Source organism: Roseibium polysiphoniae (assembly GCF_014842925.1).
Taxonomy (GTDB): domain Bacteria; phylum Pseudomonadota; class Alphaproteobacteria; order Rhizobiales; family Stappiaceae; genus Roseibium; species Roseibium polysiphoniae.
Genome location: NZ_JACYXJ010000006.1, coordinates 172,645 through 229,648, shown reverse-complemented (window position 1 = coordinate 229,648; position 57,004 = coordinate 172,645). Strand labels below are relative to the sequence as shown.

Genomic DNA, 57,004 nt, shown 5'->3' with positions numbered 1-57,004 from the left:
GCTCCGCGATGGAACACGAGGGTTCTGGCATGCCATGGCGCATCGCGTCTGGTGCCAATGACAAAGGTAAAAACTTGACAGATTTCAAATCGCTTGGCCTCTCCGAACAAATTCTGAAGGCCATCGAAGCCAACGGCTATGAAGCGCCGACCCCGATTCAGCGCGACGCTATCCCATACATCCTCAAGGGTGAGGACATTATGGGTCTGGCCCAGACCGGCACCGGCAAAACTGCCGCCTTCGGCCTGCCGCTCATCGAACAGCTTCTGGCCAACCCCAAGCAGCCGGTTTCCAAGGGCGCGCGGGCACTGATCCTGGCGCCGACCCGCGAGCTGGTAAACCAAATCGCTCAAAACCTGATCTCCTTCGTGCGCGGCACGCCGCTTCGCGTTGCCTCCGTTGTTGGCGGTGTATCGATCAACGGTCAGATCAAGCGCCTCTCCCGCGGCACGGACATCCTGGTCGCGACGCCTGGTCGCCTGCTGGATCTCGTGGATCGTGATGCGGTGCGTCTTGATACGGCGTCCTTCCTCGTGCTCGATGAAGCGGACCAGATGCTGGACCTTGGCTTCATTCATGCCCTGCGCAAGATTTCCGCGCTGGTCGCAAAGAAGCGTCAGACTTTGCTCTTCTCGGCGACAATGCCCAAGCAGATCGCCGATCTTGCCAAGTCCTACCTGACCGATCCGGTGCGGGTGGAAGTGGCAACCGCCGGCAAGACTGCGGACAAGATCACGCAGCGTGTCCATTTCATGGATCAGAAGGCGAAGACAGACTTCCTGGTCGACCTGATGAGCACGCGTCCTGACGACCTGTCTCTCGTCTTCTGCCGCACCAAGCATGGTGCAGAGCGGCTGATGAAGAAGCTGGTGTCCTCGGGCATCTCCGCAGGTTCGATTCACGGCAACAAGAGCCAGAACCAGCGCGACCGCGCCATCAAGGGCCTGAAGGATGGTTCCTTGAAAGTTCTGGTGGCCACTGACGTTGCTGCACGCGGGATCGATATCCCGGGCGTCAGCCACGTCTACAACTTCGAGCTGCCTGAAGTTCCTGAGGCTTATGTCCACCGGATCGGCCGGACGGCCCGTGCCGGTGCCGATGGCGATGCAATCGCTATTTGCGCACCAGAGGAAATTGGCCTGTTCCGCCAGATCGAAAAGCTAATCGGCATTTCCATCGAGGTCGCAAGCGGTGAAGTTCCGGCCGACAGCCGTGCCGTTTCTCCCGGCAAGGGCCGTGGCGGTGGTGGCAACCGTGGTCGCCGCAACGGTGGCGGCGGCAATGGGCCAAAGCCTGGCAAGAGGTCCTTTGGGGCACCTTCCGGTGGCAACGACAACGAAAACCGTGGCCGCCGTCAGCAACGACGTCGGCGGACGGCAGCGGCCTGATCAGCACCAGCTGACCTGCATTACTGAAATGAAGAAAGCGCGGTTACCTGGTAACCGCGCTTTCCTTTTACGTAAACGTACGGAAATCATCCATGCATTGTGCGCATGGCTAGCCTGCAAAAACAGTCAGAATCTCGACTTATCCTCGTATCTAACTGAATTAAAAGCACTATCTTGGTTAACGAAAAAAATTACATCAACTGAAAAAAATGTTGAAATTGCCGTTAAGGTAACTTATGTTCCCTTTCATCGGCGGCGCGATTGCAGGCCTTGAACGGAATAGCCCGTTCACACGTTTCCCAAATGGGAAGCGCGCAAAGGATGCAGGTATCGGCGACGCAGCGTTCGTTTACATGATGTGCAAATCCAACAGCCCCTCTTGGGCTGATGGATGATTTCGGCCATGTCCGGCAGTTCGGAACAGGGCGTGCGAAGCCGCGCGGCATCAGATCATCGGGTACCGTTCGATCTGGGTCAGCATAGCGGCGCGCGTGCCCGGCCAGACCGGCTCGAGCCTCATGTGACGGCGCATTAAATCTTGTGGCAGCGGAAAGGTGTGCCTGTTTTTCAAAGAGACGGGCCTGGCCTCCAGACAGGGGGCTGGAGCACGCAGAGCAGAAGCAGCACCAGATAACCGCGACCAGGGACCGGTGATTTTCACCTTGGATCCTGGAAAAACCCATCGCCCACAAGTCGGCGGCGCCGGACCTATGGTCCGGCGCCGTTCGCATTTTTAGCCTTAGTCTCTAAGCCTGTTGCTTACATGTTGGGGTAGTTCGGGCCGCCCGCGCCTTCAGGCACCGTCCAGGTGATGTTTCGGTTCGGATCCTTGATGTCGCAGGTCTTGCAGTGGACGCAGTTCTGCGAATTGATCTGGAACTTCGGCGCGTCTTCGCCTTCTTCGATCCATTCATAAACGCCAGCAGGGCAGTAGCGGTTTGACGGACCTGCGTAGACATCATGTTCTGACAGCTTCTGAAGTGTCTCGTCCTTCACCTTGAGGTGGATCGGCTGATCTTCCTCGTGATTGGTGTTCGATAGGAACACCGACGACAGCTTGTCGAAAGAGATGGCGCCGTCCGGTTTCGGATAATCGATCTTCTTGCAGTCCTTTGCGGGTTTCAGCGTATCCGCGTCTGCCTTGCCGTGCTTCAAAGTGCCGAAGAAGGAGAAGCCGAAGAGCTCATTGGTCCACATGTCGAGACCGCCGAGCGCGATGCCGGCAACCGTGCCGAACTTAGACCACAGCGGCTTGACGTTGCGAACGGTCTTCAGATCCTTGCCGATCGGGCTGGCCTTCCAGGCATCGTCGTAACTGGTGAGCTCGGCATTGTCTTCGCCGCGGCCGATTGCCGACATGACCTCTTCGGCGGCCAGCATGCCCGACAGCATCGCGTTGTGTGAGCCCTTGATCCGCGGAACATTCACGAAACCGGCAGAACAGCCCATGATCAGGCCGCCCGGGAAGGAGAGCTTCGGAACCGACTGGTACCCGCCTTCCGTGATCGCACGTGCGCCATAGGAAATGCGCTTGCCACCCTCGAAGGTGTCGCGGATCGCCGGATGTGTCTTGAAACGCTGGAACTCGTCAAAAGGCGAAAGCCACGGGTTCTCGTAGTTGAGATGCAGCACGAAGCCGACCGCGACCTGGTTGTCTTCCAGGTGATACAGGAAGGACCCACCGCCGGTCTTGCCGTCCAGCGGCCAGCCGAAGGAATGCTGGACGAGCCCTTCCTTGTGTTTTTCAGGGTCGACCTGCCAGAGCTCCTTGATGCCAATTCCGAACTTGGCGAAGTCGCTGTCCTGGTCGAGATCGAATTTCTCGATCAGCTGCTTGGCGAGAGACCCGCGCGCGCCTTCGCCGATCAGAACATATTTGCCGCGCAGTTCCATGCCGCGGGTGAACATGGCGTTCGGCTTGCCGTCCCGGCCAATGCCCATGTCGCCGGTGGCAACGCCGACAACGCGGCCCTGATCGTCATAGAGAATTTCTGCGGCTGCAAAGCCCGGATAGATCTCCACGCCCAGGCCTTCCGCCTTTTCGGCAAGCCAGCGGCAGACATTCCCGAGCGAGACAATGTAGTTGCCGTGATTGTTCATCAGCTTCGGCATGAAGAGATTCGGCAGACGAATGGAGCCCGCCGGTCCCAGAACGAGGAAATGGTCGGCCTTGACCTCGGTCTTGATCGGCGTGTCTTCCTCGCGCCATTCCGGCAGCAGTTGGTCGAGTGCTATCGGGTCGATCACAGCGCCTGAAAGAATGTGCGCGCCGACTTCCGAGCCTTTTTCCAGAACAACGACACTGATCTCTTCGCCCTTGTCGGCGGCGATCTGTTTTAGGCGAATGGCTGCAGCAAGGCCGGCTGGACCTGCTCCGACGATGACAACATCGACGTCCATGCTTTCGCGTTCGCCAAGTGCGTCCTGTTCTGACATCTGGTTCTCCCTCATGCGCTCCGGACCGAGCCCGGACGATATCCTTTTTGCATTTTTTCCCTTTTCGAAGCACGACAAAATTTGCCGCATTTGCGAAATCGGAAAAAATGCCGCCATGCTGCGGCGCGTCACGTCGGACATAGCCTTATTTTTCCGTGCCGCGTCAAGGTTTGATGTGACCTTTACGTAAACGGAAGATATTGCAAGGAGCTTGCGATTGGAAGCGCGTGGCCGAAGTGTGCATTCCATGCACAACCATTGGACAACCTAAGCGCCGCCGCCGCGATGCACCCTGCAGACTTTGTTTTTCCAGCTGCTGGCGTTAAGTTGCCGCCTGGAGGCTTGGTTTTGCAAACATCCGACGCAGCGCAGCGCGAACTTGAATCCCTGCTTGAATTCTATTTGGCTTCTGGCCTCGACTGTTTTCTGGAAGAGGACGCAGTCGACAGGTTTGCCTTGTCGGCGGAGCTTGCCCGCGCGCAGGCCGAAGCCCGAACGTCTGCGCCTGCTCGCCCAGCCGCCCATTCCGCACCTATACAGTCCGGTGGGCCCGCACAACAATCCCGGCCACAGGCACCTGCGTCGCCAACTCGGGAACCGAGCGCGGCCAATGCGCCGATTTCAGGAGGTGCGTTCGCCGATGCAGTGGTGCCCGATACGGAGGCGATCCATGCGGCGAGGGATGCGGCACGTACTGCCCAGACCCTGGATGAGCTGAAGAGCTGCCTGCAGGCGTTCAACGGCTGTAACCTGCGCCTGACGGCGAAGAACCTTGTTTTTGCCGATGGCAATCCGAACGCCCGCGTCATGATCATTGGTGAAGCGCCTGGCCGTGATGAGGATCTGCAGGGAAAGCCCTTCGTCGGCCGGTCAGGTCAGCTTCTCGACAAGATGCTTGGCGCAGTGGGCCTCGACCGCTCATCAGTCTATATCGCCAACGTGGTGCCGTGGCGGCCGCCCGGAAACCGCACGCCGACGCCTCAGGAAACCGAAATCTGCCGGCCGTTCATCGCGCGCCAGATCGAGTTGGCAGCACCTGATGTTCTGGTCTTCCTCGGCGCGGCGTCTGCCAAGACACTTCTTGATGTTCAGGATGGCATCCGCCGTATGCGTGGTCGCTGGATGACCTATGATTGCAATGGACGCAAGATACCAAGTCTGGCGACCTATCATCCAGCTTATCTCCTTCGTAGTCCTATAGAAAAAAGGCTTAGCTGGCGTGATTTCTTGTCCCTGCGTCAAAAGCTAAGTGAAGACGCCAATAGTTAACGTAAGACCATGAAGTCTCAGCGTAAATTGGCTGATTTCTGACGTTCGATTAACTGCGCAGTGCCGAGAACTGGCAATTTTACGCATGATGTTAACCTTTGGTTTGCGTGTAGTATGGTAATAAATCTCCATCAGGGGATATATTTTGAACGCATTGACTGCCGATATACCCGAGCACGCAATCGTTTCCGTGTTGGTCATCGACCTGGAGGGATTGAACTGCATCGAGGCGTCTGCTTCCGGCTTTAACAAGTCGGGATGCAATATCCTGTCGGATCGTGTCGGTGAGTTGCGCGAGACCATCGGTCTTAGGGTCGACGGGCTCGACAAGATGATCCGCGGCCGGGTCACTGGCGTTTCAGACACCAATGCGAATGTTGTTTTCGAATTCGAAGACGAAGCGCCACGGGAGAAACGCAAGGAAGAGCGCCGTGCTGTCCGCATTCCCGCGCAGGTGTCAGACCCTAGGGGCGGGGTCGTGATACACGCGATTATCGTCGATGCCAGCAAGTCCGGCTGCCGATTGGATGCACGCGATCTGGATCACCTTCCCGACAACGTCCGCATGCATATTCGCGGCCTGGACCTGCCGGTCAGCGGACGTATTGTCTGGCGAGCGCCCGGTTGCGCCGGGCTGGAATTGCTCTGGCAATTTTCCAAGCGCGCCGATGTCAAAGGCGCAGGTTTAGGGGGCGCCTCCGCCGTTGATGGACCAGGTGGCACTACGGGCGCAGCTGGCGATGGCAAAGCCTCCGGCCAAAAGAAAACCCGAAAAGGCGCCTCTTCACATGCAAGAGCAGGACTGGCAGGCGCTGCAGAAGAAACTCCTCAGCGCGCCGATGCGTTCGGTCCGCGCCGACGCTCTCCCCCGACGCCAAAACAGAATTAAACCTCCAGGCTTGCGCAAACCTTGTGCCGGGGCCTTTTATCCCTTTCGTTCAGGTCCTATATCCCGGATACCTTTCAACCGGGACCCGCCGATTTGTTCGAAAAACTCCGCAGCCTGCTTCCAAAGAAATTCCGCAACGATGGCCCGGTAATCCCGGTTGTCCGCCTCCAGGGCCCGATCGGCATGGCGACCCCGCTGCGTCCTGGGCTTTCGCTCGCGACAGCGTCCCTGCCTCTGGAACGCGCTTTTTCTGTAAAGAAGGCGCCCGCCGTTGCACTGATCGTTAACTCCCCCGGCGGTTCTCCGGTTCAGTCCAGACTGATCTTCCAGCGCATTCGTGATCTTGCCAAGGAGAACGAAAAGGATGTTCTGGTCTTCGTCGAGGACGTGGCGGCCAGCGGCGGCTACATGATCGCTCTTGCCGGAGACGAAATCATCGCGGACCCGTCGTCCATCGTCGGATCCATCGGCGTTGTTTCTGCCGGTTTTGGTTTTCCTGATCTTCTGAAGAAGATCGGCGTCGAGCGCAGGGTCTACACGGCCGGTGAGAGCAAGGTCATTCTTGATCCGTTCCAGGCCGAAAAACCTGACGATATCGAGTACCTGAAAAACCTCCAGCTCGAGATCCACGAGATATTTATCGAGATGGTCAAGAAAAGCCGCGGCGACGTCCTCGCCGACGATCCCGAGATCTTCTCCGGCAAGTTCTGGACCGGCGGTGCGGCACGTGATCTTGGCCTGATCGACAGCCTTGGTGACCTTCGCAGCACCTTGAAGGAGCGCTATGGCAAGGACGCGGAGCCGAAGCTTTTTTCTGCCCCGCGTGGCTTGTTTGGCCGTCGTTCCGGTGTCGGCGGAATTGCAGCCGGACGGCAGGGCCTTGTCGATGGCATCGGCAGCGACCTCATTTCGGCAGCCGAAGAGCGTTCGCTCTGGTCCCGTTTCGGTTTGTGATGCCGCGCATTGACGGGTTGCAAACGCTCTGGAATGTTTGAAATCAGTTTGGGGAAGGGGAGCAGATGACAGAACTTCTCGGTGTGGCGGCTTTGGCCGTTGGCGGCTACTGGATCGTCAAGCGCATGAAAAAGAAAATGGCAGATGTCGAGCGTCATTTGTCGGATATTGCCGCCCGCTCTGCCAACAAGAGACCTGCGGAAAAACTGGTGCAGGATCCGGTGACGGGCAAATACCGGCCTGAATAAAGCCGGGCCTATCTTTCGGAGGCCTGTCCGGCTGTCCATTCATAGGCATTGTCGAACTCGGCGCTGCCCTTTAGCTTGAAACCGAGCCTTGTGTAGAACCCGTTCGCGGCACTGCCCCTGAGCGCAACCAGCCGCAGGGGTAGCTTGGCTGCTTCGGCCTTCTGCTGCGCATATCTTACCACATGAGTGCCAATGCCTTTGCCCTGAATGTCCGGCAGGACATAGAGGTGGTCGAGGTAGAGATGATCGGACCGGGTTCTCAGCACAAAGAACCCCAGAAGCTGACCTGAAGCCTCGATCCGGAGGGTCTCGTCAGGTGTGAAGCTTTCCAGGAATCTTGCTTTCGCCCGGGCCGGGTCAAACCGGCCAATCGCCTCGAGGCTCGGGCGCATCGCCGCCACGCGTAAATTCGCAAGGCACTCGCCATCTTCATCGCCGGCGGTCACGAAGTCCAGTGGAGTGCCGGGACCTTGACCAGTCGCGATCGATGGTTCGCTCACAGCGCCGCCATGTAGACCGGAAGCTTTTCGAGCTTTGGCACGACAATCATCTTCTTCACCTTGCCGGCTTTGAACGCCCTGAGGAACTTGTTGTAGTCCTTGAAGGCCACGCAGCCATGGGAGCCGATACGTCCGCGCAGGAGAGGCGTGTGGGTCAGCATGCCGTCGCGCCCATGCATGGCAGCGACATCGACGGGAAGCATGCGGATGGCCTCCACGCCATGGAACCGACGCTCGCGCATGCGCAAATTATAGATGTTGGGCGGGGTCGGCCCATTGTTGCGCACCTTGGTATAACGCGGGTTGTCGAGCATCTTGCCGATGCCTGAATGTGCCTCCAGCTTCGTGCCGTCCGGCATATACACGGTGGCTGCGCTGATGTCGTAGACGGCAATGCCGCTGCCGCGTCCTGGCAGCCGTACTTCGCCTGAATTGAAGACTTTCGACAGGCCGCTGAAGATGCCATCGCCTTCCTTGCGCGGATCCACGTCGCGGGCATAGGCGAGGGAGGCCGACGCTGTCGCGGCGCTGTCGCGCGGCTTGACGATCCGGCGCTTCGGAGCGGCAGGGCGCTTGCCTGGCACCGGCACGGGCTCGGCCTCTAGCAGAGCGACTGAGCTTACCGCTGGCACTTCGATCGGGTCTTCTGCCGGCTCAAGACTGGCCACGGCCGCAACAACGGCGTCCACCGGAATGTCGCCAGCGGTTGGCTCCGCGACGGCCACTGTTTGGGCATTCGCCTCGGGGAATGTCAGCAGGCCGGCCATTTGCCGTGTTTCAATCAGGCGCCGCAATTTGGTTTTTGCATCTTGCTCTGCCTGGGCGACCTTCGGGTCGATCGCCTCAGGGGTAACTTCGGCAAGGGCTGTCGAAACCGTCGCGCTGATTTGTGCAGCGGCTCGATCCTCGAGACGTTCGTCATGCCGCGCCGCGAGGGCTTCGTGCTGCCGCGCCTTTTGGGCAATGATCGCGGCGATTTCACGCGGCCCCGGAAGGCCTGCATCTGGAAGGCCTGCATCGGTTGCGGTGACGGCGCTTTTCGCGGGGTCTGTCTGCCCTTGAGGGGCCAACGTCTCAGGCATCTTTTCTGCCTGAGATATCTGACCAAGGCTCACGAGCGCCTGGGGCGGACCGTTCAAGGTCCAGATCAGGGCCAGTCCGGCGACAATGCTCGCACCGCCGAAAACGGCGAGGCGAACGGCACCTGTGAGGCTTTTTTCTGCCGAACCGGCAGCAGTTTGCGGAGTGTTTTTACGCATGTACTCTTGGGTCCAATTTACGCGTACCCGCACGGAATACACGTCCGCGCTCGATCAAACTTTGCGGCTGGGTGATAGGCGGCGGCGATGTCAAAATCCCGTTTTCCGACCTGTCAGCCCCGGCCGCTGACATTCTCTGACTATGAGCAATCTTGGTAACCAAGACGTTTATGCGCTCGTTCGACTTGTCGAAGACCATCCAAAGACGGCTATTTTCGGGCGTTTCAAACAAGGTGAATTGTTTTCACGGCGTCGCTTTTTGCAGCTTCAGGGCCCTTTTCACCGGCGTCTTGATCTTTGTCCGGTGGTTCTATCGTGACAGTCGGACCTGTCGTGAGCCTTGAGCCGGGTAACGCGGATCGGGGCTCACCCACTGCCGTCATCCCCGCCCCGTGCGGGGTCCACTGGCGCCGAAGCCTCAAGATCATCGCGGCGGTTCCTAGCACCAAGCCGTTAAGCCAACACCAATCCCGCCGCTGGATGTCTCCCCGGCGTTTTGGCTGGTTCTCAGTTTCCCGTTCAACGGGATGGCAGGCGCTCCGGACTTGCCGGGAGCGGTTGGGAAGGTGGGATGTGCAAGGCCTTCACGCCTGCCCAGGTTCCGTGTCCCAAATGACTGAACTTGCGTCTTTCTCTTTTCTGCGCGCCGGAAGTAGAGCGTCCTCCGGTTTGCCAGATACGAGACGCGCCTGAGATCTACCGCGTCACTCCCCGCTGCAGGTCCAAGCTGCCAGTCACCGGATAAGGCTCTGGTCCGTTACACCAGACCCGATCCTCGAAACCCGGTCCCGACCACCGCGAACGGACGGTCCGCACTCGGCCCCGTGATGGCAGGAACGGGATCAATGATACGACAGGTTCAGCGGGGGAGGATAAGTTCCGGCTATTCATAGGCAGTGCGTGTTTTTTCAATGCCTTGCGAGGCGCCTATCCCCGTCCGAATGAGGGATAAGGTCTGCTCCATCCTCTCTTTGCCTTCCCTGCGCAGGCAGGGACCCAGTAAACGCGAGCGCTTCGGCATGACCCTTGAGGTTCCGGCGTACCGGATCCCGGATCTTCGCTGCGCTCGTCCGGGAAGGCGTGGGGAGAGAGGCAAGGCTGGACCACACCCACTGGCGTCATCCTCGGGCGTGTCCCGAGGATCCACTCTTCCTGTGTCTGCCGCGAACCTTCCTGGATTGCCGGGACAAGCCCGACAATGACGACGGAGAGTGTGTTTTCAACCGCAATGTCTCGCTTCAATCTGGGACGTCATCCCCGCCTTGTGCGGGGAGCTATTGGTTCCCGAAGTCTCAAGACCAAAGCAGTGATCGCGCGGAAGTTTCCAGCCCGCTTGCACCTGACTGATTGGCGGCAATGTGGATTGGATCCCCGCACAAGGCGGGGATGACCGTCGGTGGTTGGGGGGAATCCAAGGATGACGAGGGAGAGGTTTGCAAAGAGGTGGATAGGGACAGGTCTCGGCTCCACCTTCAGCCGTCATTGCAGGACCTGATCCTGCACAACCGTGCGTCGCCAAATCGAAGTGGTGCTGCCAGGCAAGGTCACGGCATGGATGCCATGGCAGAACGTGGCAAGGCAACCTAACGCCTCAGGCCAACTGCTTGACGTGGTAGACGCAGCGGCGGCCGCCGGAGAGGAGGTGTTCGGTGCGGGTGAGGTCGACGTCCTGGCCCAGGACGGTCCGAAAGAGGCTCATCTCAGACCGACAAAAGCCCTGGCAGGCAGTGGCCGCAGCGCAAATGGAACAGTGGTTTTCGACAAGCAGAAAGCCACCCGCATTTGCGTCTTCCTCGACGCTTGCCATATAGCCTTCGCGAGAGCGGATCTCGGCGAGAGCGGAGAGCTTGTCCTTGAGATCAACCTTGTCGGCAAGGGCGGCTGAATAGACCTTCAGCGCCTCCTGCTCCCGGTGAGCAATCAACCGGTCGATGCCTTCATCGCCATAAAGCACCTTCATGCCGTCCAGCAATCCAAGGATCAGGCCGGAATGATTGTCGGGAAACTGGGCGTGGCCTTCACGGGTCAGCGTCCAGACCCGTTTGGGCCGGCCAACCGTGCCCTTGATGTCCTCAAATCCCACAAGACCTTCTGCGAGCAGGCTGTCCAGATGTTGTCGGGCGGCGACCGAGGTCACGCCCTCGGCCTTGGCAAGCTCGGCAGCGGTCTGGGGTCCGGCGGTCTTCAGCGCCGTGATCAGTCGGGTCTTGGTACGATCGGACATGGCATGCTTCTAACATAGATCCGTATTTTAAAAAAGATTTTGCTTTTCATATTGCCAGGCCCGAAAAGGGCGAGCATGATAAAGAAAGAAAAAACTTTCGTTATATCTCATCAGCATCCCGGGAGGACATCATGCGACCTGACCATCTTCACCAGCGTTTCGGCATAAGCCTGAGGCTCGGCAGGTGTGTTGCCCGCCATCTGCGCCCCCTATGGCACCTTTGGCTGGCCTATAGGCGTCGCCGCGCCTTGCGCCGGATCCCCGATGAGCTGATTGATGATGTGATCAAGGACCCGGAATTGAGGGCGAAAGAAAACGAGCGGCGCCGGGCTCGCCCGGCCTTCAGCGACTGGTACTGGCGCTGACACGGGCTTATGGTCAAAGCTTGGAAAAAGGATGGGCACGTCATTGGCAGGGGGGACAAAGCGGCAAAAGGAAATGCGCAAGGCGCTGAGGTCTTTGGCTCCGCGCATGCCCATGGCCGATGCCGAAGCCATCCTTGAGGCAGCGCGGGCCGGGCATCTGCGGCATTTGCCGCCATCCATCGCGCTTTGGCAGGCAACCACCAGCCGCATTCGCCACGCCCATACCGACTATGACGCCCTGCTGGACGAGGGCTATGACCGGGATGCGGCGCGCTTCTTCGTTCTGGATCACATGAACCAGGTGCTGGAAGACTGGGGCAGCGCGAAGCGCCTGGATCCAGATGACGGCGAGGCGTTCTAGGGCCGGCCCAGCCATTCTGCGGAGAGCCTAAGCCGGATTGTAGATCCACTGCTCGGGGATGACCGCCGTCACGCTTTCGCCGGCGCTGATCGTGCCTGGTTTTTCCACATAGCCGACAAGACCACGCAGGCGCTTTGCCACTTTCGGGAACAGAAGATCCAGCCCGTCGCGGCCTGGAACGTGAGCTGCGATGGATCTGCCCGCCACCCGGCAAGGCGCATTGTCGCCATCCACCCGGATGACGGTGCCGCCGTCAAACACCAGCCGCGTGCGCGGTGGGATCAGGGACAGGTTGGGGAAGCCCTCCAGCACGATATTGCCACCGATCCAGGCCGCTTCGACGGTTTCGAGCTCCATGCGCTGGGCCACAAGTGCCAGCTCGCCCGGGCAAAGGATGGACACCTGACGCTCATTGCACATTTCCGTTCCGCGCGGATACCAGGGTTCACGTCCCCCGGATTTGCGCGTGAAGCCGCCGTGGCGATCGCCTGAGATGCCGGAAAACTCAAGGTCAAGCGCGTTGCACGATTGGGTGGCAAAATCACCTGGCGACAGGGTCTTCAGGACATCTGAGACCTGCCCGGTCAATTTGCGCGCCGGCGTGATAGTAAGCTGCTCAATCATCGCATCAGGAGAAACCGCGGAAGACATCAATGGCCCTTTCGAAAATCATTGTCGGCCGAGACTTAGCCCAAGCCTTGCTGTGGGACCAATGAAAGACATTGATCAACTGATTGGCAAGTGAGATGGGCCGGTCAGCGCTGGCGCCCATGGCCGCGAATTCGGCGCCCTGACCGAAGAGATCAAGACGATTTCCGACAACATCACGGAAAGCTCCAGAGACATCATGCGTCACCTGGAACAGGCCTGACGCCAACGGCCGTTGGCAGCACTGCGCGCGCTTGAGCCTCACGCGTCTTCAAAGAGGCCGGTCGGAAATCCGTCGATGCTGACCTGGTTCTTCTGCCGCTGATAGGCCTCGAGCTCCTCTGCGCTCTTGTTCGCCGCCCAGTTGTCCAGGGACGGCCGTTCACCTTCATAGCCGTGCAGCGGAACGCCGTAGCCGCAAGACGTCTGCACCAGGTCGAAGTCCAGGTGAACCATCTGCCGCGCGCCGCCCGGTTCCTCACCCGCAAAGGCGCTTTCCAGCAGGGCGTCATACTCAGTGCTGCCCCGGCGGATGATCCGGCCCTTGCCGTAAAGCCGCATGATCTGCGGAGGGCCATCCATGGCGCAGAACATGATCGTCATCCGGTCGGACAGTTTCAGATGCGCTGCCGTTTCGTTGCTGCTGCCCGTCCGGTCCAGATAGACTAGCGCATTCGGTCCCAGCAGCTTCAGCGCCGTTGTCGAGCGCGGCGAGACATTCACCCGGCCGGTCGGCGCGGCGGTGGCTGTGAAGAAAATGTGCTGCCGCGCGATATAGCTGCGGTGGGCATCATCGAGTTCGGGGAACTGCTTGGCCAATCGATTGCTCCGGTGAAAGGGTGCTTCGGTGGCAACCTATTGGAAAACCTTCCAGGGCCACAAGGCCGCCCCCCTGCCCAAACAAAACGGCGGCCCGATGGACCGCCGTTTGAAATCGCAGTTGCCGAGGCAAATGTTATTGCGCTGCAGGAGCCGCCGCCTGCAACAGGAACTTCTGGCCGTTGACGAGGATAAAAGGCTGTCCGCTTGCGTCGATCTGAACCTGCGCTTGCGCCGCCGGTGCAGGAGCAACGTTGGTCGCTGGTGCAGGTGCATTCGTAGCTGGTGCTGTTGCAGCGGCGGCGGTCACGCCGATTGGCTGCTTCGTCACGACAGGAGCACCATCCTGAACGGCTGGAAACGACGGAGCGGTCGGGTCTGTCGACGCAACCATTGTCCCGCCATCCGGCTGGGCTGCGCTTGGGAAAGCGGGAACGGATACCGGGGTCGGCAGCGTCGCTGTCTTCTGGTCCGTGTTTGCTGTCGGGAAGTTTACCGCCTGGCTCTCCGGCGAGACGCTGGGCGCCTTGGCAGTTGCGGTCGGCGTGCTCACAGAGGGGAAATTCTGCGCAGGTACAACCGCAGGGGATGGCATCGGCGGAGTGTCCTGCGAGATGGAAGGCGCGGGGAACGTCACCTGCTGACCGTTCGGTACGGTGGCTGGCTGAATTGAGGTGGCGGTACCGTTGCCAGGCAGCGTCACATTGGGAAACGCCTGGGCCGGCTGCTGCTGATAAGCGGCAGGTGGCTGCGTCGCCACATATGTTGGTTGCGGCTGTGGATTGGCACGCGCGAAAAGAAGTTGCGCCTGTTCTGGAGTGAGTTTGCCTGTCGGTTGTGCCGGAAGCGACAGCTGGAAATTCTTGATTGCGGTACGGGTCTTGCGGCCCGGTGCGCCGTCAACGGGTCCGGCATTATAGCCGACCGTGTTCAGAGCGGCCTGAATGCTCTTCCAGTAAGTACGTTCTTCTGCAGAACGACCACTGCTGCGTGAACTGTTCCGGTAAACCCGCTTTTGCCGGTTCTTATTGATCTGGCTTCCGACAATGGCACCGGCGGCAAAGCCAATGATGCCGGCAGCGACGCCTTCCCCACCAGCCCTAGCCGGAATTGAAGTGAATGAAAGAGATGTCAGCGCAAGTACCAGCGCGGAGAAAATGCTAGTTGCTTTGAGCATTGGAGCCCCCTTTGCTCTGCTTGAGTGAGACAAGCCATTGGGCTGTCTTCAGGTCAGACACGGCGGAAAATTCTGAGATCATTGTATCGAGTTGCAGGCTGCTGCGTCCCATTGCTTCAATCAGCACGCGGCAGGAATGCGGGAAGACCGCCCTGTCCACGATGCCCCACTGTTGCGGGTGGCTAGACTTGCCGATCATGCTGCCCCGGAACTCCTTGACGTTCTTGAGCAGGTAGGAAAAGTGATCGAAGGTAGGCGGCAATTGCGCAGCCACATGGGTGATGTAGCGGCATAGAAAATCACGATGGTTGTTCAACTCTCGGCCATGATAGCCGGTGTTGGCGATGGAGAGAGTCAGCAGGTCAATGAAGTTGAACTCGCTCGTCTCCGGTTTGTCGTCAGGCAGACGTGTGAACCGGTGCTTGCTGACCAAACCGTCCCAGGCGGTAAGCTGAACACGGCTGTATGTCTCGGGGCCGAGGGGCAATCCATTTTGGGAAAACCAAGTCAGCTCGTTCATGCCGTAAGCAACACCCAAGTCACTGACAAAAACCACGACGGGCGGCAGAGTGTCTTTGGAAAAGGAAGTCGTCGTCATCCCGCGACTTTGAAAGAATTCGAACATCTGCGGTGTTGCGCCGATGGAAAACAGGAAGGTCGCCAGGCTGCAGACGTGATCATTGCGCAGGCGCCCGGAATAATAGTTACAGCGCTGCACCCCGTTCAGATCAATTGGCCGGATGGCTCCGAGATAGTTGTAGAGCAGTTCGACGGAGGGTAGGCGGCTCACCGAGAAGGGGGCGTTTGATCTGGTGCCCTTCATATTGCTCTGGATGACTGCTTCGACAAACAAGCGGGATGTTTCGATCAGTTCTGGTTTCAGAAGCTGGTTCTCGAGGTAAAAGTGCGCGGACTTCAGGTCGCCGCTGACAACAAAGTTCTCGAAGGCAGCTAGCGGTTCCTGCTCCTGGGCCTGAGCCGTGAGGCCAAGGAGACAGAGCCAGAACGTGACTGAAACGGTCTTGATGATGTGGGCAATGCGGTTTCCGGATTTCATAATATCAAGCAACATTTTCCCCAGCCAATTTGGCGTCTTGAAAAAGGTTTTAGGCGGCTCGCAAACGAGTGAGCGCCGAATAAACGAGTGACTAAGACCTGATCTTAGCCGCCAAGGGGATAAAAAACCACTTCCCGTTGAGTAACTATGGTGAAATTTGGGCGGAACCCACAAAAATGGTGAACGCAAATCTGCGCGCCCCTGCCCAAACAAAAACGGCGGCCCGATGGACCGCCGTTTGAGATCGTTCTTACCGCGTCATTTTAGCGAGTAAGCGGCTTGTACTTGATGCGGCGCGGGTCGGCGGCGTGGGCGCCGAGGCGGCGGACCTTGTCCTTCTCGTAGTCTTCGAAGTTGCCTTCGAACCATTCCACATGGCTGTCGCCTTCAAAGGCGAGCATGTGCGTGGCCAGGCGGTCAAGGAACATGCGGTCATGCGAGATGACCACGGCGCAGCCGGCGTAGTTTTCCAGCGCGTCTTCAAGCGCTGCCAGCGTCTCGGTGTCGAGATCGTTGGTCGGCTCATCGAGGAGGAGAACGTTGGAGCCCTGCTTGAGGACCTTCGCCAGATGCACCCGGTTGCGCTGACCGCCTGAGAGGTCGCCCACCTTGGCCTGCTGGGCCGGGCCCTTGAAGTTGAAGGACGAGCAATAGGCGCGGGAGTTGATTTCCTTGTCGTCGAGGTAGATGACCTCGCCGCCGTCGGAGATTTCTTCCCACACGGTCTTGTCCGGATCCAGCTTGTCGCGGGACTGGTCGACGTAGCCCAGATGCACCGTGTCGCCGACGATGATCTCACCGTTGTCCGGCTTTTCCTGACCGGTCAGCATCTTGAACAGGGTCGACTTACCAGCACCGTTCGGGCCGATGACGCCGACAATGCCGCCGCGCGGCAGCTTGAACGACAGGTCATCGATCAGAAGGCGGTCTTCGAAGCCCTTGGAAACATTCTTGACCTCGATGACGTTGGCGCCAAGACGCTCGCCGACCGGGATCAGGATCTGCTCGATGGACGGCATCCGCTCTTCCTGAGCTGACAGCAGATCGTCAAACGCCTTGATACGGGCCTTGGACTTGGTCTGGCGGCCTTTCGGCGACATGCCCATCCATTCGCGCTCGCGGGCAATCGCCCGGTTGCGGGCCATGTCTTCGCGGCCTTCCTGGGCCATGCGCTTGGACTTCTTCTCCAGGTAGGCAGAGTAGTTGCCTTCATACGGAATGCCCGAACCGCGGTCGAGCTCGAGGATCCAGCCGGTGACATTGTCAAGGAAGTAGCGATCGTGGGTGATGATCAGCACGGAGCCCTTGAACTCGCGCAGGTGCCGTTCCAGCCAGTGGACGGTTTCCGCGTCCAGGTGGTTGGTCGGCTCATCGAGAAGCAGCAGATCGGGTTCGGACAGCAGCAGCTGGCACAGGGCCACGCGGCGCTTTTCACCGCCCGACAGGTTTTCGACCGAAGCGTCTTCCGGCGGACAACGCAGGGCTTCCATCGCCATCTCGACCTTGCTGTCGAGGTTCCACAGGTCTTCCGCGTCGATGATGTCCTGGAGTTTTGCGCCTTCGTCGGCGGTCTCGTCCGAGTAGTTCATCATCAGTTCGTTGTAGCGATCGACGATGGCCTGCTTGTGGGCGACGCCCTCCATGCAGTTCTCGCGCACGTTCTTGGTCGGATCCAGCTGCGGCTCCTGCGGCAGATAGCCGACGCGCGCGCCTTCTGCGGCCCAGGCTTCACCGGTGAAGTCCTTGTCGAGCCCGGCCATGATCTTCAGCAGGGTCGACTTACCGGCGCCGTTGGGGCCCAGGATACCGATCTTCGCGTCCGGGTAGAACGACAGATTGACGTTGTCGAGGACCTTCTTGCCCCCGGTGTAGGACTTCGACAGTCCGTGCATGTGATAGATGAACTGGCGCGCCATGGGGCTCCGCTTCTCCGGCATTTGATTCAGAAATGGGAAATCTTTGCGCGGGTTTTACGGGAAGATGACGCGCGGGGCAATGGCTAAGACAGCTTCCCTGAAATGATCATCCATTGGGGGCTGATGGTCCAACCGATCGGCGAGAGCTTTAGGCAGATCAGCGATGTCCCTGGCTGCGCAAATCGTGCCTTCCCTGCGCAGGCAGGGATCCAGTAGCCGCAGGCGGCGCGGAATGGGGCGTGAAGTCCCGGCATACTGGATCCCGGCTCGTCGCTGCGCTTGTCTCGGAAAGCATGAAGCGGTCCGCAAGACCTTGTCACACTTGGTCGCGTCATCCTCGGGCGCGTCCCGAGGATCCATCTCCAATTCACTTGAGATGACGCTCTTTGGAGAACCGGGACCAGCAATCGCGGGTGCGGCGTTGGCGAATGCCTTGCCTAGCCCGCCTTCCGATAGACGCGCGCCAGATAGATCACCTCGCCGTTTTTCAGCCATTTATAAAGCGCTGAGCCCTTGGTACCTGCGAATTCCTTGAAAAAACGACCAGCAAGCGGGATCTTGGCGATCCGAGCGACTTTGCGTTCATTCATCTGATCAAGAGCGGCGACCACGCCGGGTGAGAGCACTGTCTCTCGCTGTTTTTCAAGGGCCTTGACCGCCTCGAAAGAGGTGTCGGTGCCGGGCATCATCGCCTTGCCGCGCATGTCCGCCCAGGTAAAGCTGCCGCCGGGTGTGAGGACACGGGCAACCTCGCGCAAAAATGCGTCCATGTCTGAATAGCAGTGAGAGGATTCAATGTTCACGACGACATCGAAAGAACCATCTTCGAAGGGCAGCTTCTCGGCATCGCCAAAGGCATAGGACAAGACGTCCGTTTCGCCATTGAGCGCCTGCGCACGTTTCACAGTCACCGGTGAATAGTCCACTCCGACGGCCTTGGCCGCACCGTGATACTTTGCAACATAGGCGGTTCCACCTCCGCGGCCGCAGCCGACCTCCAGCACCCGCTTGCCAGCGAGGTCGACGCCGTCGACTGCCTGGAAATAGAGACCGATGAAGGCGCGCTCCGGCTCGTCGATTTCATCAAGTGGGAATGCGGCCTTGTCTGCCGGCGGCAGATAGCCGTAGTTCATGAAACGCCAGTCGCCGTCAGTCCAAAAGCGGGACATGAGGTTATAGAGCCGTTGCCAGCCCCACTTTCGGGCCTTTGGAAAAATGCCTCTGTCGGCTGCTTCCAGCACCATGTCGAACACACGACTTGTCATGAAAATCTCTTCCTCTGGAAAGGTCTCGGCAATTTCAGTTTGCCGGTGCCAGTTCAGGTGCAGGTGCCGTCTTGGGCTTGGCAATGAGGTCAGACGTTTCCCTGTCGACCCACTCACGCCATTTGTCGATCAGCTTTTCATCCCGCTCTTTCGCAGGGTCGTAGCCTGGAAGGTAGTACTTCAGGAAGGCGAGCAAGCTGAAGCGCGCAAAGCCAGGTTTGACGATCAGCAGCCACCAGAACCGTGTCCAAAATCGAATGCCGGTCTTTTCGCCATCGGCCCGTGCATAGAGGCCGACGTTGCGCAGGTAGTTGATCAGGAATGTAACAGCCACGCCGTTGATTGCGCCGGTGCGCAGGAAATAGCGTTTCCAGGCGGGCATATCCCGGGAAGCATCTTTGAAGACGTCGATGGCGACGGCCATATGCTCAAGCTCTTCAAGTGCGTGCCAGGTCCAAAGCCTGCGATAGCGGATGTCTGCGCCTTCAAAAACCTCCGGATGACGAAGGACCGCAAAGGAGAAAACAGCTGTAAAATGCTCAATGGCGCAGGTGACTGCGAGCCGGATCATCGGGCTCTTGATGGTCTTTAACGTGGCACAAAGGTTGGCCTCCATCTTGTCGACATCATAACCAAGCGCTTTAAGCGAGTTATTGTAGTCCAGATGTTCGCGCGTATGGAACGCTTCCTGCACTGAATAACCCTTAATCTCAGCGGTCAGCTCCTTGTCGGAAAGCTTGCTGGCATAGTGGGTCAGGGAGCGAATGAAGAACCGCTCACCCTCGGGCAGCGCGACCGAAAAGCAATCAATGATCGCGGTTTTCTGCAAGTCGTTGTCGAACCAGTGCCGCTGCGCGGCCTTTGAGATGCCAAAGTGTATATCGCGTGGAATGATGTCTTTATGCACGTCGCCCATAAATTCGCTTCCCATATTTCGCTCGCGCGGGACGTTAGAGGAATATGACATAGTTTCATAGGCTTAAGTAGGGACTGGTAATGGCAGCGAATGTCGAAGCTTGTGAGACAGAACTTGTTTCGATCGGTGTCAAGTTCTCAGCCTGTTTTGCGGCCAAAATGCCAGGCACACGCCTTCACTGGATCTCTCTTCTGTCAGGAAGCGACAGTCCGGGCTCTTTGTCTTGACCTTCTGCCCCTTGCATGGCACCTGTCGCCAACAATGGAGCGGCGTGATCTTCGCTGCCCGAAAATCAACGAGATCCGACGGAAACGAAAAGCCATGTCGAGCGATGTCCCGGCGCATATGCGTCCCGAAAACTCCTTTCAGGGCCTGATCCTGACCCTCCAGCGCTACTGGGCGGATCAGGGGTGTGTGGTGTTGCAGCCCTATGACATGGAAGTCGGCGCGGGCACGTTCCATCCGGCAACGACGCTGCGCTCGCTCGGGCCGCGTCCGTGGAAGGCCGCTTACGTGCAGCCGTCCCGCCGCCCGACCGACGGCCGCTATGGCGAGAACCCGAACCGTCTGCAGCATTATTACCAGTTCCAGGTGATCTTGAAGCCGTCGCCGGAAAACCTGCAGCAGCTCTATCTGGACTCTCTGAAGGCCATTGGGCTCGATTCAGCGCTGCACGACATTCGCTTCGTCGAAGATGACTGGGAGAGCCCGACGCTGGGCGCCTGGGGTCTTGGCTGGGAATGCTGGTGCGACGGCATGGAAGTGTCTCAGTTCACCTACTTCCAGCAGGTCGCCGGTTTCGAATGCTCACCTGTGTCCGGCGAGCTGACCTACGGCCTTGAACGCATCGCCATGTATGTTCAGGGCGTCGATAACGTCTATGACCTGAACTACAACGGCATGGAAGGCGACGAAAAGGTCACCTATGGCGACGTCTTCCTGCAGGCCGAACAGGAATATTCGCGCTACAATTTCGAACATGCGGACACGGACATCCTGTTCCAGCATTTCAAGGATGCGGAAGCCGAATGCCGCGCCATCCTGGATGCAGGCGCCAAGGCCCGCGAAGACGCCGGCGCCAGTGTGCACCAGGTGGTGCTCCCGGCCTATGACCAGTGCATCAAGGCATCCCATGCGTTCAACCTGCTGGATGCGCGCGGCGTGATTTCGGTCACCGAGCGCCAGAGCTACATCCTGCGGGTGCGCGACCTTGCCAAGGCCTGCGGGGCCGCCTTCCTGGAAACGGAAGCTGGCGGCGTCGGCTATCAGCTCGAGGCAGCAGAGTAAGCCGGTATCCGGGCGGCGTTGTCATCTGACGCTGCCCGCCAGAACCACCGCCGGAACGTCCAAAGTGTAATCTGCATTACAGTTCGCCAGTTTTGCAGCCCTGCCGGCTGTCCAGCCGGTGACAAGCGGCCAATCTCCCGATAGCTTCCGGAACAATCGTTTCGGAGGTTTTCATGGTCAGTTGGTTCATTCTTGCATTTCTGATTGCGCTCTCGCTTTTCGCTATTCTTCTCTACAACACGCTGGTGAAGAAGCGGCAGATGGTCGAGGAAGGCTGGAGCGGCATTGACGTTCAGCTGAAGCGCCGGGCAAACCTGATCCCCAACCTCATCGAAACCGTGAAGGGCTACGCCTCTCACGAGCAGGAGACGCTGGACCGGGTCACCGACCTGCGGGCGCAGGTCAGCGCCCTGCCGAAAGATGATGTCGCCGGGCGGGCAAAGGCCGAAGGCATGTTGTCCCAGGCGCTGGGCAAGCTGTTTGCGGTTGCCGAAGCCTATCCGGATCTCAAGGCCAGCCAGAATTTTTCCGACCTGCACAGTTCACTCGATGAAATCGAGAACGCCATCCAGATGGCCCGGCGCTATTACAACGGCGCTGTGCGCGGTCTGAATGTTGCCGTCGAGAGCTTTCCGTCGAACCTGATCGCCAATCAGTTCAAGTTCGAAAAGGCAGAGTATTTCGAGATCGAGGATGCGGCTGAGCGCGCGGTGCCCAAAGTCCAGTTTTAAGGAACGCTTCCATGACCTGCTGCCGTTCCCTGAAACTGCTGCTCTTCGCTGTCACCGCATTTTTTTGGATGGCGGGTGCGCAAGCGGACGAGCGTATCCTGAAGTTCCTGTCTGACATTGAGGTCATGGAAGATGGTCATCTGCGGGTGACCGAAACCATTTCCGTGCGCGCCGAAGGCAATGAAATCAAACGCGGTATCTTTCGCGACATTCCCTTGAGGGCCAAAGACGCGGATGGCTGGACCCATGATGTCGGCTTTGAGCTGTTGTCTGTCCATCAGGACGGCAAAAACGCCCGATATTTCACCAGACGCAATGGCGATGGCATCCGGATTTATATTGGTGATGAAAGCGTCTTTCTGGAACCCGGGACTTACACCTATGCCATCACCTATGTGATGGATCGGCAGGTTCGGTTTTTCTCAGATTATGACGAGGTCTATTGGAACGTCACGGGCAATGAATGGATTTTCCCGATAGACGAGGCTGTTGCCCGGATTTCCCTGCCGCAGTCAGCGAAAGCGAAAGAATGGGCCGGTTATACCGGCGGACACGGCGACGCGGGGACCGCTTATGTTGCCGAGCTGGATCCGGTGACGTCTGAGGTCGTCATCACAACGACATCGCCTCTTGGTGCTTACGAAGGGCTGACGGTTGCCGTCGCTTTCCCGAAGGGCGTTGCAGTTGAACCAAGCGATCAGGAAAAGCTTCTGACCTGGCTCCAGGATCAGCGCGTGCTGGTTGTTGGCAGCATCGGGCTTTCGGTCCTGATGCTCTACTATCTGGTGACCTGGCTGGCTGTCGGCCGGGACCGGAAGAAGGGTGTTGTCTTTCCAAGGTTCAAGGCACCGGACGGGGTCTCGCCCGCTCTTGCAAGCTATATCGTCGAGCGCGGTTTTGGCAGCACAGGATGGACGGCACTGTCGTCGGCTTGTCTGAGCCTGGCCGCGAAGGGGCATCTGTCCCTGACAAAAGACGACGATGTCATGATGCTGCAGTCGGCCGATACGTCCAGGTCCGGCTCAGACAAGAAATTGCCAAATGGAGAAGCGGCCATTGAGGCCTTCGTCTCCGGGCGGGGCGGGACCTTGGCGCTGGACAAGAAAAACGGTGAGGCGATCAAGACGCTCGGCGAAAAATTCCGGTCGGCAATTGCCGGGGAAAATCGCGGTGTCTTTTTCATCACCAACGGTTGGTACCTGTTCGCAGCATTTGTGCTGAGCGTGATGGCCATCGCGTCTCTGTTTGTCTTCGGGAATTTGAGCGAGGAACAACTGGAAAGGTCCCTGCTGTTTGGATTTTTCTCGGTTTTCTCAACCGCCCTTTCGTTCGGGCTGGCGCATTTGGTCTTGATGCCGTTCAAGTCTGCTTTAAGCGAGGCTGCCAGGGACGTTTTGTTCTGGACGGTCTTTGCCGCGATTGCTGTTGGCGGCCTGTATCTGATCAGTCTGCTGACAGCGCTGATTGTCGGTGCTGGCTCCGAGATTCCCTTGCTGCCGCTGTTTGTCCTCGCGATCGTCGTCCTGTTTATCTTCTATGCGAACCACATAGATGCGCCGACAGCGGAAGGGCGCTCCATGATGAGCGAGATAGAGGGTTTGAAGCTCTATCTGTCAGTTGCTGAAAAGGATCGTTTGAACATGTCCGGCGTTCCGGAGATGAGTGTCGTGCATTTTGAGGCATTGCTCCCCTATGCGGTTGCCCTCGGGGTTGAAGAGCCCTGGGCGGAGAGTTTCCAGCATTGGCTGACCTCCGCAACGCAATCGAATGAAAATCGCGACTATCACCCGACCTGGTACAGTGGCCGTGACTTCAACAGCCGCGATATCACCCGCAGCATCGGGCAAACGGCAACCGCAATGGCCGGGTCGTTTCAGTCTTCTCTGCCCGTTCCGAAATCTTCCAGTTCCGGATCCTCCGGTGGGGGCTCTTCTGGCGGTGGCGGTGGCGGCGGCGGCGGAGGCGGCTGGTAGCTGGTGTCTTTCCACAACCGCGGCTACAAAGGATGCCATCGGCGCGTTGGGGGGCGTAAAAGCAAATGACAGAGGGACTGCTCACAATCGGCGAGTTCGCGAGTTTCAACATCGCGATCATCGTCTATTTTCTCGGGGTGCGCCTTAACGCGGTGTTCCCGCTGCTCAACAGCTACAACATTCCCGAGCCGGTCTCCGGCGGCTTGCTGGTCGCGTCCCTTGCGCTGGTGGTCTATCTGGCAACCGGTGCTGAGATCGGTTTCTCGCTCGCGGCCCGCGATTTCCTGCTGCTGTATTTCTTCACGGCCATCGGCCTCAACGCAAAGTTCTCCGATCTCGCCAAGGGCGGCAAACCACTGTTGATCCTACTGGTCCTCACGGTGGGCTATATGTTCGTGCAGAACGGCATCGGCACAAGCATAGCCCTTGCGATGGGCCTGCCGGTAGGTTTTGGCCTTCTTGGCGGAACGATCTCTCTCGTCGGCGGACACGGCACTGCCATCGCCTGGGGTCCGACCCTTGCCGAAACCTATGGCGTCACAGGTGCGGTCGAGATCGGGGCGGCCACGGCAACTCTCGGACTGATCGCGGCTTCCCTGCTGGGCGGGCCGATTGCCGACATTCTGATCAACAAGCGCGGGGCAAAGCCTGCGGTGGCGGTGCATGACGAAACACCGGTCATCGGCCTCGAACATGATGACGAAGCCACCGCCACGGTGACCCACACCGGCCTGATGCGCAGTCTCCTGTGGCTCAACATCGCCATCGGGTTTGGTGTCGGCCTTCAGGAAAGCCTCAAGCTGGGGATTGGTCTCGACCTGCCGCTTTTCGTCGTCTGCCTGTTCTGCGGCATCTTGCTGTCCAACACAGTGCCCGCGGTCTTCAAAAAGATGACGTGGCCCGCCCGTTCGCGCTCACTGGCGGTCATCTCTGACCTTGCGCTGGGCATCTTCCTGACCATGTCGCTGATGAGCCTGCAGCTGTGGACCGTTGCCGGCCTTGCCGGACCGATGCTGATCATTCTGGCAGCCCAATTGGTCGGGGCTGCGCTCTTCATTGTCTATGTGCTGTTCCCGGTCATGGGTCGCGACTATGAGGCCGCTGTGCTGGGGGCAGGCTTTGCCGGTTTTGCGCTGGGCGCCACGCCGACGGCGATCGCCAATATGACCGCCGTGACCAAGCAATATGGCGCGGCGACGCGCGCCTTCCTGATCCTGCCATTGGTCTCGGCGTTCTTCGTCGACCTGTCCAACGCGGCGATCATCTGGCTGTTTCTCGGCGGTTAGACGTACCCGATCAAACGGCGCGCGAGCGCAGGCCGATCAGGTCATGACCTTGGCCATGTCGGCCCCGGACGGTTCGTCTCTGGCGTAGGGCATCGTGGCCCCGGAGCCTTGCTCGGCAACCATTTCGTCAATCCGGGCAGCAGCCTTGGCGGCACCAAAGAGGAAGCCTTGCCCGAACTGGCAGCCGCTTTCGGTCAACTTGGCCATGACCGCGGGCTGCTCGATGCCTTCAGCCACCGTCTCGATGCCGAGCCCCTTGGCCAGCACGAGGATCGCGTCGATGATGGCGGCGCACTCGGCGTCGTCTTCCATATGCAGGGTAAAGGACTTGTCGATCTTGACCTTGCTGATGGGGAAGTCGCGCAAATAGCCAAGGCTCGAGTGGCCGGTGCCAAAGTCGTCGAGGGCGATCTGGATACGTGCCTCCGCCAGTTGCTCAAGGACAGCCTTTGCCGCACGCGGGTTCTTGAACAGGGAGGTTTCGGTAATCTCGAGGATCAGCCGGTCCGGGCTGAGACCGCTGTCGGCGAGGATCGACATCACCTTCAGCGGAAACGTATGGTCGTGCAGCTGGACGGGTGAAACGTTGAAGCTCAGGAACATGTGCTCCGGCCATTTGCTGGCCACACGGCAGGCTTCGCGCAGAAGGCGGTCGGTCAGTTCCGAGATGATACCGCAGTCTTCGGCAATCGGAATGAACTGATTGGGCGGCACATGGCCGAAATCCCGGTCCGACCAACGGGCCAGGGCCTCGAAGCCACGGATCTTCCGGCTGGCAAGGTCCAGGATCGGTTGGAAATGAACCTGGATTTCATCCTCCGCAAGGGCCGACCGCAGTCGCTGCTCCAGCAGGGTCCGGTGCAGGATGGACGCGTCCATCTCCATCTCGAAGAAGCGATAGACAGAGCGGCCGGACGTCTTGGCCCGGTAAAGTGCAATGTCGGCCCGCCGCAGAAGCTCGGAGACCGAAAACCCGTCGTCCGGAAAGACCGAGATCCCGATGCCGGTGCCGACCTGAACCTGACGGCTTTCGAGACAGATCGGCTCCTGGATGCGTGCCAGGAGGCGTCTTGCCAGATCCGCGGCATCATTCTTCTCTGCGAGGGGAGGCGTGACGATGGCGAATTCATCACCGCCGAGACGGGCGATCATGCCGTCGTTGCCCACTTCGCTGGACAGCCGCAGCGCGAACTCGCGCAGCAATGCGTCGCCGAAAGCATGGCCATAGACATCGTTGATCGGTTTGAAACCATCGATGTCGAGCATCATCACCGCGCGGCTCTGGCCATGAATGGTGTTGGCCGTCAGTTTCGGAAATCCGTCGAGAAACTTGCGGCGGTTAGCAAGCCCGGTCAAAGGGTCGTGCTCAGCCAGCTCGCGCGCCTGTTGCTCGGCAACTTCATGACGGCTGATTTCGCCCTTGAGGTGCAGCAAGCGGAAGATGCCGTAGATGGAGCCTGCGATGGAGAGCGTCAGGGAATAGCCGACGATCAGGTCAAAAACCCTGAAAAGCCAGGTGGAGCCATGCTGCATCAGGAGCGCATGAGGCCCGGTCTCGGCGAGAAGGTATCCGATTGGGACAATCGCGATGGCAAGCCAAAGACCACTTCGAAGAGTATAGCGCCGCAGGGGTTGAAACAGGCTCACAATTTCAAGGCTCGATCTGATGGTGTTATGCTTTAAATCTGGCGTATCTTTATTTAAGAAGCGTGAATTAAGAAATTTACTCGTCATCATACTGTAAAAAATTACAGTGTTTCTGATTGTTTCTAGTTGTAAATACTTTCTTCTGCTATCTAAGATCTGGGTGCGGGGCTGGCCTTGCGGATAATGTGGCCGAGCGGTGAGATGCTTCCAGGGGGTGACAAAACCAGCCTGAATTGCTAACGGACGGGCTCTGAATTTACCGGGCATGTTGCCCGCGACCGACCCCGGGCAAACCGCCCGCCAAACACCTGAAGGCTGTTGACTCCGATGCCCGATCTCCTGCTTGAACTTTTCAGCGAGGAAATCCCCGCGCGCATGCAGCGCCGCGCCGCTGAAGACCTGAAATCCCTGGTGACCAATGCCCTGGTCGATGCGGGTCTGCCCTATGAAGGTGCAAAGGGTTTTGCAACGCCGCGCCGTCTTGTCCTGCATGTTGCCGGCGTTCCGGCAGCATCGGCGGCAACGCGTGAAGAGCGCAAGGGCCCGCGGGTTGGATCTCCGGACAAGGCTGTCGAGGGTTTTCTGCGCGGCGCAGGTCTTTCCTCCATCGATGAGGCGACCATCCAGAGCGATCCCAAGAAGGGCGAGTTCTATGTCGCGGTGATCGAAAAGCCGGGCCGGCAGGCCATCGACATCATTGCCGAGTTCATGCCCGGGCTGATCAAGGGCTTCCCTTGGCCGAAGTCCATGCGCTGGGGCACAGGATCGATGCGCTGGGTGCGTCCGCTGCATTCCATCGTGGCGACCTTCGGCCCGGAAACCGAAGAGCCGGATGTTGTTCCGTTCGAAGTCGAGGGTGTCACAGCAGGACAGACCACGCGCGGCCACCGCTTTCTTGCCGATGAGGCCTTCGAGGTCCGCCGCTTTGACGACTACGCGCCGAAGCTGGAAAAGCACAAGGTTGTCATCGACGCCGATCGCCGCAAAGACATGATCCTGCATGATGCGCGCGACCGGGCACTGGCGCTTGGTCTTGAGCTGGTTGATGATCCAGGACTGTTGGAAGAGGTCGCAGGCCTGGTCGAATGGCCTGTGGTTCTGACCGGTACCTTTGATGAGGCCTTCCTCGAAATCCCGGACGAATGCATCCAGCTGACCATCCGGGTGAACCAGAAGTGCTTCGTTCTGCGCGACCCGAAGACTGGCAAGCTGGCCAACCGCTTCGTGCTCACCTCCAATCTCGAGGCGAGCGACGGCGGCAAGACCATCGTTGCGGGCAACGAGAAGGTCATTCGCGCGCGCCTCTCCGATGCCCGCTTCTTCTGGGAAACCGACCTGAAGACGAAGCTTGCGGACAATCTGCCAAAGCTCGACAGTATCGTGTTCCACGAAAAGCTCGGCACCCAGGGCGAACGCGTCAAACGCATCGAAGCGCTGTCAGCTGAAATCGCGCCGCTGGTCGGTGCCGATGTCGACAAGGCCAGGCGCGCCGCGCAGCTGGCCAAGGCGGATCTAGTCTCCGCGATGGTCTATGAGTTCCCCGAGCTCCAGGGCCTGATGGGCAAGACCTATGCTGAAAAGCAGGGTGAAGACGTCTCCGTCGCCATTGCCATCGAGGATCACTACCGTCCGCAGGGGCCGAGCGACAGCGTGCCGACCGATCCGGTTGCCATCGCCGTTGCGCTGGCCGACAAGCTCGACTTGCTCGCTGGCTTCTGGGCTATCGACGAAAAACCGACCGGCTCCAAGGACCCCTTCGCCTTGCGCCGTGCTGCGCTGGGTGTCGTGCGGATCATTTTGGAGAATGGGCTGCGGGTTTCGCTAGAAGCGCATGTGAGGAAAGCTCTCTATTTGGCACTTGGCGCAGGCGATGATGTAATTGAGATTTTATCTAATCTGTCATTAAGAGCAGACGATACTAAAGAAGATCTTAATGAGATAATTCAGGGCGAGGGTGGGCGACTAGCCATTATTCTTTCTAATTGGAAAAAGTATTTCAATAAGATTGGAATTCCCGGCGGCAGGGATGGATACTATGGCGATGTTTGGTTTGACGTTCCAGCATTCGTCTATGCAAATAATTCTGAGCGGTTTTCTGAGGATTTTAAGAACTCATTCGATGACGAGTACGAGAGTGTTGTTAGTGCGTATAATGCTAGCTTTGCAGGCGCATTGACGCCTGTCGTGCAAGACCTTCTGTCTTTCTTCGCGGACCGCCTGAAAGTCCACCTGAAGGACGAAGGTGCTCGTCACGATTTGATCGACGCCGTCTTTGCGCTCGGCGGTCAGGATGATCTGCTGATGGTCGTCAAGCGCGTCGAGGCGCTTGGCAAATTCGTCGCTTCTGACGACGGTGCGAACCTGGCTGCTGGCTACAAGCGCGCGGTCAATATTCTGCGCGCCGAGGAAAAGAAGGGCGGAGCGCCCGTCACCGGCCGGCCTCATGCGGACCACTTCAAGGAGCAGGCCGAGATCGATCTGGCTGCAGCCATCGACACGGCTCGCGCCGAAGCAGAGGCTGCCGTCAAGGATGAGGACTTCGAAGGCGCCATGGAAGCGCTGTCGAAGCTTCGCGCGCCAGTCGACACCTTCTTCGAGGACATCCTGGTCAACGACGAAGATCCGGACATCCGCATGAACCGTTTGCGGCTCCTGTCCGAAATCCGCGACGCTACCCATGTTGTTGCCGATTTCTCCAAGGTGGCAGGATAACGCAGCAGGCAGAACGAGGCGAGGTGAATGCAATGCCCGAACTGATCCGCGAAAGCGTCGCCTCCGACTTTCCGGTTCTTGAGGGCCTCTATCCCCTGGCGTTCCCGGACGAGGATCTCCTGCCTTTGCTGCGGGACTTGTTTGCATCCGGTTGCGATCTTCTGTCGCTCGTTGCAGAAGCTGACGGAGCCGTGGTGGGGCATGTTGTCTTCACGATGGTGCAAGTCGGCAGAACAGACGTGAAAGCCGCCCTGCTAGGGCCGGTCGCCGTCGGCCCGGACCGGCAGAAGCAGGGCATTGGATCTGCCCTTATCGAAAGGGGCTTCAGCTTGCTGGCTGATGAGAACGTGTCCCGCATTTTCGTTCTGGGAGATCCCGCCTATTACGGCAGGTTCGGATTTGGCCCCGAAAGCAAGGTCGTAACGCCCTTCGAGATTCCGGTGGAATGGCGCGAGGGCTGGCAATCGAGAACCTTGTCCGACGGCGCGAGCGACGTGTCGGGCACGCTGGTCGTACCGGAGCCGTGGAACAAGCGCGATCTTTGGGCACCGCCCGAATAAAGCCCGGCCGTCTTTCAGTCTGGGAACATCGAGCGATCAGACTTGGCTGACCAGCCAGCCGCTGGCCGCCATCAGAACCAGCACCTTGCCCAGACCCATGTGAAGGCGCAGCAGCAGGACCCCGGCAAGACAGGTCAGCGCCGCTGCCCGCCAGTCGAAGCTTGCCAGGTCCGGCAGCCATAGGGTCAAGGGCCCGTGTTGCTCCTGTCTCACCGATCCAAACAGGGTGTGGAGTGCGAACCAGATGCCCAGATTGAGGATCACGCCGACCACAGAGGCCGTGATGGCGGCAAGTGCGCCGCTGAGCTTGGGCGCGCGGTCGAGCCGGTCAATGAACGGGGCTCCCGTGAACACCCACAGGAAACAGGGCACGAAGGTGGCCCAAAGGCCGACGACCGCGGCCGCCAGCCCCATCACCGCACCGCCCGCCTTTTCGCCTGCAAGATAGGCAACGAATTCGGTCACCAGAATGAGCGGACCTGGTGTTGTCTCCGCCAGTCCGAGCGCATCGATCATTTCTTTGGCTGTAAGCCAGGAACGGTTGATCGCCACTTCCTGTCCAAGATAGGTCAGCACCGCATAGGCACCGCCGAAGGTCACGACCGCCAGCTTGGAAAACAGGATCCCGACCTGAACCAGAAGATCATCCGCCCCGAGGGCCAGCCAGAGCGCTCCGAGCGGGACGACCCAAAGCGCCAGCCAGAAACCTGCCGTCAGGATGGTCCGCTTCAGGACGGCTGGCTGAGGTGAAGCGTCGTCTACCTCCTCGCTGCCGTGGCTGGTGAAATAGCCATAAAGCGCAGCGACCAGAATGATCACCGGAAAGGGAACGCTGAAGAAGAAGATCGCGACGAAGGCCAGTCCCGCCAGAACCCAATAGTCCCGGCGTTTGAGCGCGCGCTTCGAAATCCTGAGCAGGGCTTCAATGACGATGATGATCACAGCCGCCTTGATGCCGAGGAACAAGGCGGCCACGAGCGGCGCGGTGCCGAAAGCGGCATAGAGGCTGGCGAGGACCAGCATCACCAATGCGCCGGGCATGATGAAACTGAGCCCGGCGATCAGTCCGCCAAGGGTGCCGTGGAGACGCCATCCGGACCAGGCGGCAAGCTGCATCGCTTCTGGGCCGGGCAGCAGCATGCAGAAGCTGAGCGCGTTGAGATAGGTCTTCTCGCTGAGCCACTTCTTCTCATCGACAAGCACCTTGTGCATGAGGGCGATCTGCGCGGCGGGACCGCCGAATGACAGGAAGCCGATTTTCAGCCATGTCGCTGCGGCTTCCTTCAGGTTGGGATGTGAGGAGGTCATTTTCCGCTGTGCATCTCTGGCCAGTCGTGGGTTTCGCTCGTGGCGTCTCGGCACCACCTGTAGAACGCGTCATAGAGCGCAAGGCCTGCTTCCAGCTGGGCCACGTCGTCCCGATACATCCGCGACAGCCCGAGAGAAGCTGCCAGAAGACCCGCGCATTGGGGCTCAAGGTCCAGCCGTTCCGTGTCCGCTCCGCGCACGACCCGGGCCAGATGAAGCAGGGGATCACTTGAGAGCCCGAACTCCTCGATCATCGTGTCGAAGGTGCAATTTTCGCCGCGGTGGGACCAGGTGACACCCTCGATGTCAAAAGGCGTCGCGTCAAAGCGCTCGGCCACCGCGGTCACCTCCTGCTTGGCGACGAACAGAAAGACGGCCGATGGGTCAACGAACCGGCGGATCAGCCAGGGGCAGGCAATCCGGTCGACCTTCGGACGCAGCCGGGTGACCCAGACTGTGCGGCCTTTTGCATCACGCTCCGGCAGGTTCTGGCAGTTGACGCGCAGCAGGCCGGCTTCGTTCCAGGCAACCATTCCGCCTTCAAGGCTTTCGGTCTCAACTCCCTCGTGGCGGAGCCAGGCCGCAACCCCTTCGCTCAGCTTCTTGCCCTTGTGGCAAATGATGATGGCCCGTCGGCCGCGAAGCCTCTCTACGAGGGCATCGATCTGGTCATGGGGATGACGGAAGGACCCTGGAACAAGGAAGCGATCGACCTCGAAATCCTCATCGATACGGACGTCGACAAGAATCGGGCAATCCGGCGTTCCGATCAGGCGGTTGAGTTGGGAAACGGTGATTTGATTAGGCGCAGGCATAGCGTCCTCCATAGCGTATGGATCTCAGGACGCGATCTTTGAGCTTGCGCTTCACGGGGACGTCGCGGGAACCCCTTGCGCGAAAAATGTCCTCAAGAGAAGAAGATGTCAATCAGCTTCTCTTGAAGCTTTCATGTCAAAGCTACTCGGCGGGGACATTGGCCAGACGCGGCACAGGCTTTTCCTCAATCGGCCAGTGAACGGCAGCTGCAAAGATCCCCAGAGCAATACTGACGTACCAGATCATATCGTAGGAGCCCGTCTCGTCGTAGAGCTTGCCGCCGAGCCAGACACCCAGGAACGAGCCGACCTGATGGGCCAGGAAGACGAAGCCGAACAGGGTCGCCATGTAACGCGGTCCGAACATGACTGCCACCAGCCCCGAGGTCGGCGGCACGGTGGAGAGCCACAGCAGCCCCATGGCGCCCGAGAACAGCAGGACGGTCAGCGGTGAGGCCGGGAAGATCAGGAACAGGGCGATCACGACCGAACGGGCGAGATAAATGCACGACAGGAAAATCGGCTTGGACCAGCGCCCGCCAATGTAGCCCGAAGCGAGTGAGCCGACGATGTTGCAGAGCCCGATGAGCGCAAGAGCGATGGCTCCCCAGGACGGGTCCAGGCCAAGGTCTGCGATATAGGGCGGCAGGTGGACCGTGATGAAGGCCACATGGAAGCCGCAGACGAAAAAGCCGAAGGTCAGAAGGATGAAGCCACGGGTTCCGAAGGCCTCTGAAATGGCAGACTTGAGCGTCTGGTTGGATACTTCAGGAGATGTCGACTGATTGGACGCCTTGCCTTTCAGGGCCACGGCCATCAGCGGTATCATCATGATGATACCGGCGAAGAGGATCAGCGTTTGTTGCCAGCCGACGGTTGCGATCAGGCCGTTTCCGAGCGGTGCGAAGATGAATTGGCCGAGCGATCCGGATGCTGTGCCGATGCCGAAGGCAAGGGAGCGCTGCGCGGGGGTGACGATCCGGCCGAAGGCCGCAAGCACAAGCGAGAAAGACGAGAAGGCGATGCCAAGGCCGATGAGAACGCCGGCGGAGAGTTGGAGCGCGACGACGCTTTCAGCATCTGCCATCATCAACAGACCGGCCGCATAGAGCAGGGCGCCGACCGTCATGGTCTTCCAGGTGCCGAAGCGGTCTGCCGACATGCCGGCAATCGGCTGGCCGATGCCCCACATCAGGTTCTGGATCGCGATGGCGAGCGCGAAGATCTCGCGGCTCCAGTCACGTGCGTCCGTCATCGGCTGGAACAACAGTCCCATGGCCGAACGCGGGCCGAAAGACAGGAGGGCGATCACGCAACCACACACGATGACCAGTGGAATATTCGGACCGGAACGAGCGGTAGCAGTCTGGCTATTAGGCATGATCTTGTCCCGATCCGCGTTTCAAAGAACCGGTACGATACGGTCCGGAGGACATTGGAAAAAGTGATTTCTTTTGAAGAAACGATCAAAATTCTGAATGAGTGGTGGTGCCGCGATCGCAGGTCAGTGGGCTGATATGGCAAGATGCGCGACCGGTCTTGCTAAGTCGGCTTCGGTGATATGTCTCGATCAAAAGTATTCAAGTATATGAAAATAATAGTGAAATTAGAACGAAAGGGTCATGTGTGAGGAATTTTATGGATTTTTCAGATCGGCGGGGATATATAACTCATTATGAGCAAAAGAGTTGGTGGGGCACATCGCCCTGTTTTCTTTTGCATCTAATATGCTCAATATGAGTATAATATATGAGGGAGGCCGCCATGACCACGACGAACTTTGGTGTCACCTGTGAAAGCGTCGAGCAGACAACCGCCTTTTCCACCAGCCCGCCGTCAGCCTTGCAACGGTTCGGACTGATCGAGCGCCCATCCCTCGACTACACGCCCGAGGTCGCCGAGGCGACGGCTCCGATCTATGAGAAGGTCAAGCATATCATCCCGGCCATTGAGTGGCCGGCGCTCGCTCCGACGATCCATGCGATCAATAGGCTCAAGAAAGAACGCAACGCGGTCATCCTGGCGCACAACTACATGACCCCGGACATCTTCCACGGCGTTGCCGATATCGTTGGCGATAGCCTGCAGCTTGCGATCGAAGCCACGCACACGGATGCGGACGTCATTGTCCAGTGCGGTGTGCATTTCATGGCCGAGACCTCCAATATCCTCAGCCCGGACAAGACCGTATTGATCCCTGACATGAAGGCAGGCTGCTCGCTGGCTGAATCGATCACGGGAGCAGACGTTCGTGCGCTGCGCGAACGCAATCCCGGTGTGCCGATCATCACCTATGTGAACACCTCGGCCGACGTGAAGGCCGAATGCGATATCTGCTGCACGTCCTCCAACGCCCTGCAGGTCGTGGAGAGCTTCGGCACTGACAAGGTGTTCCTGATCCCGGACAAATATCTGGCGGCCAATGTAGGCAACAAGACCGATGTGGAGGTGCTTGTGTCGGATGGCGCGTGTGAGGTTCATGAGCGGTTCACCGCTCAGGAGCTGCGCGACTACCGCAAGATCGACCCGGAAGTGAAGATCATCGCTCACCCCGAGTGTCCGCCAGAAGTCGTGGCCGAAGCCGATTTTGCGGGGTCCACCGCGCATATGATCGACTGGGTCAAGACGAAGCAGCCGGAAAAGGTGATGATGATCACCGAGTGCTCCATGGCCGACAATGTGGCCAGTGAGACGCCCGGTGTCGACTTTATCCGACCCTGCAACTTGTGCCCGCACATGAAACGCATCACCCTTGGCAAAATTCTCGACAGCCTTGTCGAAATGCGGGAAGAGGTGGTCGTTGATCCGAGCATCGCTGAAAAGGCGCGCATCGCGGTCGAACGGATGATTAACCTGAAGAGCTGATCCTTGTCCGCTTGAAATCAAATCTGCCCCGGCCCGATTGGCCGGGCGCATATCTTGGCAGTCAGCGTGCTGCCGTTCATCTTGGGAAGTTTTCCATGGGCGTTTCCTCTGAGGATTTTGTCCCCGCGCTGGCGGGTAAGGACGTTGACGACGTCGTCATTCTGGGCGGTGGCCTGGCCGGTCTGTTCTGCGCGCTCAAACTGGCGCCGCGTCCAGTCACCGTGATCTCCAATGCACCGATCGGGCAGGGCGCATCCTCCGCCTGGGCCCAGGGCGGCATCGCGGCAGCTGTCTCGGAGCAGGATACGCACAAGAAGCATTGCGACGACACGCTGGCCGCTGGCGCAGGCATCTGCGAAGACAAGATCGTCGAGATGATGACCCGGGAAGCAGGGGAGCGTGTCCGCGATCTTCTGTCTTACGGGGTGCCTTTCGACCAGGATCTGGAAGGGCGGCTGGAGCTTTCCCGCGAGGCGGCCCACTCCGAAAACCGGGTCGTGCGCGTGCGTGGCGACATGGCCGGCCAGGCGATCATGGCTGCGTTGATCGCAGCGGTTCGCAAGACGCCGTCAATCCGACTGCTGGAAGGTTTTATGGGCGAGAGCCTGATGGGCGAAGGCCGTTATGTCACCGGTGTTCTGGCCCGCAAGCGCGGCGGCCTTGAGCGTATGGCCTTTCCCGCCCATGCGGTGGTGCTGGCGTCTGGCGGCATTGGGCACCTTTTTGGCGTGACGACCAATCCAGGCGAAGCAAACGGCCATGGTCTGGCGATGGCCGCGCGTGCAGGCGCTGTGATCGCTGATGCGGAGTTCGTCCAGTTTCACCCGACCGCGCTCAACGTCGGCAAGGATCCCGCGCCTCTGGCGACAGAGGCCCTGCGCGGTGATGGCGCCCTTTTGATCAACGCCGCAGGTGAACGGTTCATGGAGGGCGTTCACGATCTTGCCGAGATGGCCCCCAGAGACATCGTTGCGCGTGCAATCCACCGCGAAGTCGAAGCGGGGCGCGGTGCCCTCCTCGATTGCCGGGACGCCGTCGGCAAGAGTTTTGCCGAACGCTACCCGACCGTCTTTGCGGCCTGTCAGGAGGCGGGCATCGATCCGGCGACCCAGCCGATCCCGGTTGCCCCAGCCGAGCACTATCACATGGGCGGCGTTCTGACCGACGCCAACGGCAGAACTTCGCTCGACGGTCTTTGGGCGGCTGGCGAAGTGGCGGCCACCGGAGCTCATGGCGCGAACCGCCTGGCGTCGAACTCACTTCTGGAGGCTGTCGTCTTCGCCGCACGCATCGCCGAAGACATTCAAGGCCTGATGCCGACGCCGCGCAGCGCCTATTGGAACGAGATGGACAGCGAACCGGGACTGCCGAGCCAGCGCAACACTGACGAACGTGAGGCGATCACCGTGCTGCGCGAAACCTTGAGCCGGAACGTTGGTGTGGAGCGCAGCGCCGACAGCCTGCGTCAGGCGCTTGTCGACATCGGTCAGGCAGAAGCCAGATGTCAGCGGGTCTCGATCCGCAACATGATGACATCCGGAAGGATCATTGCAGCCGCGGCCCTCAAGCGCGCGGAAAGCAGGGGCGGTCACTTCCGGGCCGACTATCCCGATGCCGACCCAGCGCAGGCGCGGCGCTCCTACATAACGCTTGATGAGGTGAACGCCATCGCCGAGGCAGCGGCTGATCAGGCTGCCGGCAATTCCGTCTCGAACGCGATGGGAAGCTGATCAATGTCCGCCCAATTGCCCGTGCTGCCGAAACTGATGATCGACGAGACCGTCAAGGCCGCGCTGTTGGAGGATTGGGGCCGGGCAGGGGACATAACCAGTCAGGCGACGATCCCGGCGGACAAGGCCGCAACGGCGGTGATTGCAGCGCGCAAACCCGGGGTGCTCTCCGGCCTTGGTTTGGCCGAGAGCGCATTCCGCCAAACCGACGATGCGTTGCGGTTTGAAGGACTGGCGTCTGACGGCGGGCGGTTGGAAAAAGGCACGATCGTCGCCCGAATTTCCGGACCCGCGCGGGCCATCCTTTCGGCAGAGCGTGTTGCCCTCAACTACCTGGGCCATCTGTCTGGAATTGCCAGCGCCACGGCGCATTTCGCGGACTTGATCTCCCACACCAGCGCGGACATCGTCTGCACCCGCAAGACCACACCGGGCCTGCGTGCCTTTGAAAAATATGCCGTGCGTTGCGGTGGTGGCTCAAACCATCGCTTCGGCCTGGACGATGCCATCCTGATCAAGGACAACCACATAGCCGTCGCCGGCGGCGTGCGTCAGGCCATCGAGGCGGCCAAGGCCTTTGCCGGGCATCTGGTCAAGATCGAGGTGGAAGTCGATACGCTCGACCAGTTGCGCGAGGCGCTTCCCCTGAAACCGGATGTGGTGATGCTAGACAACATGGGGCCGGATCTCTTGAAGCAGGCAGTCCAGATCGCCGACGGTCAGGTGCTTCTCGAAGCTTCAGGCGGCATCGAAGCCGACACCATCAAGGCGATTGCCGAAGCCGGTGTCGACCTCATCTCCTCCGGCTGGATCACCCACTCCGCACCTGTTCTGGACCTGGGTCTGGATATCGAGATCGGGTGAGGTCATTCTACTAGGCCTTGTCCCGAGCGTCAAAAGTTTCGAGCACTGCACCCTCGGCGTGAGGCCGAGGATGACAGCTATCAAGAGCTAAGCGGCCATCAGAGCAAGACCGCACAGGGCGGTGACGCCGCCCAGGAACCGGGTTGCGAGTTCGCCGCGGCGGGTTTCAGGGCCGAGGCCAACCTTGGCGCCATACCCGATAAGGACGCCGGCTGCGTGCAGCAATGCCGTCGCGGCGACGAAGCCTGCTGCATAGCCAAGTTCACCGGCCCCACCGATCTCGCCGCCATGGGCGTGACCGTGGAAAAATCCGAAGACACCGACAAGAAGGGCGCTTGGCAGAAGCGCAAAGCGTGCGGCGAGTGCGACGAGCGCGCCAAGGGCGACCACAGATGCCAGGATCACCGGCTCCACCAGCGGCACATGAATGCCCAAAAGGGACAGGCCGAAGCCGGCAATCATCAGCCCGACGAATGCGCTTGGCAGCGCCCAGATGGCCTTGCCACCGATGAGAGCTGCCCATAGGCCGACGGCGATCATCGCGAGCACATGATCCAGGCCGAAGACCGGGTGGGTAAAGCCGGCCGCAAAGGAACCGTGGGAGGCTGGGTCGAGATGGGCATGGGCCGGCGAGGACAGCAGCAGGAAGGCCGCTGCGGCGGCAAAACGTTGAAACGTCATGAGTAGATCCTTGGATGCAAGTTGATCCGGTGCCCCGGAGTGGGTCGCACCGTTGCCGAATGGCGACGTCGATGGTCGCGGATTCGCATCCGGAATGAAAGTTGTTCGATCTAGAGAAACTTGAAGCCGAAGAGCTCCTTGATCCCCGACAGCAGAAGCGTGGGCAAGGCGGCGATGAAGATCGCTTCTAGCAGATGGCGGGCACTCAGTGGCTCGGTGTTGAGAATGTAGTTCCCCACTGGCGTGTAGATCGCGAGCAACGACAGGGCAGCTGACAGGGCAACCGCGCCAAGCAGATACCGATTGTCGAAAGGGTTCTTGGTGAAAAGCGTCCGGCTCGAGCGCGCATCAAAAATATGCCAGAGCTGGGCGCAGATCAGCGTCGCAAAAGCCAAAGTCTGCGCATAGGCGAGTGGCTGACCGCGCTCCAGCGCCGTGTTGAAAACGTAGAAGGTGAGGCCGCCGACGGCGAGGCCGCGGATGATGATCATCTCTTTGAGGCCGCCGGAAAAGATGTTCTCGTCCCGTCCGCGTGGTTTGTGTTTCATCAGGTCCGGCTCCGCCGGTTCAAAACCGAGGGAAAGGGCAGGGATGCCATCCGAGACGAGGTTCACCCACAAGATCATCAACGGTGTCAGGGGAAGGAGCGGGTCCGCTCCCATCAGCAGGAATGCGAAGAGGATAGTAGACACCTCGGCGACATTGGCCGTGAGGGCCTGACGAATGAATTTGCGCAGGTTGTCGTAGATCCGACGTCCTTCGCGAACAGCGGTGACGATGGTCGAGAAATTGTCGTCCAGAAGAACCAGCGAAGAGCTGTCCTTGGCGACTGAGGTTCCCGATATGCCCATGGCGATGCCGATGTCCGCCTTGCGCAAGGCGGGCGCGTCATTCACGCCGTCTCCGGTCATTGCCGCCACTTCGCCGTTGGCTTGAAGGGCCGCTACAATCCGCAGTTTGTGTTCAGGCGTCACCCGGGCAAAGACGGCGGCGCGTTTGACGGTTTCTCCAAGTTCTTCATCCGAAAGCCCGTCCAGCTCGGCGCCGACGTGAACGGTTTGCTCATCCGATGTCTTGATGCCGATCTGTTCCGCAATGGCCTGTGCTGTGACGGCATGATCTCCGGTGATCATCACCGTGCGGACACCGGCGCTGGTGGCTTGGGCAACCGCATCAGGCACTTCCGGCCGTGGCGGATCCATGATGCCGTGGATGCCGATGAGCACGATGTCACGCTCGGGATCTTCATGATTGAGATCACCCGCAGAAATCTTCCGATAGGCTACGGCAAGTGTACGCAGGGCATCATTGCCAAAAGAGCTGATCACCGCCTCGATCTCGGCGCGGTTGCCATCATTGATCGGCACTTCCTCGCCATGTAGACGAACGTGCGTTGCCCGCGCCAGGATCATGTCCGGTGCGCCCTTTGCGACGAGGTATTCCTCGCCTTCCGGCAGTCGGGTGTGCACGCTCATCATCTTGCGCGTGGAATCAAACGGGAAATGCGACAGCGGGACGTAGTTCCGGGCCTTCAGATCACTTCTCGAAACACCGACCTTGGCAGCGGCCACGACCAGCGCGCCCTCAGTCGGATTGCCCTGGATCGCCGGACGCCCGTCAAGCTCGATCATGCGCGCTTCATTGCAGAAGGCGGAGATCATCAACATCTCGCGCAGATCGTCCTCGACCTCCGGATTTGCTTCGGTGTCATCCGCGCCCAGAAACGTTCCTTTTGGGTCGAAGCCCTCTCCTGTGACCTGCCACGTTTTTCCGCCTGCCCAAAGACGCATCACCTGCATCTGGTTCTGGGTCAGGGTTCCCGTCTTGTCGGAGCAAATGACCGACGTGGTTCCCAGCGTTTCCACCGAGGACAGGCGGCGGGCCAGGGCGTTTTTGGAGGCCATGTTCTGTGACCCGAGGGTCAGCACGATGGTCACGACGGTCGGAAGGCCTTCGGGAATGGCCGCGACCGAAAGAGAGATCGCCGTGTTGAGCATTTCAATGGCGTCCATGCCGTTGAGAATGCCAATGCCGATAATGATCGCCACGACGCAAAGGGCTGCGCCGATCAGCACGCGCGACAGGCCTTCGATGCGCTCCTGAAGGGGCGTCTTGGGTTCTTTGGCCGCTGCCATCAACCCGGCAATGTGACCGACTTCCGTCGCCATCCCGGTGGAGGTGACGATGCCCAATGCAGTGCCGCCGGTCACCTGCGTGCTCATGTGGCCCATGTTGAAACGCTCGGCGAGGACAGTCTGAACGTCCGCGAAGATCTGGTCGTTCTTGTCGACGGGTTCTGATTCGCCGGTCAGAGCAGCCTCATCGATTTGAAGACGGTGCGCGGAGACAAACCTCATGTCAGCCGGAATGATGTCTCCGGCCTTGAGCTTGACGATATCACCGGGAACCAGATCGGCAGCGGGAGCGTCTCTCCACTGTCCATCGCGCATGACATGCGCCTGGGGAGCGGCCATTTCGCCAAGCGCTGCAAGCGACTGCTCGGCTTTGTACTCTTGCCAGAAGCTGATGAGGGCGTTGATCACGACGATGACCAGAATGGCAACCGCATCAACCGTGTGCCCGGTGTAAGCGGAAATCGCGGCGCCAACCATCAAGATGATCAAGAGGGGATTGGCAAACTGTTGCAGCAGCAGGATCAGCGGCGACAGCTTGGCTGCTTCGGCCAGCTTGTTGGGGCCGTACCTGCCCAAACGGCTGACGGCATCTTGCTGCGACAGTCCCCGTTCGACGGCGACACCCAGCGTTTGGGCCGTCTCGTCGGATGACAGCGTATGGGGCGGTGCATCTTCGAACAGGGAGGCTTCCACCCCGGAAGGCGGGTTTCGTACGTCGGACCGGGGCTGCTGTTGCGTCTGCATCGAAACGTTCCCGCGTAATCAACTGAAACTCAATGGCAACCTTGCGAGCGTCCGCAAGGTGGCCATTCGAGTTGTACAGCAAATGTGAACGAGTTCAATTATGCCGGGTGTCCGACGCGCGCTTGGTCAGTTCCAGCCGCCGGCACGGGTCTTGTAGAAAATATGCAGGCCGACCTGGCCGCGCTTGACCATGGATTTGCGCCAGCGCGGAGCCACATAGTTCGCGTGGTAATGCGTCGAGGCATCGACCATCTTGGAATACTGCTTGCCGCCGATGACCTCCTTGGCAAGGCGCTGCGCGAGTTTCCAGCTCTTTGGCTGCGTGATCCGGTCCTTGATGCCATCGCAGGCAAAGGAGAACTGGCAGCGGTTGCGCTTGTGCTTGTTCTGATAGACCACGCCGCAGATCGAGTTCGGGTAAGCGGGGTTCTTCACCCGGTTGAGAACGACCTGTGCAACGGCGATCTGGCCCTCTTCGCTTTCGCCGCGGGCCTCAAAATAAATGCCCTCTGCAAGACAACGCTGTTCCTTCTTCTCCATCACGGAGAGAGGCAATGGCTTTTGCGCCCACCAATGCGGATTTTCCGGATCTTCCGGCGGCGGCAGCTCCTGCTCGTATTTTGCCGCACCGAAGAGCGCGTTGAAGGGCTCTTTCGTGTCTTGGGCCGTTTCAGGAGCATAGGCGGAGACAAGCGAGAAGCTGGCGGCTGCGGCGTTGCGTGCCATCATGACCTGTTGCAGATCAAGCGGCCCGTCTTTTCCCGGCGTACGCGCGGGAATGCCTGCCAGGAGTGTCGACTGTTGCTCGCTGAGCGGTTCCGGCTTGACGAAGGAGACGCGCGGCAGGGAAGCTCGTTTGTGGTCGCCGCCGATCATGCTGGGCAGCGCATAGACAGCACCTGCGGCCATGTCGACCATATGCCTGTCCGGCGCAAGCGAGATATGGCGGTCGCCCTTCGCGGATCGGTTGACCGCGATTTCGTCAGGAATTTCTTTCGGCGCAACTTCTGCCGCCAGAGCGGAAAGACCCGAGACATTCGTGTCGCGAACGCCTTTGGCCGCCGAGGTCAGCGTCAGATGCCGTTCCTTGAGCGGGTTGATCGGCACGTTCCGGCTTGCCGCCAGCGCGAGTGTCGGCTTGATCTCGGTGGCGAAACTGGCCGGTTCCAGCGCCATCATCCAGCGCGGTGCATCGGTCTGTTTTTCGGCAAGGAGAGACAGGATGTCCTGCTGGCCGATGGAACCGGTCAGGAACATGAAGGCGAGGGGCGATGTCAGGACGAGGCGCTTCAGCTTGTGCCGTGCGGCCGAGGGCTTTGCCCGGCGCGGGGAAACACGAGACGAACGGCGCCCGGAGGACGAACGATTACGCGGGCCAGACATACGCAGCCAACTCCAACTCAATACGCGTGCCCGGAAAGTCTTTTGACGACAATCGTCACTTGAACCTTTTCCGAAGCGATCGAATTGAAGGTGAGGCTTTAACCTTGAAAGAGAGTTAACAAGAAGAAATTGCCATTTTCCCCAGCGTCAGAAGTCGCCAAATGCAGATTTCATGGTTAAGGCGCAAGTGGAAATTCGTTCAGCGGCCGCCGACGCGCAAACCGGGTGCGGGGCGCTCCTTGAGCAGTTCATGGCGGAAGCGGAAGAGTGCTGCGGGCCGTCCGCCGGTCGCCGTTGACGTCGCTCCGGTCGGCTCAACAAGATCGGCGTTTTCGACAAGCCGTCGGAAATTCTGCTTGTGCAGGTGGCGGCCAAAGATCGCCTCCACCGTTGTCTGCAGCTCTGTGAGTGTGAAAGTGCCGGGCATCAGCTCGAAGACAACCGGGCGGTACTTCAGCTTGGCGCGCAGCCGGGACATGGCGGTCGCCAGCACGCGGCGGTGATCGAAGCGCATGGGCCGTCCGAACTTGGGCAAATGCGGTCGCTTGAGCGCGGCGGGCCGGCCATCGCGAAGCGCTTCCTCGACCAGACTTGCTTCGTAGAGCAGTTCGTACCGTTCGAGCGCGCGTTCTTCGTCCCATTTGTCGGCGTGGAGCCCGAATGCCAGCGTCAGACGTTCCATGCGGTTCAGGGCCCGTGGCGGTACATCAGCCGGCGGCGGGATTTCTGCCCAGGCCATGAGGGCCGGCAGAATATCGCTGTCGAGCATGGCCGGTCGTCCGTCGCGCCAGTCCTCCCAGGGAAAATAGTCATACCAGGATCGCCAACCCGAATGATGTCTGGTGAGCACGTCCCGGGATCCCTCGGTCTGGCGGGTCAGGGCGAGATACCCGACTGACACCACATGGGGGTCGGAATCGCCGCGTGACCTGTGGCGTCCACGATCGCCGAATGTATAGAGCTGTTCGACGTAACCGAGCTGCAGGGCGGTTTGTTCCTCCACCCAGGACCTCAGGCCGATCTCGAAGGTCCGGTGATGCAGCGGATCGAAGGCTCCGAAGGGCAGGCTTTCGGGTTCTCCAGTGCCCCCGTCGCCAACCTGAACGATCTGGGGTAAGCCGTCGGCCACGGCGACAATCACCGCATTCAGGCCGATTTCGATGGTCGCATTCGCCGCAGTCATGATGGCCTTGCCTCTGCAATCTGCTGCTAGTTCAGCGGCATCTCGAACGGTGTGCCTTCAAACGCCGTCGCGCCCCGGCCGATCTCCCGAATGGCGTCGATCATGCGCCCTTCGCGCCCGAGGAGCTTGTCGGCCATCGATACCAGGCGACCGTTCGGAGTGGCCGACGGCGCCCGCTTTCGCAACTCCTGGGCAAGATCACGTTCGTTGAACTCCGGATTCAGGGCGCAGGCGGTGATATAGGCCCCCGCGGTCGACCGGCTGATCCCGGCCCAGCAATGGATCACCAGCGGTGCGGTCCGGTCCCAGTTGCCGACAAAGGCGAGCAGGCGATCAACATGGGCCTCTGCCGGCGGCGTCAGGCCGTTAATCGGCGCAAGAATGTCGTTGAAGCCCAGAAAAAGATGCTGGTCGGGCGAGATTTGCGGTGGCGTTGGCACATCCATCTCGGAATTGATCAATGTGACGAGATGGCCAGCACCAACCTTGCTGACGGTTTCGGTCAGGCGCGACAGGGAACACACGTAGAGCATGGCGATCCGTTGATTTGTTTATCTGCGAATCGTACCTGTCCGGCGCGTCAACGTCACCAGTCAGCGCGCAGCCTTTTTGCTGTTTTTCCCAGCTTCGACGAGGCTTTCGATCAACTCGAAGCGTTCGAGGAATTTTTCCTGTGCTTCAAGGGCCGGAAGAGGTCTGAGATCAAGCCGGGCAACGGATGCGCCGTTGCGCGAAAAACCGCGCGGTTTGCCAAAGATCTTGGACGCCTCGCTCTCATCAAAACCGGCCAGTTCGATGGCCTCATAGTAGGCGCAGATGATGTCGGCACGCTTGGCCAGTTTCTTCACCGTTTGCGGAATTTCTGCCGGCAATCCGAAGCGCAGATGAATGGCGGCCTGCAAACGTCCCTCCACGGCCTTGTAGGCGCCGCCCATCACGGCCTTGAAGGGAGAGATCATGTCGCCGATGACGTATTCAGGCGCGTCGTGAAGGAGAACCGCCAGACGCCAATGCGGTGGCAGATCGGGCTTCAGCTGCAGGGCAATGTCTTCGACAACCAGACTGTGTTCTGCGACCGAAAACGCGTGTTCGCCACTGGTCTGACCGTTCCAGCGGGCGACGCGGGCAAGGCCGTGGGCAATGTCGGAAATCTCGACGTCCAGCGGCGAGGGATCCAGAAGATCAAGCCGGCGTCCGGACAACATGCGCTGCCAGGCTCTTGGAGAGGGTACGGAATGATCGGCAGGCATGGCGGCTCGAGTTCGAAAACGGAACGGGCGATATCAAGCGGTGCGTCAGGCGTCGCTGGTGTCGGCGGGCCAGGTAAAACCGGCCCATGAGGGCAGGTCCAGGGCCACTGCAACGTCGCCGCACTGAAACGCAGCGCCTTTGTCACGAGCGGCCTGCACCTTGTCAAGCCGCACCAGGGCGATGCCCACATGAGCGCCGTTGGCCTGCGCGGAAGAGCCGAGGGTCCCGATGGCCTTGCCATCAGCCAGGATCTCAGTTCCCACTTCCGGCAAAATGGTGTCGGCGGAGACGGCAATCATGCGTTTGCGTGCCGTCGCGCGGTGCTGGACCCTCGAGACCACTTCCTGCCCGACATAACAGCCCTTTGAAAAGGAAACGCCATTGAGCTGATCCATGTCGGCGTCATGGGGAAAGAGCTCCGAGTAGCCATAATCTGAAAGACTTTCGGGAACACTCAGCGCGATCCGATGACTTGCGTAGGCCTCAGGTGTTTCTTGCTGCCCATCCGCTTCCAGCAATGCTGCGCGAATGTCTTCCAGGTTGCCCAGATGGCGCTCTCCCAGTTCGGCAAGGCGCGGGTCAGACGCGTGATGGCCCGGCAAAGGTGAGGGCGAAGCGCCGCCCCAGGAGGCGACAACGCCGACGTCCGATCCCAGTGCTTCGATCTCGACCTTTGCACGCAAGCGATAGAACGTCAGGCGCTTTGCGAAGTCGGCAAGGGTTTCGCGCGGTGTGTCGAGCAGATAGCCGTCATCGGTTCGCAGAACAATGAAGTCGAACAGGATCTTGCCCTGGGGCGTCAAAAGGGCTCCAAAGCCGGCATGGTCCGCATCCAGCTTTTCGATGTCGCAGGTCACAAGGTTCTGAAGAAAATACGTTGCGTCTTCACCGCCGATGCGGATCAGGCCCCGGCTTTCCAGAGGCGCAAAGTGCAGTTGGCTCATCGTCCGGATCCTTGCTGTTGTGTTCAGGGCGCATGGGCCCGCGGTCAAAGTCTTGGTTGATACCTTGTCATGCGACATAGGAGGCTTTGAGGGTGTGGGCAAGACTGGAGTGCGCTCTGAGCGCTCCAGGTCAGCACTGGTCCTTGACCGGTCATCCGCGTATAAGCCCGGCAATGATCTAGTGGCGAAGCAGGAGACATACCTTGACCCAGACCTATGACGTGATCCTAAAGGGCGGAACAGTGGTCAATCAGGATGGCGAGGGCCTCCGCGATGTCGCCATTCGAGGTGGCCGGATTGTCGAACTGGGATCCTTCGATCCGTCGCAGGCTGGCGAGACCACTGATTGTACCGGTCTTCACATTCTGCCGGGCGTGATCGACAGTCAGGTGCATTTCCGCGAGCCTGGCCTCGATCACAAGGAAGATCTTGAATCGGGTTCCCGCGCTGCTGTCATGGGCGGTGTGACGTCTGTCTTCGAGATGCCGAACACCAATCCGCTGACCACATCAGAAGCAGCGCTTGCCGACAAGGTCAGCCGCGGTCATCACCGCATGCACTGTGACTTTGCCTTCTGGGTTGGCGGCACGCGCGAAAACGTCAAGGATATCCCTGAGCTGGAGCGCCTTCCGGGCGCTGCTGGAATCAAGGTGTTTATGGGGTCCTCGACCGGGGACCTTCTGGTAGAAGATGATCAGGGTGTCCGCGACATTCTTTCGACCACTCGCCGCCGTGCCGCTTTTCACTCTGAAGACGAGTTTCGCCTGCGCGAGCGTCAGGGCGAGCGGATTGAAAACGATCCGCGCTCCCATCCGATCTGGCGCGATGAAATCGCTGCCCTGCAATGCACCCAGCGTCTGGTCGGCATTGCGCGCGAAGTCGGCGCCAAGATCCATATCCTGCATCTGTCCACGGCCAAAGAAGTCGACTACCTGCTCGACCACAAGGATGTTGCCTCCATCGAGGTGACGCCGCATCACCTGACCTTGACCGATGAGGCCTATGAACGTCTAGGAACGCTGGTTCAGATGAATCCACCTGTCCGTGCGCCGCATCATGGCGAACGGCTGTGGTGGGGGCTGGAACAGGGCATTTTGGATATCTTCGGTTCGGACCATGCGCCGCATCTTCTGGAAGAAAAGCAGAAGCCCTATCCGGCATCACCTTCCGGCATGACCGGTGTGCAGACGCTGGTGCCGATCATGTTGGACCACGTCAACGCCGGGCGCCTGTCGCTGGCCCGTTTCGTTGATATGACCTCCGCCGGTCCGGCGCGTCTGTTCCAGACCGCGCTCAAGGGTCGGATCGCGGCCGGTTACGACGCTGATTTCACCATTGTCGACATGAAGCGCAAGCAGACCATCCGGAACGAATGGATCGCCTCCAAGTGTGGCTGGACACCCTACGACGGCAAGGAAGTGACCGGCTGGCCGGTCGGCACCATCGTGCGCGGTCAAAAGGTGATGTGGGAAGCTGAAGTGACGACCCCGTCCCGCGGCGAAGTGGTCCTCTTCCAGGATGGCCTGCCGCGCGCCTGAGACAGCAGTATCGATCATTCGTCAAAGGCGTCCCGCAAATCAGTGGGGCGCCTTTTCTGTCTGCACCGCCCGCCCCCAAGGCACCTTGTTCCAGACTTTCTCGTGAACAAAGAAAGCAAGAAAACCGCTCGCGGAAGCGCTTGAGGCCAAGGCAAGTGCCGAATACAGCGACCCGGTGTGCGGGTAGCTCAGGGCTGTCATGGTGACCAGCCCGAGCAGCTGCCATGTCAGCGCTTTCAGAAAGGTTCGCTTCGTCGTGTCCATCACGCCTATCGAGGTGTTCATGCCGGGTGGAAGGGGCTCTTCGCAATGCAAAAAGAGTGCGCCCGAACACCGTTTGATGGAAGTCTGTATCTTTTCAGCAAAAAATCCGAATAGTAGATTTTAGTCACAAAGCGTGATAAAAAACGCAAATGGACAAACGTGACCGCTCAACTCTGTTTCGCGAGCGCCTGGCCGACGCCATGTCGCGCCAGGGTATGAGCCGTGCGGAAATGGCGCGGATCTGTTCCGTGGACCGCTCGACCATCGCTCAGCTCCTGGGGGAGGGCGATGCAAGGCTTCCCAACGCCCATCTGGCTGCCGAGTGTGCATTGGCGCTTTCTGTCAGCGCGGACTGGCTTCTAGGCTTGTCCGAGCGCAGTGAGACCGCTGCAGATCTTCTGGAGGCTTCCTTCCGGGTGACCGAGGCCGAGCGCTCCTTCGCCGACGCGAAGATAGATGAATGGCACCGAGAAGCGGCCGGCTACAAGATCCGCCACGTCCCGGCGACCCTTCCGGATATCCTCAAGACCGATGCAGTTTTCGAATTCGAATATGCCGCCTTTCGCGACCGCACGCCTGATCAGGCCATTTCGGCCATGCGCAGCCGTGCCGACTGGCTGCGGCGGCCTGGGTCCGACTACGAGATCTGCTGTTCCAGGGAACTGGTCGAATCCCTGGCGCGGGGCGAGGGCTATTGGCGCGGCTTGCCCAAGGCGGCCCGTGAAGAGCAGATCGAGCACATGGCCCGGTGCTGCAGGGATCTGTATCCCTCACTGCGGCTCTATCTCTATGACACCAAGGTCGTCTTCTCTGCACCGGTCACGATCTTCGGGCCACTGCTCGGCGTGATTTACATCGGTGGTCATTACATGGTGTTTCGCGAGAGTCGGCAGATCCGCGCCTTGACGGATCACTTCGACCAGCTGATCCGCGATTCCGACACCGGCGCCCGCTCCGCTGCCGAAGTGATCGAGGCGATGGCTTCCCTGCTTTAGAGGCTCCGTTAAGGATCTTGGATTGCTCATCAAACTGTGATCGCGAACACAGCGGCCTTGCGCTATTGTGCATATTGTCGATGTAAATCGGCTCGAACGTTTCGGTAACCTTGTTCTATAACGTAAAATACACCTGTAGATTTTAAGTTTCTGTTTGAGCTTTTGAAGAGTGCTGCGTAGGGGGCTCCTGCTATGAATGTCAGTTTAGAGACTCGTGAGACCGCTATTTTCGGTCTTCGCCAATTTGCGCCCATCAAGGGAATTGCTGTCGCCCTGGGCGTGTTTGTCGCTGTGGCCGGACCTGCAACGGCCCGTGACAACCAGGCATCGGAGGGCGAAAAGGCTGCGGCGGAAGCACCTTTGCAGATGCTGGTTTCGCTCGATGAGCAAAAGATCGACGTCTATCGCGGGACCGAGCTGCTTCAGAGCGCTCCGATCTCGTCCGGAAAACCCGGCAACAGCACACCAACGGGTGTGTTCTCCATTCTGGAAAAGCGCCGCAAGCACTTTTCCAACCTCTACAACAATGCGCCGATGCCTTTCATGCAGCGCCTGACATGGTCGGGCATTGCCCTGCATCAGGGGCGCCTGCCGGGATATCCGGCCTCCCACGGCTGCATCCGGATGCCGCGTGATTTCGCCAAGGATCTCTTCGGCCAGACAGAGCGTGGCATGCATGTCGTCGTCACTCGCGGCGCGGCTGCCCCTGAACTCATCCGCCATGATGTTTTGCCGCAACCTCTTCCTGCCGCAACAACTCTGGCAAGCCTATCGTCGAAGACGATTGCTGCCGATCCTGCGCTGCGTGGATCGCTCGTAACTGCATCCATTCAGCCCGAGCTGAACGCGGCGGCTGCCAAGAATCCAAAGTTTGATCAGCCACTGCGCATGATCGTCACCCCGAAGAAGTCAGAAAACCAGACGCGGACCCTGCAACGCCTGCTGAACCAGATGGGTTTCAACGCCGGTCCGGTTGACGGCGTGATGGGCCGCAAGACCCGCGCGGCGATTGCCCTCTATCAGGAAGGTGCCGAGCGCCCGGTGACCGGCAAGATCACTGACAGTCTGATCCGCGACATTCACGCGGCTGCCGGTTATGAAAAGCCGCAGAACGCGACCCTTCGTATCCGTCGCAAGTTCAAGGACATCTACGAGGCGCCTGTGACGCTCTCGGATATCGATGCACCGATCGGCACGCATGTCTTCACTGCGCTTGGGTTTGAACAGGGGGCAGGTTCGGTCGACTGGATGGCAGTCCCGGCAGAAGGCGAAAGCCATGGTACCCCGCGCGATGCGCTCGACCGTCTGACACTGCCGGAAAAAGTCCAGCGTGAGATCAGCGAGATTCTGACGCCGGGAACTTCCCTGATCATCACCGATCGCAGCTTTGCCCGGAACACGGGGCTCGGCACCGACTTTGTCGTTGTAACGAGGTAAGATCTTCGATCGACTAGCTTTTGAAAGGCCTCCGCCCTTGGCGGGGGCCTTTTTTGTTCAACGAAGAATGCAGCCGGCTGACTTTTCGTCACCAAACTGTCGTCAGACTCCCGTATCGGAACTGAACTCCATAGCAAGGTCAAATCCGGGAGAAGGCCATGTCCTCCAGTACGCTGAATGCATCCAAGGCCCGTTTGAAGAATGCGGTCCATCGCTCCAGCGCGACATCCAAGGAGGGCTTTCTCGAACGGCTCTTTACATTCGCCTTCAAGGGTCTCGTCTATCCGCAGATCTGGGAAGATCCGGACGTGGACATGCAGGCGCTGAAGCTGACGCCCGAGTCCCGGATGGTCGCAATTGCGTCCGGCGGCTGCAACGTCATGTCCTATCTCACGGCAAACCCGGCCGAGATCACAGCTGTCGATCTCAACCGCGCCCATGTGGCGCTCGGGCGGCTGAAGCTGCTCGCGGCCAAACGCCTGCCCAACTACGATACGTTCTATCGCTTCTTTGGCGAAGCCGACGAGAAAGCCAACATTGCCACCTACGAGCGCTTCCTGCGCGAAGAGCTGGACGCAGAGTCCCGCTCTTACTGGGAGGGCCGCGACATTGCCGGCTGGGGCCGCAAGCGCATCACCCTGTTCTCACGTGACCTCTACCATCATGGCCTGCTGGGCTATTGCATCGGTGTCGGACATTTCGTTGCGAAGCTCTACGGCATCGACCCCAGGCATATGGTTCGTGCGCGCTCGATCGATGAGCAGCGCAGCTTCTTTGATACCGCGCTGGCACCGCTTTTCGACAAGCGCCTTGTGCGCTGGGCAACGTCCAAGAAAATGTCGCTCTACGGGCTGGGCATTCCGCCTGCGCAATATGAAGCGCTCGTTTCTGCTAGCGCCGAAGGCGACATGTCTTCCGTCCTGCGTCAGCGCCTGGAAAAGCTCGCCTGTGACTTTTCAATCAATGACAACTATTTCGCCTGGCAGGCTTTCAGCCGCGGATATGCGCCTCAGGAAGGCGAATCCACCGGCGACGCCGGTCCACTGCCGCCCTACCTGAAGCGGGAGCATTTCGAGGCGATCAAGACGCGTTCCAACCGGGTCCGTGTCCTCAACCGGAACTTCACAGAGCACCTGCAGGGCGAAGCGGAAGACAGTCTTGATGCCTATGTTCTGCTGGATGCACAGGACTGGATGACAGACGCTCAGCTCAATGCCCTTTGGAGCGAGATCACGCGAACCGCACGGCCGGGCGCCAGGGTCATTTTCCGCACCGCTGCTGAACCGACCTTGTTGCCGGGACGCGTCGAGGATGAGACCCTCGATCGCTGGAGCTATCGCGAAGAGGAAAGCCTTCGCCTTGGCCAACAGGACCGTTCGTCCATCTACGGCGGCTTCCATCTTTACGTCTACAACGGATAACAACGATGTCAGTGACTGCGGAAACCGCACAGCTTATGGACGCGGTCTACCGGAACCAGCGCCACGTCTACGATTTGACGCGAAAATATTACCTCCTGGGCCGGGATCTGCTGATCGATCGTCTGGAGCCGCCTTTTGGCGCCAATGTCCTGGAGCTTGGCTGTGGCACCGGCCGCAATCTCATAGAAGCGGCGAACCGTTTTCCCAACGCGCATTTCTTTGGCGTCGATATCTCGCAGGAGATGCTGGATACGGCGCAGCGCAATATCGACAAGGCAGGCCTGTCCAATCGCATTCGACTTGCTCGTGGCGACGCCTCGGACCCGGCGGCCGCAGATCCCTTCAGGATCACGTCCTTTGATCGGGTTTTCTACTCCTACACGCTGTCGATGATTCCGGTCTGGCGCGAGGCTCTGCAGGCCGGGGCTGCTCGATTGGCGCCTGACGGCCGAATTTCCGTGGTCGATTTTGGCCAACAGGAGAGACTGCCGGCCTCCTTCAAAGCGCTGCTCTTTGCCTGGCTTCGCGGGTTTCATGTTACGCCGCGTGCCGACCTTGAAACCGTTCTGTCGGAAATCGCCGAGAAGAGCGGGCGGAGCCAGTCATTCACGCCGCTCTACCGGGGGTACGCCCACTACGCGGAAATAGGTCCTTCGCCGGAAGGCCTCTACTCGCCCGCGACAAAATAGTGAAGCGTACCGTCCTTGCCGATCCCGACGCGATAAAACAGCCAGACGCCGAAAGCTTCCATTTCGGCAAAATCGGCAGCGGTCACGATCCTGTACATCTCGACCTTCTGGTCTGCCGTCAGGGCGTGAAATGGATATCGCGCGAAATAGGGCCAGATGTACATTTCCTGGGCCGTGCCGACGTCAGCATGAAGAAACCCTGCATCAAGGGTGTCGGCGAGAATGGCGAGGATCTCGAGACCGTCAGGGTCCCCGGAACTTTCCTTGAGAAATTCGATCGGGTCACCGATCTCGATCAGGGAAAGGGTCGGTGGAACCTCATTGCTCTCCAGGACCATGCGGAGCCGTTCGATATCACCGGAGATTGCGGCGTCCAGCAGCTGGGAGCGCATGCGCGCGACAGGTGTGGGCAGAAGGCTCGGGTCGTAGAGAACCTCCGGCAATGGGTATGTCTCAGCTGGTGCCGGTTCTTCGAGCGGCGCATTGTCGTCGGCGCTTGGGTCTTTTTGCGCCGTGAGCGAATCTTCGACCGGAATTGTTCCGCTTGCCGGTGCCTCCATCGGTGTGATCCGGATGGTGTCGGTGCGCACCGTCTTGGCTATGGCCGGCGTTCCGGCAAGGCTTGCCGCGACCAAAAGCAGAAACAATCGTTTGGACATACGCCATACCCCTCGCTGCCGGAATCGGCAGGCTTTGCATACACGCAAAGGGGGGCATCTGGCCACCGTCAAGGCAAATTGCCGGAGACCTTGCGCAGGGCGGCGACCGGCTGTATCGCACAGGTGGGAGCAGAACCGTTGAGGAAACTGGCCGCGTGAGCGTATTTGGATTTATTGCCCTTGGAGTGGCTATCGGCCTGATCACGAGTGCCCCCGTCGGTCCCGTCAACATCATGACCATACGGCATGCGGTTCAACGCGGCGCGCGTGAGGGAATTCTCGTCGGGCTTGGCGCTGTCCTGGCAGATACCATCTATGCGGCTGTTGCCGTGTTTGGCGTTTCAGCCGTTACTCAATTTATCGTGGGGCAGGTGGATCTGATCAAGCTGGTCGGCGGGACGCTGCTGATCGCTTTCGGGTTGAAGATCCTGCGCACCCACCCGCATCTTGAAACCGAGCCTGGAAATGGTGCAGCGGGTCTTTGGGCCGATGCCACGGCGGCATTTTTCATGACGCTGACAAATCCCGGTGCCGTTCTGGGGTTCATTGCGATCATCGGCGGGCTTGGCAGCTGGCGGCCGGAGCATGGCAATCACATCGGCGCGCTCGCGCTGGTGTCCGGCGTCGCCCTCGGAGCCTTGTTGTGGTGGACGTTGGTGTCTGCCGCGGTTCATCGCTTCAGCGGCCAGATCAATGACCGCTGGCTGGAGAGCGCCAACAGGATTGCCGGAACCGTTCTGGTTCTTTTCGGGCTCGCTGTCTTTACAGATCTGGCCCTGACAATCTTGTTCTGAATGGAAAATGCAGGAATAGGCGGAACGGCTCGGCAGCCGCCCCGTGAGGCGTTGGTCGTTCTACTGTAGAATGCGATTGACCGTGTAGTCGCCGCGCTGGATCCGGTCAGGCAGGCCTTCCGCCAGCTTTGCGACGGCATCTTCACCATAGGTGGTGACAAGGTCGGCAAGGGCGGTGAACATGGCCGCGTGTGCGACAGCATCGGCGTCGACGCCGCATGCGATTGCTTCGGCCCAAGCGTCCGAAATGAAGCCTAGAGCTGCGCGCCGGATGTCTTCATCCTCGGCGAACTCAGCTTCCATTGCCGCATCTGTGAAATCGTCGTTAGTCATTCGTTCCCTTACTGGTTCTGAACAGCCGCGGATCTTGCCGCCCGTCGGATGTGGCCCCCGAATCTCTTGATAAAAATCCTAACACGGCAAACCCGGCCGATAACCAACTGTGAACGCAAACTTAACAACCACCCACAAATTAGATAGGAAAGGTTAACCAAGTGGTAATAAGTGCCGTAGCGGCTTCAAGCGTCAGCGGCCGTAGCGGCTCGTGACATCGCTGATCAGCGTCTGTCCCTCGGCAACATATTGTTCCATCGCGATACGCGCGGACGCAGTGCAATTGCGATAAGCCGATGAAAAACCACGGTATCCCTGGTTGAAGCGCTCGATGAAACGACGATGCCGATTGCCGTCCTGTGTCTCCGAAGTGAGAAAGGCTTCCATCTGCTGGCGCCAGCTCGGCTGATCGTCGTGCCCGCACAAGGGGCGCAGGAAATGAAGCGCGCCGAGGACTTCCGAAAGGCGCATGAGATCGGCTTCATAGGGCGGTGCATTGTCTGCTGACTGTGCTTTGGCGCCAGGCGGTGTGCCAAGCACCAACAGTGCCAAGAGAGGCGCTGCAACCACATTGCCCAAGGGCTTTTCAAACAGGAAGCTCATCGGTGGATCATGCGCAGGCCACTTGGTGTTCGCAAGGGCCAGAGAGCGGCAATCGGGGGAAATCCGGTGTCAGCGTCGATCAAGAAGGCGCTGAACCCGCTCCGGGGTGCCTGGGGTCGTCAAAAGGTCTTGGAGAGCCGCGCAGCCGAGCCACCTTGCGTCCATGGCATCGTCTCCCGCCAGCACGTCGCCTGACAGGTATGGTCCGCAAAAGACCGCCAGCACGAAATGGCTGCGCACCCGGCCGTCCTCGTCGCGCTCTATGCTGTCAAAGGTCTCGCGCGGCACGTCAATATCGGCAAGGACACCTGTTTCCTCGCGAAGTTCGCGCTCCGCGGCCTCTTTCAAAGGCTCGCCGACATCAACCAACCCGCCCGGCAGGCTCCAGTGTTCGGGGTAGGGCGGTTTGCTGCGTTTGATCAGCAGAACATCATCGCCCCTGTAGCAAAGGACGCTGACACCCAGCAGCGGGATCGGAGGATATAGACGCGGGATCTGCATCCCGTTTTGTCTCACAGAGACAGCGCAGATCCAAGAGGCTGCAGGTCATTGGCTCTGCGGCAACAGGCATGGTGGCTAGACCGGAGAAACGCCTTAAGCGAACATAGCGTCGATTTCGGCCTGGGCTTCATCGCCTTCGAGCTGGATCGCTTCACCTTCCACATGGCCGTGGATCACGCCACTGGCCACCGAAATCAGAGGCTTGATGCTGTTGGTCGCAAGGGATGCGATCTGATCGGCCATCAACGACGGATCCGGCGTCTTGCGCAGCATGTCCTGTGCTTCGGTCACGGCCGCATCAATCTGGGCAACCCGCTGTTCCAGGTGGGTGCGCAGGTTCACCGGGGCTGCGTGGAAGGCAAGGATCGCAAGCTGCTTGTCGGAGAAGGTCGATTTTTCGAAATGGGATTCATAGTCGAGCGGCGCCCAATCAAGAACGTCCTCGGCGCAGTCCGGCATTGCGGGCAGCATCTCGAGCAGCATGACCACCTCGTTGAAGTGATTGAGATAGTCTGTCGCCAATCCGGTTTTCGGATTGATATTTGCCTGTTCCAGCTTATCGGCGGCGAGCGGCCCGACGCCTAGAACTGGATCATCGCATTGCATGCCGTTCCCCCACGCTCTTGAATTCTTTGCTAAGCTAGCGGCTCTTCGTTGCCAATTGCCTAACTTCATGCCAAAGACATTTCATGTGCGGCCGGTTCACCTTGACAGCGACTCCGAATGACGTTCGGGCCTTGTTTGATTACATTGAACAGCCGAATTTTCCGCCTCGCTTCAACATAGCGCCGACCCAGCCTGTTGCAACGGTTCGCCAGGAACATGGTGGCCGGCACTTTGCCCTTGTGCGGTGGGGCTTGATCCCGCCTTGGGTCAAGGATCCTGCGAGTTTTACATTGCTAATTAATGCAAGGTCGGAGACGGCCGAGCACAAGCCGTCCTTCCGTGGAGCCATGCGTCACCACCGTTGTCTCTTTCCTGTTTCCGGCTTTTATGAGTGGCGCCGAACCGCCGAAGGAAAGCAGCCTTATTTCATTCGACCCGCCGATGGTGGCCTGATGGCTTTTGCAGGGCTGTGGGAAATCTGGTCGGATCCGGACGGCGGCGATATCGATACGGGCGCGATTTTGACGACAGATGCGAATCAGTCTGTCCGTCGCATTCATCACCGGATGCCGGCCATCCTTATGCCGGAAGATTTCGACACTTGGCTGGACACGGGAAATATCATGGCCCGGGACGCGAGCCAGCTCTTGAGGCCGGCTCCGGAGGACTATCTGGTCGCCGACCCAGTTTCCACCCGCGTGAATTCGGTCGCCAACGACGATGGGTCCTTGCTTGAAATCGTGATCCCGGACCCTGGCGAAACAGCCGGGCAAAAAACAAAAGTTGCCAAAGACACAGCGAAGGATCAGCTAGACCTGTTCTGACCGCCAAGAGGCTGAGAAACGTCTAGTCTGAGAGATCCGCCCCCGTTAAGACGGGCGCCCGATAGGTCCTAGCGGCACCGAATGCTGCGTATCTGCCCATAAAACCATAAGAACTGGAACCGCGACATGAGCGAAATCGATGATGATGCCCTCGCCGAGGCCTACAACAAGGGGCTCGAGCTGGAGAAAGCCGGCAATCATGATCAGGCAGCGGTTCACTATCGCCAGGCGTTCAGTCTCGACCCATCAGATCCCGGCGGTGTCTCCATCCGCCTCGCAGCGATGGGGCACGAGAAGTCTCCCGAGAAAATGCCGGACGCCTATGTGGCGACACTGTTTGATCAACATGCAGATGTTTTCGATGACATATTGGTCGATCAGCTGGGCTACTGCGTACCGCTCTTGCTGCGGGATCTTGTCCGCAAACTTGGCATTGGCCCGTTCGATAGCCTCCTGGATCTGGGGTGCGGCACCGGCCTGACGGGTGTTGCTTTCGCTGATTGCGCCAAACATCAGACAGGGGTCGACCTCTCGGAGCGGATTGTGGAAC

52 protein-coding genes (1 of these 52 cut by a window edge) are annotated in these 57,004 nt (G+C 59.5%); 24 read left to right on the top strand and 28 right to left on the bottom strand.

Features of this window, described 5'->3' with window-relative positions:
* The first annotated feature begins 74 nt into the window (after positions 1-74).
* On the top strand, positions 75-1,388 hold the full coding sequence (locus IG617_RS16805; protein WP_192110406.1) for a DEAD/DEAH box helicase: 1,314 nt from the start codon (positions 75-77) through the stop codon (positions 1,386-1,388).
* A gap of 759 nt (positions 1,389-2,147) precedes the next feature.
* Here the strand turns inward: IG617_RS16805 and IG617_RS16800 are convergent.
* Positions 2,148-3,824, bottom strand: coding sequence for an electron transfer flavoprotein-ubiquinone oxidoreductase (locus IG617_RS16800; protein ID WP_192110405.1), 1,677 nt, complete (start codon positions 3,822-3,824; stop codon positions 2,148-2,150).
* A 348-nt stretch (positions 3,825-4,172) separates the two neighbouring features.
* Between IG617_RS16800 and IG617_RS16795 the strand changes: the two genes are divergently transcribed.
* The 4 genes from IG617_RS16795 to IG617_RS16780 all read left to right on the top strand — a co-directional run bounded on the left by IG617_RS16795 (position 4,173) and on the right by IG617_RS16780 (position 7,184).
* Positions 4,173-5,093 (top strand): uracil-DNA glycosylase, encoded by a 921-nt coding sequence (locus tag IG617_RS16795; protein ID WP_254170596.1) that lies wholly within the window; start codon positions 4,173-4,175, stop codon positions 5,091-5,093.
* Positions 5,094-5,238: 145 nt separating this feature from the next.
* Complete coding sequence (locus IG617_RS16790) at positions 5,239-5,982, top strand: PilZ domain-containing protein (RefSeq protein WP_192110403.1); 744 nt, start codon at positions 5,239-5,241, stop codon at positions 5,980-5,982.
* Positions 5,983-6,075: 93 nt separating this feature from the next.
* A complete protein-coding gene (locus IG617_RS16785) occupies positions 6,076-6,936 on the top strand; it encodes a S49 family peptidase (protein ID WP_192110402.1) in 861 nt (286 codons plus the stop codon).
* A gap of 65 nt (positions 6,937-7,001) precedes the next feature.
* A complete protein-coding gene (locus IG617_RS16780; protein WP_153770922.1) occupies positions 7,002-7,184 on the top strand; it encodes a hypothetical protein in 183 nt (60 codons plus the stop codon).
* Positions 7,185-7,192: 8 nt separating this feature from the next.
* Here IG617_RS16780 and IG617_RS16775 read toward each other — a convergent pair whose 3' ends face one another.
* The 3 genes from IG617_RS16775 to IG617_RS16765 form a co-directional block, all read right to left on the bottom strand.
* On the bottom strand, positions 7,193-7,684 hold the full coding sequence (locus tag IG617_RS16775) for a GNAT family N-acetyltransferase (protein ID WP_209008563.1): 492 nt from the start codon (positions 7,682-7,684) through the stop codon (positions 7,193-7,195).
* Positions 7,681-8,943, bottom strand: coding sequence for a DUF2778 domain-containing protein (locus IG617_RS16770; RefSeq protein ID WP_254170595.1), 1,263 nt, complete (start codon positions 8,941-8,943; stop codon positions 7,681-7,683). The genes IG617_RS16775 and IG617_RS16770 overlap by 4 nt, the downstream gene beginning before the upstream one ends.
* 1,591 nt (positions 8,944-10,534) lie before the next feature.
* On the bottom strand, positions 10,535-11,167 hold the full coding sequence (locus tag IG617_RS16765; RefSeq protein ID WP_192110401.1) for a helix-turn-helix transcriptional regulator: 633 nt from the start codon (positions 11,165-11,167) through the stop codon (positions 10,535-10,537).
* A 131-nt stretch (positions 11,168-11,298) separates the two neighbouring features.
* Here IG617_RS16765 and IG617_RS16760 point away from each other — a divergent pair, with 131 nt between their 5' ends.
* Complete coding sequence (locus tag IG617_RS16760; protein WP_192110400.1) at positions 11,299-11,532, top strand: hypothetical protein; 234 nt, start codon at positions 11,299-11,301, stop codon at positions 11,530-11,532.
* Positions 11,533-11,563: 31 nt separating this feature from the next.
* Positions 11,564-11,893, top strand: coding sequence for a DUF2293 domain-containing protein (locus tag IG617_RS16755; protein WP_254170594.1), 330 nt, complete (start codon positions 11,564-11,566; stop codon positions 11,891-11,893).
* Positions 11,894-11,920: 27 nt separating this feature from the next.
* Here the strand turns inward: IG617_RS16755 and IG617_RS16750 are convergent, their stop codons facing one another.
* The 7 genes from IG617_RS16750 to IG617_RS16720 all read right to left on the bottom strand — a co-directional run bounded on the left by IG617_RS16750 (position 11,921) and on the right by IG617_RS16720 (position 19,691).
* On the bottom strand, positions 11,921-12,544 hold the full coding sequence (locus tag IG617_RS16750) for an MOSC domain-containing protein (RefSeq protein ID WP_192110399.1): 624 nt from the start codon (positions 12,542-12,544) through the stop codon (positions 11,921-11,923).
* Positions 12,545-12,802: 258 nt separating this feature from the next.
* On the bottom strand, positions 12,803-13,360 hold the full coding sequence (locus tag IG617_RS16745; protein ID WP_192110398.1) for a pyridoxamine 5'-phosphate oxidase family protein: 558 nt from the start codon (positions 13,358-13,360) through the stop codon (positions 12,803-12,805).
* A gap of 136 nt (positions 13,361-13,496) precedes the next feature.
* A complete protein-coding gene (locus IG617_RS16740; protein WP_192110397.1) occupies positions 13,497-14,537 on the bottom strand; it encodes a peptidoglycan-binding domain-containing protein in 1,041 nt (346 codons plus the stop codon).
* The gene (locus tag IG617_RS16735; protein WP_192110396.1) at positions 14,521-15,609 is read right to left on the bottom strand and encodes a hypothetical protein; all 1,089 of its coding nucleotides are present in this window, start codon (positions 15,607-15,609) and stop codon (positions 14,521-14,523) included. Before IG617_RS16735 ends, IG617_RS16740 begins: the two co-directional genes overlap by 17 nt.
* A gap of 248 nt (positions 15,610-15,857) precedes the next feature.
* Positions 15,858-17,510 (bottom strand): energy-dependent translational throttle protein EttA, encoded by a 1,653-nt coding sequence (ettA, locus tag IG617_RS16730; RefSeq protein WP_192110395.1) that lies wholly within the window; start codon positions 17,508-17,510, stop codon positions 15,858-15,860.
* A gap of 437 nt (positions 17,511-17,947) precedes the next feature.
* Entirely contained in the window at positions 17,948-18,775 is an 828-nt protein-coding gene (locus IG617_RS16725; RefSeq protein ID WP_192110394.1) for a class I SAM-dependent methyltransferase, read from the bottom strand.
* Positions 18,776-18,809: 34 nt separating this feature from the next.
* Positions 18,810-19,691 (bottom strand): metal-dependent hydrolase, encoded by an 882-nt coding sequence (locus IG617_RS16720; protein ID WP_192110393.1) that lies wholly within the window; start codon positions 19,689-19,691, stop codon positions 18,810-18,812.
* 321 nt (positions 19,692-20,012) lie between these two features.
* On the opposite strand from IG617_RS16720, the gene IG617_RS16715 reads away from it, so the two are divergent.
* The 4 genes from IG617_RS16715 (at position 20,013) to gltS (ending at position 24,968) form a co-directional block, all read left to right on the top strand.
* On the top strand, positions 20,013-20,978 hold the full coding sequence (locus IG617_RS16715) for a glycine--tRNA ligase subunit alpha (protein WP_192110392.1): 966 nt from the start codon (positions 20,013-20,015) through the stop codon (positions 20,976-20,978).
* Between the two features lie 173 nt (positions 20,979-21,151).
* The gene (locus IG617_RS16710; protein ID WP_192110391.1) at positions 21,152-21,709 is read left to right on the top strand and encodes a LemA family protein; all 558 of its coding nucleotides are present in this window, start codon (positions 21,152-21,154) and stop codon (positions 21,707-21,709) included.
* 11 nt (positions 21,710-21,720) lie between these two features.
* Positions 21,721-23,682 (top strand): DUF2207 domain-containing protein, encoded by a 1,962-nt coding sequence (locus tag IG617_RS16705; RefSeq protein ID WP_209008562.1) that lies wholly within the window; start codon positions 21,721-21,723, stop codon positions 23,680-23,682.
* Between the two features lie 65 nt (positions 23,683-23,747).
* Entirely contained in the window at positions 23,748-24,968 is a 1,221-nt protein-coding gene (gene gltS, locus IG617_RS16700; protein WP_192110390.1) for a sodium/glutamate symporter, read from the top strand.
* A 36-nt stretch (positions 24,969-25,004) separates the two neighbouring features.
* Here gltS and IG617_RS16695 read toward each other — a convergent pair whose 3' ends face one another.
* Positions 25,005-26,615, bottom strand: coding sequence for a putative bifunctional diguanylate cyclase/phosphodiesterase (locus tag IG617_RS16695; RefSeq protein WP_209008561.1), 1,611 nt, complete (start codon positions 26,613-26,615; stop codon positions 25,005-25,007).
* A gap of 327 nt (positions 26,616-26,942) precedes the next feature.
* Between IG617_RS16695 and glyS the strand changes: the two genes are divergently transcribed.
* Together glyS and IG617_RS16685 are read left to right on the top strand one after the other, a co-directional pair.
* A complete protein-coding gene (gene glyS / locus IG617_RS16690; protein WP_192110389.1) occupies positions 26,943-29,327 on the top strand; it encodes a glycine--tRNA ligase subunit beta in 2,385 nt (794 codons plus the stop codon).
* A gap of 32 nt (positions 29,328-29,359) precedes the next feature.
* Positions 29,360-29,887: a GNAT family N-acetyltransferase gene (locus IG617_RS16685; RefSeq protein ID WP_192110388.1), complete on the top strand. Its 528-nt coding sequence runs from the start codon at positions 29,360-29,362 to the stop codon at positions 29,885-29,887.
* 36 nt (positions 29,888-29,923) lie between these two features.
* Here IG617_RS16685 and chrA read toward each other — a convergent pair whose 3' ends face one another.
* From chrA to IG617_RS16670, 3 genes are all read right to left on the bottom strand, one after another.
* Complete coding sequence (gene chrA, locus IG617_RS16680) at positions 29,924-31,195, bottom strand: chromate efflux transporter (RefSeq protein ID WP_192110387.1); 1,272 nt, start codon at positions 31,193-31,195, stop codon at positions 29,924-29,926.
* Positions 31,192-32,010 carry a chromate resistance protein ChrB domain-containing protein gene (locus IG617_RS16675; RefSeq protein WP_192110386.1) on the bottom strand — a complete coding sequence of 273 codons (819 nt, stop codon included), beginning with the start codon at positions 32,008-32,010 and terminating at the stop codon, positions 31,192-31,194. Before IG617_RS16675 ends, chrA begins: the two co-directional genes overlap by 4 nt.
* 142 nt (positions 32,011-32,152) lie before the next feature.
* Entirely contained in the window at positions 32,153-33,391 is a 1,239-nt protein-coding gene (locus IG617_RS16670; RefSeq protein WP_192110385.1) for an MFS transporter, read from the bottom strand.
* 383 nt (positions 33,392-33,774) lie between these two features.
* On the opposite strand from IG617_RS16670, the gene nadA reads away from it, so the two are divergent.
* From nadA to nadC, 3 genes are all read left to right on the top strand, one after another.
* On the top strand, positions 33,775-34,875 hold the full coding sequence (nadA, locus tag IG617_RS16665) for a quinolinate synthase NadA (protein ID WP_192110384.1): 1,101 nt from the start codon (positions 33,775-33,777) through the stop codon (positions 34,873-34,875).
* Positions 34,876-34,970: 95 nt separating this feature from the next.
* Positions 34,971-36,605: an L-aspartate oxidase gene (locus IG617_RS16660; protein ID WP_192110383.1), complete on the top strand. Its 1,635-nt coding sequence runs from the start codon at positions 34,971-34,973 to the stop codon at positions 36,603-36,605.
* 3 nt (positions 36,606-36,608) lie between these two features.
* Positions 36,609-37,469, top strand: a complete 861-nt coding sequence (gene nadC, locus IG617_RS16655; protein ID WP_192110382.1) for a carboxylating nicotinate-nucleotide diphosphorylase — start codon at positions 36,609-36,611, stop codon at positions 37,467-37,469.
* Positions 37,470-37,556: 87 nt separating this feature from the next.
* Here the strand turns inward: nadC and IG617_RS16650 are convergent, their stop codons facing one another.
* The 7 genes from IG617_RS16650 to ygfZ form a co-directional block, all read right to left on the bottom strand.
* Entirely contained in the window at positions 37,557-38,150 is a 594-nt protein-coding gene (locus tag IG617_RS16650; RefSeq protein WP_192110381.1) for a HupE/UreJ family protein, read from the bottom strand.
* A 110-nt stretch (positions 38,151-38,260) separates the two neighbouring features.
* Positions 38,261-41,029: a cation-translocating P-type ATPase gene (locus tag IG617_RS16645; protein WP_192110380.1), complete on the bottom strand. Its 2,769-nt coding sequence runs from the start codon at positions 41,027-41,029 to the stop codon at positions 38,261-38,263.
* Positions 41,030-41,155: 126 nt separating this feature from the next.
* The gene (locus IG617_RS16640; RefSeq protein WP_192110379.1) at positions 41,156-42,412 is read right to left on the bottom strand and encodes a cell wall hydrolase; all 1,257 of its coding nucleotides are present in this window, start codon (positions 42,410-42,412) and stop codon (positions 41,156-41,158) included.
* A gap of 199 nt (positions 42,413-42,611) precedes the next feature.
* Complete coding sequence (locus IG617_RS16635) at positions 42,612-43,595, bottom strand: NUDIX hydrolase (protein ID WP_192110378.1); 984 nt, start codon at positions 43,593-43,595, stop codon at positions 42,612-42,614.
* A 26-nt stretch (positions 43,596-43,621) separates the two neighbouring features.
* Positions 43,622-44,128 (bottom strand): tyrosine phosphatase family protein, encoded by a 507-nt coding sequence (locus tag IG617_RS16630; RefSeq protein ID WP_192110377.1) that lies wholly within the window; start codon positions 44,126-44,128, stop codon positions 43,622-43,624.
* A gap of 60 nt (positions 44,129-44,188) precedes the next feature.
* On the bottom strand, positions 44,189-44,845 hold the full coding sequence (locus tag IG617_RS16625) for a YfbR-like 5'-deoxynucleotidase (protein WP_192110376.1): 657 nt from the start codon (positions 44,843-44,845) through the stop codon (positions 44,189-44,191).
* A 45-nt stretch (positions 44,846-44,890) separates the two neighbouring features.
* A complete protein-coding gene (gene ygfZ / locus IG617_RS16620) occupies positions 44,891-45,790 on the bottom strand; it encodes a CAF17-like 4Fe-4S cluster assembly/insertion protein YgfZ (RefSeq protein WP_192110375.1) in 900 nt (299 codons plus the stop codon).
* Positions 45,791-45,993: 203 nt separating this feature from the next.
* On the opposite strand from ygfZ, the gene IG617_RS16615 reads away from it, so the two are divergent.
* Positions 45,994-47,328, top strand: coding sequence for a dihydroorotase (locus tag IG617_RS16615; protein WP_192110374.1), 1,335 nt, complete (start codon positions 45,994-45,996; stop codon positions 47,326-47,328).
* Positions 47,329-47,367: 39 nt separating this feature from the next.
* On the opposite strand, the gene IG617_RS16610 is transcribed toward IG617_RS16615, so the two are convergent.
* Positions 47,368-47,613 carry a DUF2061 domain-containing protein gene (locus tag IG617_RS16610; protein ID WP_209008560.1) on the bottom strand — a complete coding sequence of 82 codons (246 nt, stop codon included), beginning with the start codon at positions 47,611-47,613 and terminating at the stop codon, positions 47,368-47,370.
* 128 nt (positions 47,614-47,741) lie between these two features.
* Here IG617_RS16610 and IG617_RS16605 point away from each other — a divergent pair, with 128 nt between their 5' ends.
* The 4 genes from IG617_RS16605 to IG617_RS16590 all read left to right on the top strand — a co-directional run bounded on the left by IG617_RS16605 (position 47,742) and on the right by IG617_RS16590 (position 52,134).
* The gene (locus IG617_RS16605) at positions 47,742-48,587 is read left to right on the top strand and encodes a helix-turn-helix domain-containing protein (protein WP_192110373.1); all 846 of its coding nucleotides are present in this window, start codon (positions 47,742-47,744) and stop codon (positions 48,585-48,587) included.
* A gap of 192 nt (positions 48,588-48,779) precedes the next feature.
* Positions 48,780-50,024, top strand: a complete 1,245-nt coding sequence (locus tag IG617_RS16600; RefSeq protein ID WP_192110372.1) for a L,D-transpeptidase — start codon at positions 48,780-48,782, stop codon at positions 50,022-50,024.
* Between the two features lie 158 nt (positions 50,025-50,182).
* On the top strand, positions 50,183-51,445 hold the full coding sequence (locus tag IG617_RS16595; protein WP_192110371.1) for a BtaA family protein: 1,263 nt from the start codon (positions 50,183-50,185) through the stop codon (positions 51,443-51,445).
* 5 nt (positions 51,446-51,450) lie between these two features.
* Entirely contained in the window at positions 51,451-52,134 is a 684-nt protein-coding gene (locus tag IG617_RS16590) for a class I SAM-dependent methyltransferase (RefSeq protein ID WP_192110370.1), read from the top strand.
* Here the strand turns inward: IG617_RS16590 and IG617_RS16585 are convergent.
* On the bottom strand, positions 52,113-52,793 hold the full coding sequence (locus IG617_RS16585; protein WP_192110369.1) for a hypothetical protein: 681 nt from the start codon (positions 52,791-52,793) through the stop codon (positions 52,113-52,115). The two genes, IG617_RS16590 and IG617_RS16585, sit on opposite strands and share 22 nt — an antisense overlap.
* A gap of 155 nt (positions 52,794-52,948) precedes the next feature.
* Between IG617_RS16585 and IG617_RS16580 the strand changes: the two genes are divergently transcribed.
* Positions 52,949-53,587, top strand: coding sequence for a LysE family transporter (locus tag IG617_RS16580; RefSeq protein ID WP_192110368.1), 639 nt, complete (start codon positions 52,949-52,951; stop codon positions 53,585-53,587).
* A gap of 60 nt (positions 53,588-53,647) precedes the next feature.
* On the opposite strand, the gene IG617_RS16575 is transcribed toward IG617_RS16580, so the two are convergent.
* From IG617_RS16575 to IG617_RS16560, 4 genes are all read right to left on the bottom strand, one after another.
* Positions 53,648-53,920 (bottom strand): hypothetical protein, encoded by a 273-nt coding sequence (locus IG617_RS16575; RefSeq protein WP_153770959.1) that lies wholly within the window; start codon positions 53,918-53,920, stop codon positions 53,648-53,650.
* Between the two features lie 192 nt (positions 53,921-54,112).
* On the bottom strand, positions 54,113-54,523 hold the full coding sequence (locus tag IG617_RS16570) for a TIGR02301 family protein (RefSeq protein WP_192110367.1): 411 nt from the start codon (positions 54,521-54,523) through the stop codon (positions 54,113-54,115).
* A gap of 69 nt (positions 54,524-54,592) precedes the next feature.
* On the bottom strand, positions 54,593-55,024 hold the full coding sequence (locus IG617_RS16565; RefSeq protein WP_192110366.1) for an NUDIX hydrolase: 432 nt from the start codon (positions 55,022-55,024) through the stop codon (positions 54,593-54,595).
* A gap of 93 nt (positions 55,025-55,117) precedes the next feature.
* Positions 55,118-55,630 carry a hypothetical protein gene (locus IG617_RS16560; protein ID WP_192110365.1) on the bottom strand — a complete coding sequence of 171 codons (513 nt, stop codon included), beginning with the start codon at positions 55,628-55,630 and terminating at the stop codon, positions 55,118-55,120.
* Positions 55,631-55,713: 83 nt separating this feature from the next.
* Here IG617_RS16560 and IG617_RS16555 point away from each other — a divergent pair, with 83 nt between their 5' ends.
* Both IG617_RS16555 and IG617_RS16550 read left to right on the top strand, forming a co-directional pair.
* Positions 55,714-56,454 (top strand): SOS response-associated peptidase, encoded by a 741-nt coding sequence (locus IG617_RS16555; protein ID WP_192110364.1) that lies wholly within the window; start codon positions 55,714-55,716, stop codon positions 56,452-56,454.
* 126 nt (positions 56,455-56,580) lie between these two features.
* Positions 56,581-57,004, top strand: partial view of a class I SAM-dependent methyltransferase gene (locus tag IG617_RS16550; protein ID WP_192110363.1) — the 5' portion only. It continues 407 nt past the right edge of the window; 424 of the gene's 831 nt are visible here — the first part of the coding sequence; its start codon is at positions 56,581-56,583; its stop codon lies beyond the right edge, outside the window.

Excerpts from the sequence above, each read along its gene's own strand:
- IG617_RS16800 (WP_192110405.1), bottom strand. The coding sequence starts at position 3,824 with ATGTCAGAACAGGACGCACTTGGCGAACGCGAAAGCATGGACGTCGAT.
- IG617_RS16780 (WP_153770922.1), top strand. The coding sequence starts at position 7,002 with ATGACAGAACTTCTCGGTGTGGCGGCTTTGGCCGTTGGCGGCTACTGG.
- IG617_RS16770 (WP_254170595.1), bottom strand. The coding sequence starts at position 8,943 with ATGCGTAAAAACACTCCGCAAACTGCTGCCGGTTCGGCAGAAAAAAGC.
- IG617_RS16765 (WP_192110401.1), bottom strand. The coding sequence starts at position 11,167 with ATGTCCGATCGTACCAAGACCCGACTGATCACGGCGCTGAAGACCGCC.
- IG617_RS16760 (WP_192110400.1), top strand. The coding sequence starts at position 11,299 with ATGCGACCTGACCATCTTCACCAGCGTTTCGGCATAAGCCTGAGGCTC.
- IG617_RS16755 (WP_254170594.1), top strand. The coding sequence starts at position 11,564 with ATGGGCACGTCATTGGCAGGGGGGACAAAGCGGCAAAAGGAAATGCGC.
- IG617_RS16750 (WP_192110399.1), bottom strand. The coding sequence starts at position 12,544 with ATGTCTTCCGCGGTTTCTCCTGATGCGATGATTGAGCAGCTTACTATC.
- IG617_RS16740 (WP_192110397.1), bottom strand. The coding sequence starts at position 14,537 with ATGCTCAAAGCAACTAGCATTTTCTCCGCGCTGGTACTTGCGCTGACA.
- IG617_RS16735 (WP_192110396.1), bottom strand. The coding sequence starts at position 15,609 with ATGTTGCTTGATATTATGAAATCCGGAAACCGCATTGCCCACATCATC.
- ettA (WP_192110395.1), bottom strand. The coding sequence starts at position 17,510 with ATGGCGCGCCAGTTCATCTATCACATGCACGGACTGTCGAAGTCCTAC.
- IG617_RS16725 (WP_192110394.1), bottom strand. The coding sequence starts at position 18,775 with ATGACAAGTCGTGTGTTCGACATGGTGCTGGAAGCAGCCGACAGAGGC.
- IG617_RS16720 (WP_192110393.1), bottom strand. The coding sequence starts at position 19,691 with ATGGGCGACGTGCATAAAGACATCATTCCACGCGATATACACTTTGGC.
- IG617_RS16715 (WP_192110392.1), top strand. The coding sequence starts at position 20,013 with ATGTCGAGCGATGTCCCGGCGCATATGCGTCCCGAAAACTCCTTTCAG.
- IG617_RS16710 (WP_192110391.1), top strand. The coding sequence starts at position 21,152 with ATGGTCAGTTGGTTCATTCTTGCATTTCTGATTGCGCTCTCGCTTTTC.
- IG617_RS16705 (WP_209008562.1), top strand. The coding sequence starts at position 21,721 with ATGACCTGCTGCCGTTCCCTGAAACTGCTGCTCTTCGCTGTCACCGCA.
- gltS (WP_192110390.1), top strand. The coding sequence starts at position 23,748 with ATGACAGAGGGACTGCTCACAATCGGCGAGTTCGCGAGTTTCAACATC.
- glyS (WP_192110389.1), top strand. The coding sequence starts at position 26,943 with ATGCCCGATCTCCTGCTTGAACTTTTCAGCGAGGAAATCCCCGCGCGC.
- IG617_RS16685 (WP_192110388.1), top strand. The coding sequence starts at position 29,360 with ATGCCCGAACTGATCCGCGAAAGCGTCGCCTCCGACTTTCCGGTTCTT.
- chrA (WP_192110387.1), bottom strand. The coding sequence starts at position 31,195 with ATGACCTCCTCACATCCCAACCTGAAGGAAGCCGCAGCGACATGGCTG.
- IG617_RS16675 (WP_192110386.1), bottom strand. The coding sequence starts at position 32,010 with ATGCCTGCGCCTAATCAAATCACCGTTTCCCAACTCAACCGCCTGATC.
- IG617_RS16670 (WP_192110385.1), bottom strand. The coding sequence starts at position 33,391 with ATGCCTAATAGCCAGACTGCTACCGCTCGTTCCGGTCCGAATATTCCA.
- nadA (WP_192110384.1), top strand. The coding sequence starts at position 33,775 with ATGACCACGACGAACTTTGGTGTCACCTGTGAAAGCGTCGAGCAGACA.
- IG617_RS16660 (WP_192110383.1), top strand. The coding sequence starts at position 34,971 with ATGGGCGTTTCCTCTGAGGATTTTGTCCCCGCGCTGGCGGGTAAGGAC.
- nadC (WP_192110382.1), top strand. The coding sequence starts at position 36,609 with ATGTCCGCCCAATTGCCCGTGCTGCCGAAACTGATGATCGACGAGACC.
- IG617_RS16650 (WP_192110381.1), bottom strand. The coding sequence starts at position 38,150 with ATGACGTTTCAACGTTTTGCCGCCGCAGCGGCCTTCCTGCTGCTGTCC.
- IG617_RS16645 (WP_192110380.1), bottom strand. The coding sequence starts at position 41,029 with ATGCAGACGCAACAGCAGCCCCGGTCCGACGTACGAAACCCGCCTTCC.
- IG617_RS16640 (WP_192110379.1), bottom strand. The coding sequence starts at position 42,412 with ATGTCTGGCCCGCGTAATCGTTCGTCCTCCGGGCGCCGTTCGTCTCGT.
- IG617_RS16635 (WP_192110378.1), bottom strand. The coding sequence starts at position 43,595 with ATGACTGCGGCGAATGCGACCATCGAAATCGGCCTGAATGCGGTGATT.
- IG617_RS16630 (WP_192110377.1), bottom strand. The coding sequence starts at position 44,128 with ATGCTCTACGTGTGTTCCCTGTCGCGCCTGACCGAAACCGTCAGCAAG.
- IG617_RS16625 (WP_192110376.1), bottom strand. The coding sequence starts at position 44,845 with ATGCCTGCCGATCATTCCGTACCCTCTCCAAGAGCCTGGCAGCGCATG.
- ygfZ (WP_192110375.1), bottom strand. The coding sequence starts at position 45,790 with ATGAGCCAACTGCACTTTGCGCCTCTGGAAAGCCGGGGCCTGATCCGC.
- IG617_RS16610 (WP_209008560.1), bottom strand. The coding sequence starts at position 47,613 with ATGAACACCTCGATAGGCGTGATGGACACGACGAAGCGAACCTTTCTG.
- IG617_RS16605 (WP_192110373.1), top strand. The coding sequence starts at position 47,742 with ATGGACAAACGTGACCGCTCAACTCTGTTTCGCGAGCGCCTGGCCGAC.
- IG617_RS16600 (WP_192110372.1), top strand. The coding sequence starts at position 48,780 with ATGAATGTCAGTTTAGAGACTCGTGAGACCGCTATTTTCGGTCTTCGC.
- IG617_RS16595 (WP_192110371.1), top strand. The coding sequence starts at position 50,183 with ATGTCCTCCAGTACGCTGAATGCATCCAAGGCCCGTTTGAAGAATGCG.
- IG617_RS16590 (WP_192110370.1), top strand. The coding sequence starts at position 51,451 with ATGTCAGTGACTGCGGAAACCGCACAGCTTATGGACGCGGTCTACCGG.
- IG617_RS16585 (WP_192110369.1), bottom strand. The coding sequence starts at position 52,793 with ATGTCCAAACGATTGTTTCTGCTTTTGGTCGCGGCAAGCCTTGCCGGA.
- IG617_RS16575 (WP_153770959.1), bottom strand. The coding sequence starts at position 53,920 with ATGACTAACGACGATTTCACAGATGCGGCAATGGAAGCTGAGTTCGCC.
- IG617_RS16570 (WP_192110367.1), bottom strand. The coding sequence starts at position 54,523 with ATGAGCTTCCTGTTTGAAAAGCCCTTGGGCAATGTGGTTGCAGCGCCT.
- IG617_RS16565 (WP_192110366.1), bottom strand. The coding sequence starts at position 55,024 with ATGCAGATCCCGCGTCTATATCCTCCGATCCCGCTGCTGGGTGTCAGC.
- IG617_RS16560 (WP_192110365.1), bottom strand. The coding sequence starts at position 55,630 with ATGCAATGCGATGATCCAGTTCTAGGCGTCGGGCCGCTCGCCGCCGAT.
- IG617_RS16555 (WP_192110364.1), top strand. The coding sequence starts at position 55,714 with ATGTGCGGCCGGTTCACCTTGACAGCGACTCCGAATGACGTTCGGGCC.